The organism is Kitasatospora sp. NPDC088160 (genome assembly GCF_044741445.1).
Lineage (GTDB): Bacteria > Actinomycetota > Actinomycetes > Streptomycetales > Streptomycetaceae > Kitasatospora.
The window spans coordinates 188,875-243,298 of the sequence record NZ_JBIUSS010000013.1; the positions used below are offsets into that span (position 1 = coordinate 188,875).

The 54,424-nt window shown below is 74.1% G+C and carries 55 protein-coding genes and 4 pseudogenes (2 of these 59 running past the window's edge); 20 read left to right on the forward strand and 39 right to left on the reverse strand.

The genetic code is table 11. The features are described 5' to 3' along the window. Positions 1-94, forward strand: partial view of a DUF4253 domain-containing protein gene (locus ACIOGZ_RS22020; protein ID WP_400986848.1) — the end only. The gene continues 731 nt to the left of window position 1, outside the view; 94 of the gene's 825 nt are visible here — the last part of the coding sequence; its start codon lies beyond the left edge, outside the window; its stop codon occupies positions 92-94. 63 nt (positions 95-157) lie between these two features. On the opposite strand, the gene ACIOGZ_RS22025 is transcribed toward ACIOGZ_RS22020, so the two are convergent. The 6 genes and pseudogenes from ACIOGZ_RS22025 to ACIOGZ_RS22050 form a co-directional block, all read right to left on the reverse strand. Beyond that, the gene (locus ACIOGZ_RS22025; protein ID WP_400810355.1) at positions 158-1,051 is read right to left on the reverse strand and encodes a helix-turn-helix transcriptional regulator; all 894 of its coding nucleotides are present in this window, start codon (positions 1,049-1,051) and stop codon (positions 158-160) included. Positions 1,052-1,078: 27 nt separating this feature from the next. Continuing rightward, positions 1,079-1,885 (reverse strand): SDR family oxidoreductase, encoded by an 807-nt coding sequence (locus tag ACIOGZ_RS22030; protein WP_363586804.1) that lies wholly within the window; start codon positions 1,883-1,885, stop codon positions 1,079-1,081. Positions 1,886-2,244: 359 nt separating this feature from the next. After that, positions 2,245-2,457: a DUF397 domain-containing protein gene (locus ACIOGZ_RS22035; RefSeq protein WP_363586805.1), complete on the reverse strand. Its 213-nt coding sequence runs from the start codon at positions 2,455-2,457 to the stop codon at positions 2,245-2,247. A gap of 79 nt (positions 2,458-2,536) precedes the next feature. After that, complete coding sequence (locus ACIOGZ_RS22040) at positions 2,537-2,956, reverse strand: DUF397 domain-containing protein (protein ID WP_400986849.1); 420 nt, start codon at positions 2,954-2,956, stop codon at positions 2,537-2,539. A gap of 9 nt (positions 2,957-2,965) precedes the next feature. Then, on the reverse strand, positions 2,966-3,178 hold the full coding sequence (locus ACIOGZ_RS22045) for a DUF397 domain-containing protein (RefSeq protein ID WP_400986851.1): 213 nt from the start codon (positions 3,176-3,178) through the stop codon (positions 2,966-2,968). Between the two features lie 82 nt (positions 3,179-3,260). After that, positions 3,261-3,572 (reverse strand): annotated as a pseudogene (locus ACIOGZ_RS22050) (Scr1 family TA system antitoxin-like transcriptional regulator); the annotation flags it as partial. Here ACIOGZ_RS22050 and ACIOGZ_RS22055 point away from each other — a divergent pair. After that, positions 3,561-3,755: a DUF4253 domain-containing protein gene (locus ACIOGZ_RS22055; protein WP_363631020.1), complete on the forward strand. Its 195-nt coding sequence runs from the start codon at positions 3,561-3,563 to the stop codon at positions 3,753-3,755. The pseudogene ACIOGZ_RS22050 and the gene ACIOGZ_RS22055 sit on opposite strands and share 12 nt — an antisense overlap. Before the next feature lie 69 nt (positions 3,756-3,824). Here ACIOGZ_RS22055 and ACIOGZ_RS22060 read toward each other — a convergent pair whose 3' ends face one another. Continuing rightward, complete coding sequence (locus ACIOGZ_RS22060; RefSeq protein ID WP_363586806.1) at positions 3,825-4,031, reverse strand: DUF397 domain-containing protein; 207 nt, start codon at positions 4,029-4,031, stop codon at positions 3,825-3,827. Beyond that, the gene (locus ACIOGZ_RS22065) at positions 4,016-4,858 is read right to left on the reverse strand and encodes a helix-turn-helix transcriptional regulator (RefSeq protein WP_400986853.1); all 843 of its coding nucleotides are present in this window, start codon (positions 4,856-4,858) and stop codon (positions 4,016-4,018) included. Before ACIOGZ_RS22065 ends, ACIOGZ_RS22060 begins: the two co-directional genes overlap by 16 nt. A gap of 116 nt (positions 4,859-4,974) precedes the next feature. Between ACIOGZ_RS22065 and ACIOGZ_RS22070 the strand changes: the two genes are divergently transcribed. From ACIOGZ_RS22070 to ACIOGZ_RS22080, 3 genes and pseudogenes are all read left to right on the forward strand, one after another. Further along, positions 4,975-5,172, forward strand: a complete 198-nt coding sequence (locus tag ACIOGZ_RS22070; RefSeq protein ID WP_400986854.1) for a hypothetical protein — start codon at positions 4,975-4,977, stop codon at positions 5,170-5,172. 2 nt (positions 5,173-5,174) lie between these two features. Then, on the forward strand, positions 5,175-5,423 hold the full coding sequence (locus ACIOGZ_RS22075) for a hypothetical protein (RefSeq protein ID WP_400812061.1): 249 nt from the start codon (positions 5,175-5,177) through the stop codon (positions 5,421-5,423). A 75-nt stretch (positions 5,424-5,498) separates the two neighbouring features. Then, a pseudogene (locus ACIOGZ_RS22080) lies at positions 5,499-5,717 on the forward strand (NUDIX domain-containing protein); the annotation flags it as partial. Between the two features lie 357 nt (positions 5,718-6,074). Here the strand turns inward: ACIOGZ_RS22080 and ACIOGZ_RS22085 are convergent. Both ACIOGZ_RS22085 and ACIOGZ_RS22090 read right to left on the reverse strand, forming a co-directional pair. Beyond that, on the reverse strand, positions 6,075-7,028 hold the full coding sequence (locus ACIOGZ_RS22085; RefSeq protein WP_400986856.1) for a hypothetical protein: 954 nt from the start codon (positions 7,026-7,028) through the stop codon (positions 6,075-6,077). Positions 7,029-7,177: 149 nt separating this feature from the next. Then, positions 7,178-7,633 carry a MarR family transcriptional regulator gene (locus ACIOGZ_RS22090; protein ID WP_363586814.1) on the reverse strand — a complete coding sequence of 152 codons (456 nt, stop codon included), beginning with the start codon at positions 7,631-7,633 and terminating at the stop codon, positions 7,178-7,180. A gap of 163 nt (positions 7,634-7,796) precedes the next feature. On the opposite strand from ACIOGZ_RS22090, the gene ACIOGZ_RS22095 reads away from it, so the two are divergent. Further along, a complete protein-coding gene (locus ACIOGZ_RS22095; RefSeq protein WP_400986858.1) occupies positions 7,797-9,293 on the forward strand; it encodes an MFS transporter in 1,497 nt (498 codons plus the stop codon). A 68-nt stretch (positions 9,294-9,361) separates the two neighbouring features. On the opposite strand, the pseudogene ACIOGZ_RS22100 reads toward ACIOGZ_RS22095, so the two are convergent. Then, a pseudogene (locus ACIOGZ_RS22100) lies at positions 9,362-9,544 on the reverse strand (hypothetical protein); the annotation flags it as partial. Positions 9,545-9,631: 87 nt separating this feature from the next. On the opposite strand from ACIOGZ_RS22100, the gene ACIOGZ_RS22105 reads away from it, so the two are divergent. Continuing rightward, a complete protein-coding gene (locus ACIOGZ_RS22105) occupies positions 9,632-11,251 on the forward strand; it encodes an ALF repeat-containing protein (protein ID WP_400986859.1) in 1,620 nt (539 codons plus the stop codon). Positions 11,252-11,296: 45 nt separating this feature from the next. Here the strand turns inward: ACIOGZ_RS22105 and ACIOGZ_RS22110 are convergent, their stop codons facing one another. Both ACIOGZ_RS22110 and ACIOGZ_RS22115 read right to left on the reverse strand, forming a co-directional pair. Then, the gene (locus ACIOGZ_RS22110) at positions 11,297-11,644 is read right to left on the reverse strand and encodes a hypothetical protein (protein WP_400986861.1); all 348 of its coding nucleotides are present in this window, start codon (positions 11,642-11,644) and stop codon (positions 11,297-11,299) included. Then, the gene (locus ACIOGZ_RS22115; protein ID WP_400986863.1) at positions 11,577-11,825 is read right to left on the reverse strand and encodes a hypothetical protein; all 249 of its coding nucleotides are present in this window, start codon (positions 11,823-11,825) and stop codon (positions 11,577-11,579) included. The genes ACIOGZ_RS22110 and ACIOGZ_RS22115 overlap by 68 nt, the downstream gene beginning before the upstream one ends. 255 nt (positions 11,826-12,080) lie before the next feature. On the opposite strand from ACIOGZ_RS22115, the gene ACIOGZ_RS22120 reads away from it, so the two are divergent. After that, the gene (locus ACIOGZ_RS22120) at positions 12,081-12,602 is read left to right on the forward strand and encodes a peptidylprolyl isomerase (protein WP_363630969.1); all 522 of its coding nucleotides are present in this window, start codon (positions 12,081-12,083) and stop codon (positions 12,600-12,602) included. Positions 12,603-12,665: 63 nt separating this feature from the next. On the opposite strand, the gene ACIOGZ_RS22125 is transcribed toward ACIOGZ_RS22120, so the two are convergent. From ACIOGZ_RS22125 to ACIOGZ_RS22145, 5 genes are all read right to left on the reverse strand, one after another. Then, a complete protein-coding gene (locus tag ACIOGZ_RS22125; RefSeq protein ID WP_363586822.1) occupies positions 12,666-13,274 on the reverse strand; it encodes a response regulator transcription factor in 609 nt (202 codons plus the stop codon). Then, on the reverse strand, positions 13,271-14,521 hold the full coding sequence (locus ACIOGZ_RS22130; RefSeq protein ID WP_400986865.1) for a sensor histidine kinase: 1,251 nt from the start codon (positions 14,519-14,521) through the stop codon (positions 13,271-13,273). Before ACIOGZ_RS22130 ends, ACIOGZ_RS22125 begins: the two co-directional genes overlap by 4 nt. 11 nt (positions 14,522-14,532) lie before the next feature. Then, entirely contained in the window at positions 14,533-14,955 is a 423-nt protein-coding gene (locus tag ACIOGZ_RS22135; RefSeq protein ID WP_363630971.1) for a hypothetical protein, read from the reverse strand. Between the two features lie 184 nt (positions 14,956-15,139). Next, a complete protein-coding gene (locus ACIOGZ_RS22140) occupies positions 15,140-16,243 on the reverse strand; it encodes an RICIN domain-containing protein (protein ID WP_363630973.1) in 1,104 nt (367 codons plus the stop codon). A gap of 91 nt (positions 16,244-16,334) precedes the next feature. Next, positions 16,335-17,459, reverse strand: coding sequence for an alpha/beta hydrolase-fold protein (locus tag ACIOGZ_RS22145; RefSeq protein WP_363586826.1), 1,125 nt, complete (start codon positions 17,457-17,459; stop codon positions 16,335-16,337). A 292-nt stretch (positions 17,460-17,751) separates the two neighbouring features. Here ACIOGZ_RS22145 and ACIOGZ_RS22150 point away from each other — a divergent pair, with 292 nt between their 5' ends. Continuing rightward, a complete protein-coding gene (locus tag ACIOGZ_RS22150; RefSeq protein ID WP_400986867.1) occupies positions 17,752-18,801 on the forward strand; it encodes a LuxR C-terminal-related transcriptional regulator in 1,050 nt (349 codons plus the stop codon). Positions 18,802-18,852: 51 nt separating this feature from the next. Here the strand turns inward: ACIOGZ_RS22150 and ACIOGZ_RS22155 are convergent, their stop codons facing one another. Next, positions 18,853-21,612, reverse strand: a complete 2,760-nt coding sequence (locus ACIOGZ_RS22155; RefSeq protein WP_400986869.1) for a M4 family metallopeptidase — start codon at positions 21,610-21,612, stop codon at positions 18,853-18,855. Positions 21,613-21,849: 237 nt separating this feature from the next. Here ACIOGZ_RS22155 and ACIOGZ_RS22160 point away from each other — a divergent pair, with 237 nt between their 5' ends. Beyond that, positions 21,850-22,503, forward strand: a complete 654-nt coding sequence (locus ACIOGZ_RS22160; protein ID WP_063352855.1) for a class I SAM-dependent methyltransferase — start codon at positions 21,850-21,852, stop codon at positions 22,501-22,503. Positions 22,504-22,568: 65 nt separating this feature from the next. On the opposite strand, the gene ACIOGZ_RS22165 is transcribed toward ACIOGZ_RS22160, so the two are convergent. Genes ACIOGZ_RS22165 through ACIOGZ_RS22175 form a run of 3 tightly spaced genes read right to left on the reverse strand, consistent with a single transcriptional unit; the run spans position 22,569 to position 24,410 of the window. Further along, complete coding sequence (locus ACIOGZ_RS22165; RefSeq protein WP_400812080.1) at positions 22,569-23,045, reverse strand: hypothetical protein; 477 nt, start codon at positions 23,043-23,045, stop codon at positions 22,569-22,571. A 10-nt stretch (positions 23,046-23,055) separates the two neighbouring features. Continuing rightward, entirely contained in the window at positions 23,056-23,769 is a 714-nt protein-coding gene (locus tag ACIOGZ_RS22170) for an AraC family transcriptional regulator (RefSeq protein ID WP_363586830.1), read from the reverse strand. 53 nt (positions 23,770-23,822) lie between these two features. Beyond that, complete coding sequence (locus ACIOGZ_RS22175; RefSeq protein ID WP_400986871.1) at positions 23,823-24,410, reverse strand: hypothetical protein; 588 nt, start codon at positions 24,408-24,410, stop codon at positions 23,823-23,825. Between the two features lie 219 nt (positions 24,411-24,629). On the opposite strand from ACIOGZ_RS22175, the gene ACIOGZ_RS22180 reads away from it, so the two are divergent. Beyond that, positions 24,630-25,091 carry an SRPBCC family protein gene (locus ACIOGZ_RS22180; protein ID WP_363586832.1) on the forward strand — a complete coding sequence of 154 codons (462 nt, stop codon included), beginning with the start codon at positions 24,630-24,632 and terminating at the stop codon, positions 25,089-25,091. A gap of 31 nt (positions 25,092-25,122) precedes the next feature. Here ACIOGZ_RS22180 and ACIOGZ_RS22185 read toward each other — a convergent pair whose 3' ends face one another. The 4 genes from ACIOGZ_RS22185 to ACIOGZ_RS22200 all read right to left on the reverse strand — a co-directional run bounded on the left by ACIOGZ_RS22185 (position 25,123) and on the right by ACIOGZ_RS22200 (position 29,150). Then, positions 25,123-25,800, reverse strand: coding sequence for a response regulator (locus ACIOGZ_RS22185; RefSeq protein ID WP_400986872.1), 678 nt, complete (start codon positions 25,798-25,800; stop codon positions 25,123-25,125). Next, on the reverse strand, positions 25,797-27,212 hold the full coding sequence (locus ACIOGZ_RS22190; protein ID WP_400986874.1) for a sensor histidine kinase: 1,416 nt from the start codon (positions 27,210-27,212) through the stop codon (positions 25,797-25,799). Before ACIOGZ_RS22190 ends, ACIOGZ_RS22185 begins: the two co-directional genes overlap by 4 nt. A gap of 121 nt (positions 27,213-27,333) precedes the next feature. Then, the gene (locus ACIOGZ_RS22195) at positions 27,334-28,185 is read right to left on the reverse strand and encodes an ABC transporter permease (protein WP_363630983.1); all 852 of its coding nucleotides are present in this window, start codon (positions 28,183-28,185) and stop codon (positions 27,334-27,336) included. Beyond that, positions 28,182-29,150, reverse strand: coding sequence for an ATP-binding cassette domain-containing protein (locus ACIOGZ_RS22200; RefSeq protein ID WP_363589069.1), 969 nt, complete (start codon positions 29,148-29,150; stop codon positions 28,182-28,184). Before ACIOGZ_RS22200 ends, ACIOGZ_RS22195 begins: the two co-directional genes overlap by 4 nt. Positions 29,151-29,485: 335 nt before the next feature. Here ACIOGZ_RS22200 and ACIOGZ_RS22205 point away from each other — a divergent pair, with 335 nt between their 5' ends. From ACIOGZ_RS22205 to ACIOGZ_RS22220, 4 genes are all read left to right on the forward strand, one after another. Continuing rightward, positions 29,486-30,394, forward strand: coding sequence for a hypothetical protein (locus tag ACIOGZ_RS22205; protein WP_400986876.1), 909 nt, complete (start codon positions 29,486-29,488; stop codon positions 30,392-30,394). Between the two features lie 87 nt (positions 30,395-30,481). Then, positions 30,482-31,393, forward strand: a complete 912-nt coding sequence (locus ACIOGZ_RS22210; RefSeq protein ID WP_400986878.1) for a hypothetical protein — start codon at positions 30,482-30,484, stop codon at positions 31,391-31,393. Next, positions 31,390-32,280: a hypothetical protein gene (locus ACIOGZ_RS22215; RefSeq protein ID WP_363589075.1), complete on the forward strand. Its 891-nt coding sequence runs from the start codon at positions 31,390-31,392 to the stop codon at positions 32,278-32,280. Before ACIOGZ_RS22210 ends, ACIOGZ_RS22215 begins: the two co-directional genes overlap by 4 nt. After that, positions 32,277-33,311 (forward strand): hypothetical protein, encoded by a 1,035-nt coding sequence (locus ACIOGZ_RS22220; RefSeq protein ID WP_363630989.1) that lies wholly within the window; start codon positions 32,277-32,279, stop codon positions 33,309-33,311. The genes ACIOGZ_RS22215 and ACIOGZ_RS22220 overlap by 4 nt, the downstream gene beginning before the upstream one ends. A gap of 48 nt (positions 33,312-33,359) precedes the next feature. On the opposite strand, the gene ACIOGZ_RS22225 is transcribed toward ACIOGZ_RS22220, so the two are convergent. Both ACIOGZ_RS22225 and ACIOGZ_RS22230 read right to left on the reverse strand, forming a co-directional pair. Then, positions 33,360-34,286, reverse strand: a complete 927-nt coding sequence (locus ACIOGZ_RS22225; RefSeq protein WP_363630990.1) for an endonuclease/exonuclease/phosphatase family protein — start codon at positions 34,284-34,286, stop codon at positions 33,360-33,362. 192 nt (positions 34,287-34,478) lie between these two features. Beyond that, positions 34,479-35,129 (reverse strand): M15 family metallopeptidase, encoded by a 651-nt coding sequence (locus ACIOGZ_RS22230; protein WP_363630991.1) that lies wholly within the window; start codon positions 35,127-35,129, stop codon positions 34,479-34,481. Positions 35,130-35,317: 188 nt separating this feature from the next. Between ACIOGZ_RS22230 and ACIOGZ_RS22235 the strand changes: the two genes are divergently transcribed. Beyond that, positions 35,318-35,989 (forward strand): response regulator transcription factor, encoded by a 672-nt coding sequence (locus ACIOGZ_RS22235; protein WP_063353004.1) that lies wholly within the window; start codon positions 35,318-35,320, stop codon positions 35,987-35,989. After that, positions 35,986-37,119, forward strand: coding sequence for a HAMP domain-containing sensor histidine kinase (locus ACIOGZ_RS22240; protein ID WP_363589083.1), 1,134 nt, complete (start codon positions 35,986-35,988; stop codon positions 37,117-37,119). The genes ACIOGZ_RS22235 and ACIOGZ_RS22240 overlap by 4 nt, the downstream gene beginning before the upstream one ends. 30 nt (positions 37,120-37,149) lie before the next feature. Here the strand turns inward: ACIOGZ_RS22240 and ACIOGZ_RS22245 are convergent, their stop codons facing one another. The 3 genes and pseudogenes from ACIOGZ_RS22245 to ACIOGZ_RS22255 all read right to left on the reverse strand — a co-directional run bounded on the left by ACIOGZ_RS22245 (position 37,150) and on the right by ACIOGZ_RS22255 (position 39,717). Continuing rightward, entirely contained in the window at positions 37,150-37,869 is a 720-nt protein-coding gene (locus ACIOGZ_RS22245) for a hypothetical protein (protein ID WP_400986881.1), read from the reverse strand. Between the two features lie 127 nt (positions 37,870-37,996). After that, a pseudogene (locus ACIOGZ_RS22250) lies at positions 37,997-38,314 on the reverse strand (maleylpyruvate isomerase); the annotation flags it as partial. A 299-nt stretch (positions 38,315-38,613) separates the two neighbouring features. Further along, entirely contained in the window at positions 38,614-39,717 is a 1,104-nt protein-coding gene (locus tag ACIOGZ_RS22255; protein WP_400986883.1) for an NADH:flavin oxidoreductase/NADH oxidase, read from the reverse strand. A gap of 246 nt (positions 39,718-39,963) precedes the next feature. Between ACIOGZ_RS22255 and ACIOGZ_RS22260 the strand changes: the two genes are divergently transcribed. Next, positions 39,964-41,289, forward strand: coding sequence for a cytochrome P450 (locus ACIOGZ_RS22260; protein ID WP_400986884.1), 1,326 nt, complete (start codon positions 39,964-39,966; stop codon positions 41,287-41,289). A gap of 103 nt (positions 41,290-41,392) precedes the next feature. Here ACIOGZ_RS22260 and ACIOGZ_RS22265 read toward each other — a convergent pair whose 3' ends face one another. After that, positions 41,393-41,668 carry a hypothetical protein gene (locus ACIOGZ_RS22265; protein ID WP_363589091.1) on the reverse strand — a complete coding sequence of 92 codons (276 nt, stop codon included), beginning with the start codon at positions 41,666-41,668 and terminating at the stop codon, positions 41,393-41,395. Positions 41,669-42,025: 357 nt separating this feature from the next. On the opposite strand from ACIOGZ_RS22265, the gene ACIOGZ_RS22270 reads away from it, so the two are divergent. After that, positions 42,026-45,541: an AfsR/SARP family transcriptional regulator gene (locus ACIOGZ_RS22270; protein WP_400986886.1), complete on the forward strand. Its 3,516-nt coding sequence runs from the start codon at positions 42,026-42,028 to the stop codon at positions 45,539-45,541. Here the strand turns inward: ACIOGZ_RS22270 and ACIOGZ_RS22275 are convergent. The 5 genes from ACIOGZ_RS22275 to ACIOGZ_RS22295 all read right to left on the reverse strand — a co-directional run bounded on the left by ACIOGZ_RS22275 (position 45,535) and on the right by ACIOGZ_RS22295 (position 51,927). Continuing rightward, the gene (locus tag ACIOGZ_RS22275; protein ID WP_400986887.1) at positions 45,535-46,860 is read right to left on the reverse strand and encodes a serine hydrolase domain-containing protein; all 1,326 of its coding nucleotides are present in this window, start codon (positions 46,858-46,860) and stop codon (positions 45,535-45,537) included. The two genes, ACIOGZ_RS22270 and ACIOGZ_RS22275, sit on opposite strands and share 7 nt — an antisense overlap. Positions 46,861-47,183: 323 nt before the next feature. Next, the gene (locus ACIOGZ_RS22280; protein WP_400986889.1) at positions 47,184-49,955 is read right to left on the reverse strand and encodes a M4 family metallopeptidase; all 2,772 of its coding nucleotides are present in this window, start codon (positions 49,953-49,955) and stop codon (positions 47,184-47,186) included. 575 nt (positions 49,956-50,530) lie between these two features. Continuing rightward, positions 50,531-50,731 carry a hypothetical protein gene (locus ACIOGZ_RS22285; protein ID WP_400986890.1) on the reverse strand — a complete coding sequence of 67 codons (201 nt, stop codon included), beginning with the start codon at positions 50,729-50,731 and terminating at the stop codon, positions 50,531-50,533. Positions 50,732-50,754: 23 nt separating this feature from the next. Then, positions 50,755-50,955, reverse strand: a complete 201-nt coding sequence (locus ACIOGZ_RS22290) for a hypothetical protein (RefSeq protein WP_400986892.1) — start codon at positions 50,953-50,955, stop codon at positions 50,755-50,757. A gap of 249 nt (positions 50,956-51,204) precedes the next feature. Beyond that, positions 51,205-51,927, reverse strand: coding sequence for a MarR family transcriptional regulator (locus ACIOGZ_RS22295; protein WP_400986893.1), 723 nt, complete (start codon positions 51,925-51,927; stop codon positions 51,205-51,207). Between the two features lie 225 nt (positions 51,928-52,152). Between ACIOGZ_RS22295 and ACIOGZ_RS22300 the strand changes: the two genes are divergently transcribed. After that, positions 52,153-53,355: a serine hydrolase domain-containing protein gene (locus ACIOGZ_RS22300; protein ID WP_400986895.1), complete on the forward strand. Its 1,203-nt coding sequence runs from the start codon at positions 52,153-52,155 to the stop codon at positions 53,353-53,355. Between the two features lie 50 nt (positions 53,356-53,405). Here ACIOGZ_RS22300 and ACIOGZ_RS22305 read toward each other — a convergent pair whose 3' ends face one another. Further along, entirely contained in the window at positions 53,406-53,594 is a 189-nt protein-coding gene (locus ACIOGZ_RS22305; protein ID WP_400812105.1) for a hypothetical protein, read from the reverse strand. 159 nt (positions 53,595-53,753) lie between these two features. Next, on the reverse strand, positions 53,754-54,424 hold the 3' portion of the coding sequence (locus tag ACIOGZ_RS22310) for a LysR family transcriptional regulator (protein ID WP_400986897.1). The gene runs 187 nt beyond the window's last position; 671 of the gene's 858 nt are visible here — the last part of the coding sequence; its start codon lies beyond the right edge, outside the window; the stop codon is at positions 53,754-53,756.

A 54,424-nucleotide genomic window follows, 5' to 3' on the forward strand; every position in this document is an offset into this window, starting at 1 on the left:
CTGCCCCGACCTCGTCTTCCAGGGCACCGGCACCCTGACCGCCTACGCCGAACGCCTCGTCGCCGCCCACCAGTGGTCGTTCTGGTGGGACTGACCCGGCACCCGTTCCCGCCACCGAGTCCGGATCCACCGGACCAGTACGGCTGAAGGGGCTGGACTATCCGTTGTGCGCTTCGAGCTCGGTCGCCGGCGCCCGTTGGGTGGCCGCCCACGACGCCAGGAGCGCCAGATTGTCAGCGGTCGGTGTGCCCGCGGGTGCGGTGTAGACGTTGAGGTGCAGGCCGGGTTCGGCGGGCAGTCCCAGGGACTCGACGTCCAAGTCGAGCCGGCCCACGATCGGATGGCGCACACGCTTGCGGCCGGACCGGTGCAGCCGCACGTCCTGAGATGCCCACCGCTGCCGGAACAGCTCACTGGACGTCGACAGTTCGCCGACCAGGGCGATCAGCTCCTCGTCGTGCGGATCGCGGCCGGCTTCCATGCGCAGCTTCGCGGCCACGCCACCGGCAATGTGGTCGTAGTCGACAAAGAAATCCCTGGCCGCCTCGGGGTTCAGATAGACGAACCGCGCGGTGTTCGCGGGCCGTCGCGCGTCGGCCAGCACCGGTGAATACAGCGCGCGAGCGAGTTGGTTCGTGGCGAGCACGTCGTAACGGCCGTTACCGATCCAGGCCGGCGCACCGGAGATCGCGTCGAGCACCTGCTGCAGCGTCGAGCGCACCGTCACGGCAGGCCTGCGCCGGCGTGGGCCGCTGGGCGCCGTGGACTGGCGCGCGAGGTGGAACAGGTGGTCGCGCTCGGCCTCGTCGAGTTGCAGGGCGGAGGCCAGCGCGCCGAGTACGCCATCGGAGGCACCGGCGAGCCTGCCGCGCTCCATGCGCACGTAGTAGTCGACCGATACCCCCGCCAGTAGCGCCACCTCCTCGCGGCGCAGACCCTTGACCCGACGGTTGCCGCCGTAAGCGGGCAGGCCCGCCTGCGCGGGTGCGATGCGGGCGCGACGCGAGCTGAGGAACTCCCGGATCTCGGTGCGCAGATCCATCGCGGCCATCCCCTCACCGTAAGCCGGTCCCGCAGTCTAAGGGGTGCCCGATGCGGTCGTCGCGATGCCGCCGTCCACCGGGATGACGGTGCCCGTGAGGTAGGACCCGGCCCGGCTGGCGAGAAACACGGCGACACCCGCCATGTCGTCGTCGCGGCCGATCCGGCGCAGAGGGGCCGCGGCCGCGATCGTGTCGCCGACGGCATCGAGCGTGGACGCCGTCATCCGCGACGGGAACACTCCCGGTGCCACCGCGTTCACCGTGACGTGCTGCGGGCCCAGCTCCCTGGCAAGCACCCTGGTGAGTTGATGGAGTGCCGCTTTGCTGCTGGCGTACGAGTAGTTGGGCGACTGGGCGACGTGGATGGCGGCGATACTGCCGATGTTGATGATCCGCGCGGGATCATCGGCGGTGCCCGCCCTGCGAAGTGCGGGGAGCAGCGCCTGCACCAGCCAGAACGGCGACTTGAGGTTGAGGTCGATCACCGCGTCCCAGGCCTCGTCCGGGAACGTCGCCAGCGGCTCGCGCCACATCGCTCCCGCGTTGTTGACAAGGATGTCCAGACGTTCCGAGCCGACCTGGACAAGATCGGCGAGGCGCTGACACTCGTCGTGCCTGGACAGGTCGGCGGGGATTGCTCGAACGTCGCCGAATTCGGACAGCAGATGCTGTGCCTCCGCGCACGCGTCTGCCTTGCGCGAGCTGATGACGACGCGGGCGCCCGCCTGGAGAAGGCCGCGCGCTATCATCAGCCCGATTCCCCTGGTGCCGCCGGTGACAAGGGCGTACTTCCCACTCAGATCGAAAAGTTCCGCGTGAGTGGTGAATTGGTTGTCCGCCATTGGTCTCCGTCTGTTCTGTCGTGGAAGAATTCGCCGACACGGTCGCGCATTCGGGGCAGCTGAATTGAACCGATGGGGTTGAAGCTGCGGTGTGTGTCCATGGTGACAGGCGTTTTGAACGTCTGGGAGACCCTGGTGATACAGGTACTGTGAGAGCCCCCCTCGCCTGATGCGCTGACCCCGGCACCCGCTCCCACCGCCGAGTTCGGGGCCGTCGGGGGCGTCGAGCCACCGCAGGCCGTGCCCCGCCAGGCTCGCCCACCGTCTGGGCAGATGTGGCTCAGCGACGGCTCGTCATCCAGAGCGACACCGTCAGGCGCCGCCGCCCCGGCCCGGGTCGGCGACGCCATCGAGGGACTTCAGCTGGCGCCGAATTCGCCGGTGCGGACGGCGGTGACGAAGGTCTGCCAGGCGGCGGAGGGGAAGAGGAGGGCCGGGCCGTGGGGGTCCTTGGAGTCACGGACGGGCATGACGCTCGGGAAGCCGGGCGCGACCTCGACGCACTGACCCCCGTCGGAGCTGTGGGAGGACTTGACCCAGTGGGCAGAGGACAGATCGGGGCGGAAGCTCATGGTGCCAGTTCCTTCCGGATGCTCGGGGTCCTGGGTTGCGCGGCGCAGCCATCGCGGATGGCTGCGCCGCGCAGGTGGATCAGTTGGTGCTGAACTCCCCGGCTCGGATGGCGGTGATGAATGCCTGCCAAGCGGCTGGTGGGAAGTTGAGGCGGGGGCCGTCGGGGTCCTTGCTGTCCCGAACCCGACCAGGGTGCGCGTCATCCACTTCGACGCAGGCGCCACCATCGTTATTGCTATGGCTGCTCTTTCGCCAGCTCTCGTGATGGTTCGCTCGCACGGCCGTACTCCTTTGAGATGCGCCTGATCGTCGCCCTGGGCCCCGGGGCGACAGGGCCATGGCCCTGAGGAGAGCACGATCTGCGGCAAGCGGCAACACCCTCTGCATCCTCGATGAGTTCACCGCTCCGTGCTCCTTCTTCCCATGCAAGCGAAGGGCTGCCGGATCCAGAGCGACACCGTCAGGCGCCGCCGCCCCGGCCCGGGTCGGCGGCGCCATCGAGCAGCATCAGCTGGTGCCGAATTCTCCCGTGCGGACGGCGGTGACGAAGGCCTGCCAGGCGGCGGAGGGGAAGACGAGGGCCGGGCCGTGGGGGTCCTTTGAGTCACGGACGGGCATGACGCTCGGGAAGCCGGGCGCGACCTCGACGCACTGACCCCCGTCGGAGCTGTGGGAGGACTTGACCCAGTGGGCAGAGGACAGATCGGGGCGGAAGCTCATGGTGCCAGTTCCTTCCGGATGCTCTGATCACGGCCAGGGACTCGGCCCTGGGCGGCGCGTCTACCTGAAGACGATCGTATCTCCTGCGCCACGTCACGACAGTGGCCCGATCGCGTTCGAGGAAACCCCGGTGCAGTGTCTCGGTGTACCCGAACTGGGCGTTGTCCCCGACGGTCAGCAGCGTGACGGCCGAGCGGAACGACCGGTGGACCCCCATGGTGAAGGGGACGACCTGCACCAGGACGTTCGGCAGCCCTTCTGCCAGGTCTTCGAGCCGCTGGAGCTGTTCCGCCATGACAACGGGGCCGCCGAGTCGCCATCGAAGAGCACTCTCGTCGAGGGCGACGAAGACCAGGGGCGAGGGTGTGCGTTCCAGGAACTTCTGCCGGGCCATGTCGGATTCGACACCCTGGAGTTGAGCGTCGCCGTCCCGCCCGTCACGCTTGCCGAGGCCCTTCCGCTGGCCGCCGAGCACACCGCCCTCTGCCCCGACCTCGTCTTCCAGGGCGCCGGCACTCTGGCCGCCTACGCCGAACGCCTCGTCGCCTCCCACCAGTGGTCGTTCTGGTGGGACTGACCCGGCACCCGTTCCCGCTGCCGAGTTCGGGGCCGACGAACCCCGTCGGCCTGCAAACGTCAGGCGACGTCAGCTGGTGCCGAATTCGCCGGTGCGGACGGCGGTGACGAACGCCTGCCAGGCGGCGGAGGGGAAGAGGAGGACCGGGCCGTCGGGGTCCTTGGAATCGCGGACGGGCTGCACATCGGTGAAGCCGTTGGCGACCTCCACGCACGTGCCGCCGCTACCGCTGTATGAGCTCTTCCTCCAGCCGGTGTCAGTCAGGTCGACATCCATTCAAAGTCCCTCCGTACCGCGCGGATCATGGCCACCGAGTCGGCCTGGCTCATGGCTTCGACTACGAGCCGATCGTAGTCGTCGGCCAGCGCAGCAATCGTCTCAGTATCTCGATCGATGTAGCCTCGCTGCTCGATCTCGCCGTAAGAGAGCATTTTGCGTCCTGGCATGGTAGGGAGGTGCACCAGGCGCGTGAACGGCCTGTCCTCGCCTAGCGAGTACGGGGCCACCTGGATGATGATGTTGGGCTGCTTGGCGAGATGTTCGAGGTGGAGCAGCTGCTCGATCATGGTGTCGCGGCCGCCAATGGGCCGCCTGAGGCAGCTCTCGTCCATCACCGCGTGCAGAAGTGGTGGCGAAGTGCGGGCGTGGATGTTTTGTCGGGCGAGCAGGAATTCGATTCGCTCCTGGGCCTGTTCTGGTGTGACGGTTCCTCGTCGGAGATTGCCCTGCTCCCAAGCGGTTGCGTATGCCCGGGTCTGTAGCAGTCCTGGAATCACGTTGATTTCGAAGAGCTTGATCTTCTCTGCGCGGGCCTCGTAGTTCGCGTACTCGGGGAAGCCCGGCACCAAAGCTGTGTGGCGGAGCTGCCAGTACATCAGCAGCAGGGTCCCGCCCGTCTGCAGGATCTCATCGGCCTTGGTAGCAAACTTCTCGCTCGGCGGGCGCTGCGCAAGTTCGACGAACGAGACGTAGGACGGGTGGACACCGATCCTGCGCGCGAGCTGTTCCTGCTTGAGGCCCATCGCCATGCGTGACCTGCGGAGTTGGATCCCGAAGGCGGCCCACGGGGATGACTTCGGGTCAATTTCCTTGATGTTCACCATGGCTGCTCCAACTCTCAGTGCTACCGAGGTCAAGTCGTCTACCGCTTCCGATGCTAGGTGATGTCGGGCCACCATGTGTACGGAACGTGAAACGCTGATTGCGGAAGGTTATTTCCATGGCCGATACCCAAGTTCCCCGCCTCCATGGCTACGGCGTGCGCTGGGACACCGGGGCCCGCCTCTACCGGGTCCGCAACGAGGTCACCCGGGAGTGGCTGCGTCAACCGGACGGTGAGCTCGGCGGGTTCGGCTTCTTCTCCGAGGCCTGGAGTGCCTGGCGCGTCTTCGAGGTCCACAAGCGGCCGGGGGAGTGAGCGTGTCCTCGATGCTCTCCCGCGCGACCGCCGACCAGCGGCGCCAGGCGGCCGACGTCCTCGACGACCTGACGACCGTCCTCGCCCTGAGTGGCGTCACGTTGCCGTCCATCGAGGTGGATTGGGAGCACGGCCGCAGGACCGGCTGCTACCTGATCAGCCTGGGCTGCGCCCGCCCGTTCGAACTCCTGCGGGTCGTGGACCTGTTGCGCAAGGGCCTGCGCTACGAGCGCCTGACGCGTGACGGCTGAACTCCTGGTCCGCCTGCTGTGGTGGGCGGGCTTCTCCCTCGTACTCCTCGCCGCCCTCAGGAAGTGAACCGCCCGATGCAAGACCCCCGCCTGCTCGCCAAGCCGCCCGTGTGCCGGCTCGGCTGCCTCGTCCTCGTGCGCAACCCGCGCGGCGACGTCCTGCTCGTCGACCCGGACTACATGGACGGCCTCCTCCTCCCCGGCGGCGCCGCCCAGCCCAACGAGCCCCCCAACCTCGCCGCCGCCCGCCACCTCCACGCCGAGACCGACCTCAACCTGCGCCTCGCCGACGTCCTGGCCGTCGACTTCACCCCGGCCGACCGCCACCTGGAGCGCCTCAACCTGGTCTTCGACGGCGGCACCGTGCGCGACGACGTCCGCCTGGCCGTCCCGCCGCAGCGGCCTGTTCGGCGCCCGCTTCGTCCCCGTCCGCCGGCTCCCCGACGTCATGGCGCCCTCCCAGGCCGCCCGCGTCAGCGAGGCGTTGGCGGGCCGCGCGCTGCCCGTCCTCCTCCACGGACAGCGCGCGACCTGATCGGCACCGCCGGGTTGGGGTCGGCGCCCACATCGGCCCAGTCGGTGACGCGTTGGGCGCTTCGGCAGCGAGAAGGGGCGGGCGCCAGGCGCCCGCCCCTTCTCGTTCAGCTGCGGTCAGCTCCAGGGGTTGGCCGGCTGGTCGGTGATGGCGGTCCAGAAGCGGGTGCCGGCGGGCAGGGTGCCGTTGGCCCACAGGCCCCAGCCGTTGGCGTCGTGGAACTCGGCCATCCGGAAGCCGGTGCCGAAGTAGCCGGCGCAGAGCTGGTCGGCGGCGGCCCGGCTGGTGAGCTGGCTGCCGGAGGTGGGGATGGTGGCCTTCACCTCGCCGCCGGCCCAGCTGTGGTAGCCGCTGGTGGGCACGCCGGCGGGGGCGGGGCGGCCGTCCTGCTTGAGGCACAGCACGGGCAGCTGCGCGGTGGCGGGGGTGTCGCCGCTGTACGCGTTGCTGCTGTTGTCGTTGCCGACGTGCACGACGTTGTCGGCGCGCTGCTCAAGGGCGGCCCAGGTCATGCCGTTGTGGGTGGCGACGCCGCCGAACAGGGCCTCGTAGGTGTTGCGGGCGATGTCCCACTCCTGGTACCCGCCGTAGTTGCAGTCGAACATGTAGAGCCGCCAGCCGCCGCCGATCCGGTGCTCGGTGTTGTCCAGGCACTGGGAGGTGGAGATGTTCTGCAGCCGTATCCCGAGCAGGCCGTAGCGCGGCGTGCTGTCGGCCGCGGTCCACGGCGTGACCCGCCACATCTGCGAGGTGTCGTTGGCGTAGCACTGGACGCCGGAGGGGGTGCTGTCGGCGGTCAGGCAGGAGCGCTGGTCGGCGGCGTTGTTGACGGTGTAGACGCTCGGCAGGCCCGGGACGGGCTTGAACACCCACTGGCCCGGGTTGTCGGACGGCGCGCAGGGGTGCAGACCCTGTCCGCCCCATATCGCGCCGTTGGGACAGCGCTCGGACTTCTGGTTGAACAGGACCGTCGAGGGGGTGTCGGCCGAGGCCGAGCCGCCCGGGACCAGCACCAGGCCGGTCAGGGCGAGCGCGATGCCGAGGACGATACGCCGGACTAGCGAACGCACAGTGCTCTCCAAGGAGGGGAGACGACGAGGGGCGGCGGCCGGTCCGGAGGGCCCCCGGGCCACCCGGTCCGTCCGCCGCGGTCAGCTTGTCAGCGCGCGATCAATCGCCGGTATCCCAGTTTCCTGGGGGTCGTTCGACACCCGACTGGTCAGGGGCGCGGCCAGGGGCGCCCGTCGAGGTGCTCGATGTCGGTGTTGAAGCGGCGCAGGTAGGCGGCGAAGGTGGTGACGTCCTGGGCGGACCAGCCGGCCATCACCCGGTCCAGGGCCTCCACGTGGGCCTCGCGCTCCTCGTCGAGGCGGCGGTCGCCCTCGTCGGTGAGGCGGAACTTGCGGGCCATCCCGCCGTCGGGGTCGGCGATCCGCTCGACCAGGCCGGCCCGGGTCATGGCGGCGGTCTGCCGGTTGAGGGTGGAGGCGTCGAGGTTGAAGGCCTCGCTCAGCTCGCCGATGGACATCGGGCCCTGGATGCGGATGCGGCTGAGCAGGATGTACGCGCTGCGCTCCAGGGTGCTGCCGCGCGGGCGGGCGGCGGACTGGCTCAGGTAGTGGTGGCGGCCGAGCACCATGTACTCGAACTCGACCAGGTCCGTACGTTCGCCCATGCCGTCGTCCTTCGCCCTTCACCCTCATCGCCGCACCGCTGACCTGCGGGTTTCGCGGGCCTTGTCCAGTATGGCAAAGGGGTGTGACGGCGGGACCCGGCCATGTAGTGTGCTCGATGCACATAATATGCACGATACACATTCCGTTTCCGAGGAGCCCGCCATGGACGGCCCCCAGCCCGGCGGCACGACCGCCCCCACCGCCGGCACCGCCCCGACCGCCGGCACCACCCCCACCACCGGCATCGTCGCCACCCTCGCCTTCACCGGCACCGTGGCCGCGATCATGCAGACCCTGGTCACCCCGCTGATCGGCGAACTGCCCCGACTGCTGCACACCGCGCCGTCCAACGCCTCCTGGGCGATCACCGCGACCCTGCTCGCCGGCGCCGTCTTCGTCCCGATCAGCGGACGCCTGGGCGACCTGCTGGGCAAACGCCGCATGCTCCTGGCCTGCTGCGTACCGCTGTTCATCGGATCGGTCCTGTGCGCCCTCGCCTCCGCGGCCGTACCGATGATCATCGGCCGCGGCCTCCAGGGCATGGGCATGGGCGTCGTCCCGCTCGGCATCAGCCTGCTGCGCGAAGTCCTGCCGCCCGAACGCCTCGGCTCCGCCATCGCCCTGGTCAGCGCCTCGATGGGGATCGGCGGCGGCCTCGGCCTGCCGATCGCCGCCGCCGTCGCCCAGTACGCCAGCTGGCGGGCCCTGTTCTGGGGCGCCGCCGCCCTCACCCTCGTCGTCGCCGCGATGATCCGCTTCCTCGTCCCCGCCCCCGCCCGGCGCCCCGCCGGCGGCCGCTTCGACCCCGTCGGCGCGGCCGGCCTGGGCGCCGGACTGGTCTGCCTCCTGCTGCCCGTCTCCAAGGGCGCCGACTGGGGCTGGACCGACCCCCTCACCCTCGGCCTGTTCGCCGCCGCCGCCGTCCTGCTCCTCGCCTGGGGCCGGTGGGAACTGCGCTGCCCCGAACCGCTGGTGGACCTGCGGGTCACGGCCCGCCCCCGGGTCCTGCTGACCAACGCCGCATCCGTCCTGGTCGGCTTCGGCATGTACGCGCAGGCGCTGATCATCCCCCAGCTGCTCCAACTCCCCGAGGCCACCGGCTACGGCCTGGGCCGGTCGATGCTGGCCATGGGCCTGTGGATGGCGCCCTCCGGCCTGATGATGATGGCCGTCTCACCACTGGGCGCACGCCTGTCGGCCGCGCGCGGCCCCAAGTTCACCCTGGTCGCCGGCTCCCTCGCGATCGCCGCCGGATACGGACTCTCGATGGTGCTCATCGGCTCCACCTGGGGCGTCCTGGTCGTGACACTGGTGTGCAACAGCGGCGTCGGCCTGGCCTACGGCGCGATGCCCGCACTGATCATGAGCGCCGTGCCGCTGTCCGAGACGGCGTCCGCGAACAGCTTCAACACCCTGATGCGCTCGCTCGGCACCTCCGTCTCCGCCGCCGTGGTCGGCGTGGTCCTCGCCCAGCTGACCACCACCCACGGCGGCCACACCCTGCCCTCGGAGAGCGGCTTCAGGGTCGGCCTGCTGATTGGCTGCGGCGTGGCCCTGGCCGCCGCCGCGGTCGCCGCCACCATCCCCGCCCCGCCCGCCGGGGCCGCACCCGCCACTACCCACCCGGCACCCGCCGCCAAGGACACCGCCACGACCTGACCACTCGACCCGGCATGACCTGACCACCCGCCAGACCCGCCCCCGGCAACCCGCCGGGGGCGGCCGCGCTACGTACCCCCTACCGATCCGCGACGGATACGCCCCCACCGCCACCACCGCACCGTCGCCTCCACCTGCTCCTCCAGCGCGGTCGCGCGCACCGCGAAAGCGGCCTCGTAGGCGGAGGCGTCCACCACGAACGGGCGGTCGAACTGCTGACGGACCTCCCGCAGTTCACGCAGCACCGGGGAGGGCGGCAAATACTTGGTATGGCAACCGTAAAAGACGATCTATGCTGGCGGGCGTTCACAATCTCTCCGCACAACGCAAGGTACTGAATGAAGCTGCCCCGGGTGTCCGCCGTCGTCGCGGCCGCCGTCCTGGCCCCCACCGTCCTCTTCCCGTCGATGGCCTCCGCCGCCGACAACCCCCAGCCGGCCGGTGTCTCCGGACCTGACACCGCGTCCAAGGGTGCCGAGGACCAGGGGACGGGCCAGGAGGAGCACGACCGCGCCGAGGTGCGGCGCATCCTCGCCGACAAGGAGAGCGGCCCGGGCGTGCGCGAGGCGGCCCAGAAGGCGCTGAACGGCACCGCCGCCGACCTGCGGCACTTCCTGGACGTCGAGCTCCACGACCAGCGCGTGATCGACAACCGGGTGAGGGCCTACCAGGTCCTCGCCGTCGGCGGGCCGGCCGTCAAGAAGGCCGCCACGGCCGCCCTGCGGGGCGGCACCGCCGAGGACGTCGCGAAGTTCCTCAAGGAGGGCCAGTTCATCGCCCGCGCCGAGGACGAGGACCGCGCCAAGGTCCAGAGCATCCTCGACGACAAGGAGACCGGCCCGGCTGTGCACGCGGCGGGGGAGAAGGCCCTCGCGGGCACCGCCGCCGACGTGCGGCACTTCCTGGACGTCGAGCTCGGCGAGCGGCGTCAGACCGACAACCGGCTGAAGGTCGCCCGGATCTTCGACGGCGCCGGGCCGGCACTGAAGAAGGCCGCCGGGAAGGCGATATCCGGCAGCAACGAGGAAATCCTGGCCTTCCTCAAGGAGGGCCAGTTCATCGCCCGCGCCGAGGACGAGGACCGCGCCAAGGTGCAGGGCATCCTCGACGACAAGGAGACCGGCCCGGGCGTGCGCGAGGCGGGGGAGAAGGCCCTCGCGGGTACCGCCGCCGACGTGCGGCACTTCCTGGAGGTCGAGCTCCGCAAGCAGCGGGCCGACGACAACCGGGTGAAGCTCGCCCAGATCATGGCGGCCGGTGGGCGGGCCGTGCGCGAGGCCGCCAGCCGGGCGCTGGACGGCGGTACCGACGAGGACGTCGTGAAGTTCTTGAAGGAAGGCCAGTTCACGGCCCGTGCCGAGGACGAGGCCCGTGCGAAGGTGCAGGGCATCCTGGACGACAAGGAGACCGGCCCGGGCGTGCGCGAGGCGGGGGAGAAGGCCCTCGCGGGCACCGTCGCCGACGTGCGGCACTTCCTGGAGGTCGAGCTTCCCAAGCAGCGGGCCGACGACAACCGGGTGAAGCTCGCCCAGATCATGGCGGCCGGTGGGCGGGCCGTGTGCGAGGCCGCCAGCCGGGCGCTGGACGGCGGTACCGACGAGGACGTCGTGAAGTTCCTGAAGGAGGGCCAGTTCACGGCCCGTGCCGAGGACGAGGCCGCCGCGAACAAGCCGGCCCCGCAGCCGGCCCGGCCCGCCGAGCAGCCGCAGACCGCCACCGGCGCCCAGTTGGCCGTCCAGCCCGCCGCCCTGACCACCACGACGGGCACGACCGCGGGCGCGATCGCGGCGGGCACCACCGCCGGGACGGCCACGGCCACCACGGGCACCACCCGCCCCGGCCAGCTCGCCGCCACCGGCACCGAGGGCCTCGGCTGGGAGGCCGGCGGCGCCGCCGCGGCCCTGGCCGCGGGTGCTGCGCTCGTCGTCGCCTCCCGCCGCCGCTCCACCGAGAGCTGACGCCCCCGAGCGTCCCCGGCCGCCCACGCGTCCGGGGACGCACGTTCAGCCGCGGGGGCGGCGCTCGGCGACCGCCCGGGCGAGGTCCGCGTGCCAGCGGGCCGCGTTGCTGCCGTCCAGCTGGCCCGCGAAGGCGCGCCGCGCGGCCTGCACCAGCTCGGCCGAAGCGTGCGGGTACGCCTCCCAGACCGCCCAGAGCGCGTTCTCGGTGTCCTCGTCCAGGCCCGTGCAGGTGAGCGGTCCGGTCCCGGACAGGGTCTGGGCCAGCACCGCCTCGAAGACCCGCCGCAGCCGCTCGTCGTCGTCGCGCCCGCGGGCGGGGCGCTCAGCCACCATCGCCGCCGTCACCGCCGCCGCCACCGCCGCCGCCATCGCCATCGTCGCCGCTGTCACCGCCGCTCAGGCTTCGGTTCCGGCGCCGGCTGCGCGAGGAGCGGCGCAGCAGGGACCCCGAGGCGAGCGTCACGGACGCCACGGCGCGCACCCAGCGGGGGCCGCCGCGTTCGGCCCACACCACGCACACGCACCCGCCGACCGCGATCACCAGGACACCGACCAGCACGGTACCGACCACGTCTCACCCCTCTCCCGTCCATCCCGTTTCCGGGCCGATCCTCTCAACCCGCAGCCCCGGCTCGCACCCCCGACCCCGCCCGAAACCGGGCCGATCCGGCGTTCAAGCAGACAACCCGCTTGCCATGCAGATGAGTTGGCGCCACGAGGCATTTGCCGGTGTCGAGGCCCCGCGCCGGGTGCGATCACGAACCCGCCGTGTGCCAGGATGCCGACGCTGATCCCCTCTCCGACCATCCGAGCAAAGGAGTCCGCCATGGCCAAGGGCCTGTTCGCGACCCTGCACACCACCCTGGGCCCGATCCGGCTGGAGCTGTTCCAGTTCCACGCGCCGAAGACGGTCCGCAACTTCGTCGAACTCGCCGAGGGCGCCCGGGAGTACACCGACCCGCGCACCGGCGGGCCCGGCAGCGGCCCGTACTACGACGGCACGCTCTTCCACCGCGTGGTGGCCGGCTTCATGGTCCAGGGCGGCGACCCCACCGGCAGCGGCACCGGCGGCCCGGGCTACGCCTTCGCCGACGAGTTCCACCCCGAACTGCACTTCACCAGGCCCTACCTGCTCGCCATGGCCAATTCCGGCCCGGGCACCAACGGCTCGCAGTTCTTCATCACCGTCGGCACGCCCGCCCACCTGAACCGTCGGCACACCATCTTCGGCCAGGTCGCCGACGCCGACTCCCGGGCCGTCGTCGACGCCCTCGCGGCCGTCCCCACGGACGGCGAGCGCCCCGTGGAGGACGTCGTGATCACCGAGGTCACCGTCGAGCGGCTCTGACGCCTGCCCCGGCAGTCCGGCAGTCCGGTAGTCCGGCAGCCCTGCGCCCGTCGTCCGGCGGTGTCACAGCCAGCCGCGGTCGTCGGCGGTGCGCAGGGCCTCGGTGCGGTTGCGGCTGGCGGTCTTGGCGATGGCGGAGGAGAAGTAGTTGCGCACCGTGCCCTCCGAGAGGTAGAGCTTGCCGGCGATCTCGGCGACGCCGGCCCCGGAGCGGGAGGCGTTCAGCACGTCGCGTTCCCGGGCGGTGAGCGGGGAGGCGCCGGCCGCCAGGGTGGCCGCGGCCAGTTCCGGGTCCACCACGCGTTCGCCCGCCGCGACCCGGCGGATGGCGTCGGCGAGCACTTCGGCCGGCGCGTCCTTGACGACGAAGCCGACCGCGCCCGCTTCCATCGCCCGGCGCAGGTAGCCGGCGCGTCCGAAGGTGGTGAGGATGACGACCCGGCAGTCGGGCACCTGCTGGGCCAGGACGGCGGCGGCGGCCAGGCCGTCGAGGCCGGGCATCTCGATGTCCAGGAGGGCCACGTGGGGCCGGTGTTCGCGGGCCGCGTCGACGACCTGGTCGCCGCGCCCGACGGCGGCGACCACCTCGAAGTCGTCCTCCAGGTCGAGCAGGGCGCACAGCGCGGTGCGGACCAGTTCCTGGTCCTCGGCGAGCAGCAGGCGGATCGTCATGTCGTCCCTTTCCGGGCGGGGGCGCGCCCGTGGCGGGCGCTCGGCGGGACGGTGACCAGCAGCCGCCACCCGCGCGGGCTCAGCGGGCCGGCTTCGACGGTACCGCCGGCCGCCGCGACCCGTTCCCGCAGCCCCCTCAGGCCCTTCCCGACCCCGCTGCCCTCGCCGACCCCGCTGCCCTCGCCGACCCCGCTGCCCTCGCCGGTCCCGCCGGTCCCGCCGGTTCTGCCGTCCGCGCCCGTCCCGTCGTCGCGGATCTCCACGGAGGAGCCGGTGACGGTGACGGTGCAGCGGTCGGCCCGGGCGTGCCGGACCACGTTGGTCAGGCCCTCGCGCACCACCCAGCCGAACAGTTCCCCGTCCCGCGTGGCGACGGGGTCGGTGGACGTCGGCAGGTCGGCGACCACCCCGGCGGCGCGCAGCAGTTCGCGTCCGCGCGCGAGTTCGCCGGCCAGCGTGACGTCGCGGTAGCCGGTGACCGCGGCCCGGACGTCGGCCAGCGCCTGCCGGGACAGCGACTCCACCGCGGCCATCTCCGCCAGCGACTGGTCGGGGTCCTTGGCGGCGAGGCGCTGGGCCAGGCGGGACTTGACGGTGATCGCGGTGAGCGAGTGCCCGAGCAGGTCGTGCAGGTCGCGCGCGATCCGGTTGCGTTCGGCCTCCGAGGCCAGCCGCGCCACCTCGGCCCGGGCGGCCACCAGGGCCTGGTTGGTGGTGGCGATCTCCGCGAACGCCCCCGTGGTGAGCACGGTGAACAGCAGGGCCAGCGCCTGGAAGGTGCCGGGCCCGGCGTGCCAGGCGGGCACCGCCCACGGCACCAGCAGGGCGGCCAGGGTGGCGGTGACGGTCACCAGGGTGGCGTGGCGGCGCCGCAGCACGGCGACGAAGGAGACGACGACGATGGCGAGGTAGAACGCGTTCTCGTGGGCGAACGGCAGCGCGGCCAGGAACAGCGCGCTCATCACCGCCAGCAGCAGGAACACCTGTCGCCGCCGGCGGTGGATCATCGCGGTGGCGGTGAGGACGAAGCAGAGGCAGAACGCGCCGACGACCGCGTACCCGGCGACCAGGGCCGCCCCGGACACGTTGCCGCTCACGGCGACGGCGGTCAGGCACGGGTAGACCAGCATCCCGGCGCTCAGCATGATCCGCCGCCAGCCCTGCACCCACCGTTGCGGGGCGCGCTCCCCTGTGGCGCGCTCCGCGGCGGCGTGCCCGGGGAGGGTCGCCTGCGTGTCCTCGTCCACCCTCGCCCGCCTCACGTCGCATCGGATCGCGCGAACAGGGTACGCAGGTGGCGTCCGTTGATCACGGCGGCCACCCCCGCCAGCACCAGCCCGCACAGGGCCTGCTCGGCCTTCATCCAGAACGGGAAGGTCCCCGGCACGCAGATGATCACGACGATCGCGGCGATCATGACGGCCGAGATGATCCGCAGCCGCCGGTACGCCGCGTGCGATCCGCGGGCGGCCCGGGTGGTGAACAGGTACGTGACCACGGCGCTGGCCACGACGAGGGTGCCGCGGATCCACACGGCCGGGTTCACTAGGTCGGGGTGGTTGCGCAGGACGTAGGCGGCCGCCAGGGTGACGACGCTCAGGCCCAGGTAGGCGAACACCAGTCGCCTGACGGTGCGGAAGGCCCGAACGGTGTCGGGGTGGTTCACGTCGGTGGAGGTCATGCCCCCATGCTGTCCGCGCCGCGCCCCCGCCCGGCAGTGTGCTGCCGCACCGGCCGACCGTGACAATTGTCAGCAGGTCAGGGCAGGTCAGGGTTGGGGGGAGGGCCGGGGAAGGGCCGGGGGAAAACGGGGCCGCCGCCCGGCGGGGCCGGGCGGCGGCTGGCTGTCGGTCGTGCGGTGGGGCTCAGGTGCAGCTGGTGAAGGTGGGGCTGGTGTTGGCGATGTAGAGGGTGGCGCCGCCGCTGGGGTCGGAGGTGAGCGGGACGGTGACGGTGTCCTCGGCGGTCCACGGGAAGCCGCGGGCGTCGAACGTCCAGTTGCCGGTGACCTTGCGGGCGAGTTCGGCCAGCGTCACCCAGCCGTACTGCTGGGGCGGGACGTTGACGGTGACGGCGTTGTTGACGGTGGTCGAGCCCTGCCAGACGTTGCTGTAGTTGACGGCGGTCTTGACCGCGGTGGTGAAGACGCCGCCGGGCGCGCCGCCGGAGATCTCCGCCCCGATCTCCCCGCCGAGGGTGCTGGACCAGCCGGTCATGTTGGTGACCGCGAAGTTCTGCTGGGCGGCGCTGCTGGTGTTGTTGAACCAGATTGAGGAGACGCAGATCTTGGGCAGCGGCGCCGCGGGGGCCTCGCTCTTGACGGCCCAGGAGCAGGAGGAGACGTCCTTCTGGCACTGCTTGGCGGCGTGGTCGACGGCGAGGCTGCGGGCGGCCTGCGGGAAGCCGGTGGACCACTGCTGGTTGGCGGTGCCGTTGCAGGTGTACTGGTCGGTCCAGGCGTCGTCGTACTGGGCGCCGAGCAGCAGGTCCAGGCAGGTGTTGTCGCCCAGGTGGCGGATCATGAACGCGTCGGCGGCCCCGGCGACCGGCTGCAGGAACCACCGCTGGCTGGCCTGCCCGGCGCAGGTCTGCTGGCGCAGGGCCGGGGTGAAGAAGGCCAGGTCGATGCACTTGCCGGTGTCGTTGTTGACGATGGTGAAGGAGAAGTCGGAGGGGTCGACGCTCAGCCGCCAGGACTGGTGGTAGCCGGGCGCCGAGTTGGTGACGATGTAGGCGCCGTCGCCCATGGTGCCGTTCTGGACGTCGAGTTGGCGCCCGTTGCTGAGGGACTTGATGGTCAGACACTGCTGCGGGGAGGCGCAGGCGGCGGCCGGCGCCGTGGCGGCGTGGGCCCGCGCGGTCGCGAACGGGGAGGCGGTGAAGCCCAGGGCGGCGCAACAGGCCACCAGGACGGCCGCGATCAGGCGCAGCCAGGGAGCCGTTCGGCTCGGGGTCGTGGCGGAAAGCACGGGGGTCGGGTCCTTTCGTCGGGAACGGGGAGAGGGAGAGGGGAGAGAGGGGAGAGGAGGCGGAAGGAAGGAAGGAAGGAGGGCGGGCCGGTCAGGCGGCGGCGAAGGCCGCTTCCAGGCGCGGGACGTAGTCCACGAGGTCCTGCGCCCAGCAGCCCGCGCTGTGGCCGCCGTTGCAGGCGGTGCCCCAGCCGGCGCCGTTGCCGTAGTCGACGTAGTGGTAGCGGTAACCGAGGGCGTCCAGGCGGTCCTTGAGGCGCTTGGCGGTGCCCTCGGCCCAGAACTCCATGTCGGAGGCGCTGCCGTTGCCGTTGCCGGTGTAGACCGCGATGCCGGTGTCGGCGAGCGCGCCCACGCGGGAGACCGGGTCCGCGGCGTTCCAGCGCCAGTCGGCGTTGAACACCGGGTACGGCGAGCCGAAGATCGCGTCGCTGGAGACCGTGGGGCCGAAGTCGAGGCCGCAGGGCTTGCCGTCGCTGGGCCCGCACAGCACGGTGCCGGCGTTGGTCAGGGTGGCGACCACGGCCCCGCGGATGATCATCTCGTTCACGGAGAGGTCGTTCGCGCCGGACATGGTGAGGACCTGGCCGAACAGCTGGGGCCGGTCCTGCGCGTAGTGCAGCGCGCCGAAGCCGCCCATCGACAGGCCGCCGACGGCCCGGCTCCTGCGGCCCGTCAGGGTGCGCAGGTTGGCGTCGATGAACGGGACGACCTGGTCGAGGTGGAAGGTCTCCCAGTTCTGCGCCCCGGCGGCGGTGTTCTGGTCGAGCCAGTCGGTGTACCAGCCGCGCAGGCCGCCGTCCGGGATGACGGTGATCATCGACTGCGCGGCGGTGAGGGCGGGGTAGGCCAGGGCCGGGTCGCTCGGGTTGTCCGAGGCGCCGTGCAGGAAGTACAGGACCGGGTAGCGCTTGGCCGGGCTGGCCGCGTAGTCGGCGGGCAGCAGGATCCGGATGGTGTGCTCCCCGGCGACCTGGGGTGTGGTGACGGTGAGCACGAAGTTGGTGGCGCTGCCGGTGGGGGCGCCGACCTGGGTGAGCCCGAAGCCGTCCTTCATCGGCGGCGGGGCGGGGGCCTCGGCGGGCGCGGCGGGCGCGGCGGGCACGCCCAGCAGCAGGAGGCAGGCGGCCAGGGCGGCGACGGCCGTCCTGGCGTGCCGGAGCCGGGCGCGCGGGGGCCGTACGGGCGGGCGCCGGGCGGGCTGGGCTGGTGTCATGGGTCGTCCTTGGCCGTGAGGGTGCCGCTGTTCCCGGGGGGAACCGCTGGAACTGTCTGAGCACCGACAACTCTTGCGAGATCACCTCGCGGTCCGCCAGAGCGCCCTGCGGCGCACCTGGGCCACTGGCGCATGTGCGCCACCGGCGTGGGTAGCCTCCGACGGCCCGTCCGGGCGACACCGGCACAACGACAAGCCGACAAACCGACGAGCGGACGGGCCGACACAACGGCACAGCGCCGAGCCGACACACCGACACACCGACACACCGATACACCGATACACCGACACGATGACGGGGGACGTCGTGCACGACGTGCTGGATCCAGACTCCGAACGCGGCCGGATCTACCGCTGCCTGGTCGGCCGTCCGCAGGCGCGGGCGGCGGAGCTGGCGGCCGGGGTCGGCCTCGGCGAGGGCGTCGTCCTGGCCGTGCTCAGGGAACTCGCCGACGAGGGAGTCGTCGTGGCCTGCAACGGTGAGGGCCCGCGCGGCGACGGCCCGCGCGACGACGGTCACCGCGACGACGGTCACCGCGACGACGGTCACCGCGACCGCGCCTGGGAGGCGCTGCCGCCCGGCCGGGTGGTCGAGGCGGTGCTGCAGAGCGACGCCGTCCGGCAGGCCGCGGCGCGCCGGGCCGGGGCGGAACTGGAACGCCTCTACCGCTTCGCCCGGCGCGACGCCGGCACCTACGGCGCCCTGGAGGTGGTCGAGGACGCCGCCCAGGTACTGGCGGCCAGCCGGCGACTCCAGCTGGCCGCCCGCCACCAGGTGCGGGTCATCGACGTGCCGCCCTACTCCGGCAGTTCGGCCTACTACCTCGACCAGGAGGTGCTGCAACGCCAGCGGATGGCCGCCGGGGTCGTCTACCGCTCGATCTACCACGGCTGCGCCTTCGACGACCCGGTCGCGGGCCCCAACATGGCGCGCATGATGGAGGCGGGGGAGCAGGCCCGCACGCTGGACGATCCGCCGCTCAAGCTGGCCCTGGGCGACGACGACCTGGCGATCGTCACGCTGGCGGCCGACGGGCGCCCGGGCGTCGTCTCGCTGCTGATCCGGCCCTCGGGCCTGCTGCGGGCGCTGGCCGCGGTGTTCGAGACGCTCTGGCGGCTGGCCGTCCCGGCGTCGGTGTCCGCCGCCGACCTGCAGATCGGCGAGCGGGACCGCCGCATCCTGACCCTGATGGCCAGCGGTGCCACGGACGACGCCATCGCCCGGCGGCTGGGGCTGGGGCGGCGCACGGTGGTGCGCCGGGTCTCGGCGCTGCTGGCCCAGCTGGGGGCCACCACGCGTTTCCAGGCGGGCGTGCAGGCGGCCCGGCGCGGTTGGCTGTGAGCCGTCCGTGCCGGGCCGGACCCCTGGGGGGTGGGGGTCAGGGAAAGGCGGTCAGCAGGTGCCCGCCGCGCGGTCGCGCACGACCAGGTCGGTGCGGCCGGGGGTGGAGTCCAGCCAGACCACCCGGGTGCCCTGGTCGGCGGCGGGCTGGTCCTGGCCGCCCCGGTCGCAGGAGAGGCGCTGCGGGGTGCCGCCGCCGGTCGGCAGCTGCCAGAGCTTGGGCAGTGCGGCGTTGGTCCAGCCGCCGGCGGGCTTGGTGCCCTCGACCTTGTAGGTGACGGCCTGGTCGGAGGCGGTGAGGCTGCCGCCGCGCGTCGGGGCGTTCGGCGAGTCGGCGGCCAGCACCTCGGTCACGCCGGAGCCGTCCAGGGCGCCGGAGCGGATGGAGGCGCGGGCGGTCGCGCCGTCGGGGGTGTCCAGCCACAGCAGCCGTCCGCCGGCGAGCCGGGCGGAGGAGGCGGTGCTCGCGGCGGCGCCGGGAGCGGCGTGCGCGGTGTACTGCGCGGTGACCTTGCCGGCGGCGATCGAGTAGACGGTCGGCGCGGTGACGTACTGCTGTCCGTCCTGCCAGGACTCGGTCCAGGCGAGGTAGCCGTCCTTGAGGGTGAGGTCGTCCGGGTGGTGCCCGTCGGCCAGCGGCAGTTCGACCGCGGGGGCCCCGTCGTGGGACAGCCGGATGCTGGTGCGGTGGGTGGTGAAGTCGTTCACGGTGAAGGCGATGTCGCCGCCGGAGACCTGGGGGCTGCCGGGCTCCGTCCCGTCGGCGAGGAACAGGCTGCGGACCGGGCCGGCGCCGGACAGCGGTGCGGCCAGCAGTTCGCGGCTGTGGTTCTGGGCGGTGGTGCCGATGGCCTTCCACACGGCGGTGGTGCCGTCGGTGGCGGGCCAGCTGTGGTAGCGGCCGTCGTCGGGGCTGAGCCGGACGGGGGCGCCGCGCCCGGTGGTGGAGCCGGCGTACAGCGCGGTGGTGTCGGGGCGGGTGCCGCCCGTGCCCTTGACCGGGTCGGGGGCGGGGGCCATCGCCACCCAGTGCCCGCCGCCGGCGGCCGGGGGCGCCATCGAGTAGGAGAGGTTGCGCGCCAGCGTGCGGCTGTCCATGCCGATCCGGCTCTCCCAGCCGGCCTTGATCCCGTGCGCGTCGAACGCGGCTGCCACGGTGCGCAGTTGGGCGGGGCTGAGGCCGAGGTCGCGGCCGGCCGCCAGGGCCGCGTTGCGCCCGGCCACGAAGTCGTCGAGCGGGGTGAGGTAGGCGGTGAGCGCCCGGTAGACCACCCGGTCGGCGGTGAGCGGGTCGAGGGTGCGCCGGACGTCCCACAGGGCGCCGCTGAAGATGGTGGCGTTGAGGTGCTGTCCGCCGTTGTCGACCGTGCCGCCGAGGTAGTCGTCCACGGTGGTGCGGTGGTCGTCCATCCGGCGGTCCGCGCAGGCCTGCGGGGTGCCGGTGCGGCACTTGCTCTCGCCGAGCAGCGCGGCCGCCGGGTCGTTCATGGACATGCCGCGGGCGGTGACCTCGATGGCGTTGCCGAAGTAGTCGGCGATGCCCTCGTTCATCGCGCCGGCCTGGCCCATGCCGGCCAGGTCGGCGGTGTTCGATATGACGCCGTGGGTCATCTCGTGCCCGGCGATGTCGAGGGCGGCGGAGAACGGGTAGTAGTTGGGGCCCCCGCTGCCGTAGACCATCTTCTTCCCGTCCCAGTACGCGTTGGCGTAGGGGGCGCCGTCCTGGGTCACGTTGACGACGGAGGTGATCGCGCCGCCCTTGCCGTCCAGGCCGTTGCGGCCGAACCGGTCGTGGTAGAAGTCGTACACGATACCGGCGTTGACGCTGGCGTCGGTGGCGCCGCTGGTGCCGGCGGAGGCCGGGAAGTCCGGGCCGGGGGAGTGGGCCGGGGGGAGGTCGGCGGGGATGCCGCCGCCGAAGTCCATCTCGTCCCGGCCGCCCGCGTCGTAGGTGGTGATGGTGGCGGGCCGGGTGAGGTCGGTGAGCTGGTAACTGCCGTCCGGCAGGCGGGCGATGTTCACCTTGGCGGAGTTGCCGTGGGCGTCCGGCGCGGTCCCGGTGGCGGGTTCGAGGCCGGCCGCGGTGCTTCCGGCGGCGGTGCTCCCGGCATTGCCGCCCGTCGGGAGCGGGGCGCGGGTGTCGTAGGCGAGGGCGACCACGCCGACGGTGGCGTCCACGAAGACCTCGCGGGCCGCCGGCGCCCCGGTCGCCGGGTCGGCGGCGTGCACGGTGAAGCGCTGGGCGAGCCGGCCGGCGCCGTCCGGCAGGACGACCAGGCCGTGGTCCTCGGCGGTGGCCGCGGCCCGGGCCTTCGGGTCCTGGACGGAGCCGAGCGCCAGGTCCCGCAGGGCGGCGGCCGGGACGGTGGCGGTGGTCGGCACGGTCAGGCCGGTGAAGTACTTGCCGCCGACCGACTCGACGCGCTGCCCGGCGCCCTCGCCCGTCAGGTGCACCAGGTACTGCGCGCCGAACACGGGCACGCCGTCGTGGCGCTGCTCGAACCTGACGGTGCGCCGGCCGTCGGCGGTGCTCTCGGATCCGACCTCGGCCAGCTCGCCGGGGTCGACGTGGTAGCGGTCGGCGTGGGCCGCGAGGTGGGCGCGGGCGGCGTCGGCGGGGCTGCCGACGGCCGGCTCGGCCAGGCCGGTGACCAGCTGTGGGGCGGCGGTGTCCTGACCGGCCACCAGGGAGGGCACCGGGTCGGGGGTGGCCGCGGGCCCGGCCAGGGCGGGCGGCGTGGCCAGGGCCAGCGCCACCACGGCGGTGGCGCCGATGCCGAGTGCTGTGGACGTGCGGGAACGACGGGGCACGGAGGTCCTCTCGCAGGGCCGAACGGTGGTCGCGGCGGGCCGGCCGCGCCGGACCACCGCGACGATCACGATAAGTCATCCAACGTCATATGTCGATAGACTTTCTATGTGCCCTCGGAGGGCCGGAACCCGACTCCCGCAACCGGCCCCGCAACCGGCCCGGAAACCCCAACCCGCCCCGCCCGGCGAGCGATTCGTTCAAGACGCCACCACACCCCCCGGCCGACACTGACCCGCATGACCGATCGCGCCTTCACCCCCGCCGCCGGCCGCCTCGGCCCCGTACGCCTCTACGACCCCATCGTCTCCCTCACCCGCGAACGCCTGTGGCGCAGCCTGCTCGCCATGCACGTGGCCCCCCGCCCCGACGACGTGATCCTCGACGTCGGCTGCGGCACCGGCTCACTGGCCGTCCTCCTCGGCCGCGTCGAACCCCGCGCCCGCGTCATCGGCGTCGACCCCGACCCCACCACCCTCGAAGTGGCCCGCCGCAAGGCCGCCGCCGCCGGAGTGACCCCCGAATGGCACATCGGCATGGGCGACGCCGTCGCCGACCTCGTGGGCGCCGAAACGGCCGACACCGTCGTCTCCAGCCTCGTCCTCCACCAGTGCCCCATCCCCATGAAACAGGCCGTCCTCGCCTCCATGCACACGGCGCTGCGCCCCGGCGGCAAGCTCGTCATCGCCGACTTCGGACGCCAGCGCACGGCCGCCATGCGCCTGGCGTTCCGCATCGTGCAACTGGCGGACGGCAAGGAGGACACCCAGCCCAACGCCGACGGCATCCTGCCCCGGCTGATCACCGAGGCCGGCTTCCACGGCGTGCGCGAGACCGAGACCGTCTCCACGCTCACCGGCTCGCTGTCGTTCTACGTCGCCCGCCGCGCGTAGGTCGCCCGTCGGGTTCCCCGTGCGACCGGTGACCACGGGTACGCCGGCGGGCCCGCGCCTCCTGCTCAGCCGGGCGTCGTGTACTTCACCCGCTCCTGGAGCGGGGTCAAACGCTCCGTCAGCCGGCGTGTCTCGATGCTCTCCACGCGGTCGGGCGGTTCGTCCTCGTCCCCGGCCCAGCACATGTAGATGTCGACCGTCCCGTGCGGGAGGGCCGCGGACACCAGCGCCGCCAGGAACTCCCGGGAGTGCTTCTGAGCGAGGAACTCCTCGCGCTCCTCGTCCCGCATCGCGTCGACGAGCGCCATCGCGTCGGCCGTGTCGGTGAACCCCTCCCACTCGAACCGGGAGCTGTTGAATCCGCAGCCGCAGCCCTCGTGCGAGCCGACGTAGGTCACGTGCGGTGAAGTGAAGCGGGCTCGAACGGGCGCGTCGGCGGCGATCTCGCGAACCCCGCAGTAGCAGGTCCCGAGCCGGGGACCGGCGGTGCAGGGGATTGGCAGCACGGGCTGTTCGGTTCCGATCCACACCATCAGACACATGCGGACGAGGCTACGCCGGGCCCGAGGCACCCGCCCGGCCCGAGGCGCGCAGCACCGGGAGCACCGCGGACGGCGTCAGCCCCGTCATCTCCCGCATCTGCCGGCTGAAGTGCGCCTGGTCCGCGAAGCCGCCCGCCAGCGCCGCCTCGGCGAGCGTGCGCCCCTCGCCCAGCGCGTCGGCGGCGCGGGCCAGCCGCCGCCAGATCCGCCAGCGCGCCAGCGGCACCCCCAACTGCCGCCGCGCCAGCGCCCGCAGGCGCTGCGGCGACAGCCCCACCCGCGCCGCCAGCCCCGGCAGCGCGACCCGGTGGTCCGTCAGCGCCTCCATCGCCGCCCACAGCCGCACGTCCACCTCGGCCGACGGCAGCACCCCGGACGGACACAGGTCCTCCTCCACCAGGTCCCGCCACTGGGGTGCCACGGTGACACCGTCACCGCACCCCGCCCGCAGCCGGTCCGCGAACGCGCAGTGCGGATCGACGAAGAACGCCGACACCTCCCGGACCGGCGCCATCCGGTGCCACACCATCGGCGCCACCACCACCGCCGCACCCCGGTGGCGGACCCCGGCCCCGTCCACGATCGTCACCTCGCCGCCCGCCGCCGCGACGGCAACCTGGAACGCGGCGTGCCGATGTGACGTACTGTCCGCCAACGGCCCCCGGTACAGCGCGTACCCCGCGCCCACCACGAAGCGCCGCCCGATCCCCTCCCGCTGCCCCATCCGCCCGATGCTGCCAGAGCGCCGCACCCGCCACCCCGGATTCCGGCCACCCCCTAGCGCCGCAGGCCCACCTCGCGGGCCTTCCAGGCCAGGGCCATCGCGAACCGGACCGTGCCCACCAGCCCGGCCAGGGCGAGCGCGATCCACAGCGGGATCCCGAGCAGGCTCGGCCGGCCCGTGATCATCCGCTCGCCGGCGAGCCACACCCTGGTCTCGTGGCCGTCCGGATACAGCTTCCCGGTGGGCCGCTCCTCGCTGAACTCCCGGCCGCCGGCACTCCAGTGGTACGTGCAGCCGTAGATGTCGCGGCCCTGGTTCTGGTCGTCCAGCTCCCGGCCCGTCGTCCGGCAGCCCGTCACGGTGGCCGTGACGCCGGGCGGTTCGTGCAGCCTGGTCCGGACGGCGTAGGCGGCCTGCGCCGCCGCGAACACCGCGCCCAGGGCGAGCACCAGCAGCAGCACCAGCGCCACACAGGAGACGACGTAGTCGGTGGTGGAGACCCGACGCAGCAGCGGCAGCGAGGCACCGACGGCCGCCACCAGCGCGACCCCGCACACCACCAGCCACCACCGCCGATCGCCCGGCAGATCCTGCGACCCCGCCCACACCACCGGCCCGGCCGCGCCCCCCAGCACCGCCACCCCCGCCACCACACCCACCGCACACCGCCGGTGCAGCGCCCCCCACTCCACGGAAGCCTCGCGCCCCACCCCGCCCCCTCCCCGCCGCCCACCCGCCCGACACCGCCACCCCCGAGGACGCCCCCGCCCGATGTCACGGTTTCGGCCCGCGCCCGGTCTTCATCGGTGAACAGGGCGCGGCAGACACCCGCGCCCCCCGCTGCAGGAGAGGGACGAGCCATGGAAACCGTGACCGTGCGACGGGTCATCGCGGCGCCGATCGCCGAGGTGTTCGACTGGTGCGCCACGAGCACCAACTACACCCGCTCCCCGTTCGTGCTCAGGGCGCGCCTGGCCCGGCCCGGCGAGGGCGCGCCCTACGGGGTGGGCGCCGTGCGGCTGCACACCTGGCTGATCGGCTGGTTCAACGAGCGGATCACCGCCTACAACGCCCCGCACGGCTTCGACTACACCGTCGACCGCAGCTTCCCGCCGGCCCGGCACGAGTTCGGCCGGATGACCTTCGAGGAGGTCCCCGAGGGCACCCTGGTCGTCTGGACGACCGGCTTCGCGCTCCCCATCCCCCTCGTCGGCGCGGCCTTCGCCCGCCGGGTCGGCAAGCCCGTCATCGCCCACGTCTTCGGCGCCATCCTGGCCGCCGCCGCCACCGACCTCGAAGCCGCCCCGAAGAAGCGCCCCTGACGCCGCGCCCCCACGGCAGGAGCGGGACGGCTCAGGCCGGCGGGTTCGGCCGGTTCAGGCCGCGGTCGTAGGCGAAGATCACGGCCTGCACCCGGTCCCGGGCGCCGATCTTCGACAGCACCCGGCTGACGTGCGTCTTGACGGTCGACTCCGCGAGCACCAGGCGCTGCGCGATCTCGCCGTTGGTCCAGCCCCGGCCGACCGCGACCAGGATCTCGCGCTCGCGCTCGGTCAGGGCGTTCAGCCGCGGATCGTCCTCGGCGGCCGTGCCGGGCGGGCGCACGGGCAGGTGGTGGGCGTAGGCGTCCAGGAGGCGCCGGGTGATGGCGGGGGCGACGACGGCGTCGCCCTCGGAGACGGCGCGGATCCCGGCCAGGAGGTCCTCCGGGCGGGCGTCCTTGAGGAGGAAGCCGCTGGCGCCGGCGCGCAGCGCGGCGTGGGCGTACTCGTCGAGGTCGAAGGTGGTCAGGACGAGGATGCGCGAGCGCCCGCCGGTGGCGACGATGCGCCGGGTGGCCTCGATGCCGTCCATGCCGGGCATCCGGATGTCCATCAGGACGACGTCGGGCCGCAGGTCGGCCGCCAGGCGCACGGCCTCGGCGCCGTGCGCGGCCTCGCCGACGACCTCCGTGCCGGGCTGGCTCTCCAGCAGCATCCGGAAGCCGTACCGCTGGAGCGGCTGGTCGTCGACGATGAGGACCGTGGTCACGTCAGGCCGCCTGTCGGGTCGGGGTCGGGGTCGGGGGTGAAGGCGCCGGGGCCGCCGGGTCCGTCGGGTCCGTCGGGGGTGAGGTCGAGGACGGCCTCCACGGTCCATCCTGCCCCGGGCCCGGGCCCGGCGGTGACGGTGCCCCCGTACAGGGCCGCGCGTTCGCGCATGCCCGTGAGCCCGTGCCCCTCCTCGCCCGCCGCACCGCCGCGCACCGCCCCGCCGGGCGGACCGCCGTCCCGCACCCGCACCCGCAGGCGGCCGCCCTCGGCGGCCAGCGTCACGTGCGCCCGGGTGTCGGGCCCGGCGTGCTTGAGGGTGTTGGTGAGCGCCTCCTGGACGATCCGGTACGCCATCAGCTGCACCCCGCGGTCCAGCCGCTCCACCTCGCCGCGCGCGGTGTACACGACCTGCGGCCCGGCGGCCCGGATGCGCGCGCACAGCCCGTCGAGGTCGGCGATGCCCGGCTGCGGCGTGAACTCGGGGCCCTGCTCGCCCTGGTCGCGCAGGACACCGAGCATGCGCCGCAGCTCGCCCAGCGCCTGGCGGCTGGTCTCCCCGATCAGCAGCAGCGCCTCCCGGCCCCGCTCGGGGGAGGCCTCGGTCGCGTACGCGCCGCCGTCCGCCAGGGTGATGATCACGGACAGGTTGTGGCCGATGATGTCGTGCATCTCCCGGGCCACCCGGGTGCGCTCGGTGGCGGTGGCCAGCCGGCTGCGCTGGTCGCGCTCGACCTCCAGCCGCGCCGCCCGCTCGCGCAGCCCGGCGAGCTGGGCCCGGCGGATGCGCACCGCGATGCCGACGGCCACCGCCGCCGTCGCCGCGCTGAACAGGAAGAACAGCGCGTCCCCGACCGGCAGCCCGCCGGACAGCTCCACCGCGACCAGGGCCGACGCGCCGGTCATCGCCGCGCACGCCCACGCCAGGTGCCGCAGGCTCCCGTGCAGGGCCAGGCTGTAGAGGGCGACGAGCAGCGCGACGTCCGCGCGTAGCGCCACCCCCAGCGACCACTGCAGGACGAACACGGCCGCGACCGCCGCGAACGCCGCCGCCGGTCGCCGCCGGCGCCACAGCAGCGGTAGCAGCAGCCCCGCCTGCAAGGCCAGCAGCGCCGCCAGCGGCGGGCGGGCGAAGACGATCCGGTGCTCGCGCGCCCGCTCCCCGCCGTCGTGGAAGGGCAGCAGGTCCGGCAGGCAGAACAGCAGGAAGACCGCGGCCACCACCGCGGTGTCCAGCACCCACGGGTGGTCGCGGTCCGCCTGCCGCGCCCGCTGCCCCAGCCGGGCCAGGCGCGCGAACACCGGGTACCCCGACAGCGGGTCGCCCCCCGCCCCCACGGCGGTGTCGTGCTCGCTCACGGTGTCACCTTCGTCCAGCTCGTCCGGAACGGTCGTCACCTTCGTCCAGCCCATCCGCAACGGACGTCACCTTCGTCCAGCTCACCCCGGAACGGATACGGATACGAAACGGGCCCGGTGCGGCACCCGACTCGAACGGGCACCGCACCGGGACGTCCACGCAGTCTCCCAGCCCTCAGGCGTCGCTGCGCATCAGCCGCACGGCCGCGCCCGCCAGGGCGAGCACCGTCCACAGCAGGAAGACCGCCAGCCCCGCGGCGGGCGACAGCGTGGTCGCGTCGTGGTGCAGGGCGAACATCGCCTGGCCCGCGTTGCTGGGCAGGTACGGGCTGATGTGGTCCTGCCAGGACGAGGGCAGCAGCGAGATCAGGCCGGGGACCAGCATCAGCGAGGCCACCAGCACCGAGATGCCGCCCGCCACCGACCGCAGCAGCGCGCCCAGCGCGACACCGATCACGCCCACCAGGGCGAGGTAGAGCCCGGCCCCCAGCAGGCCGCGCAGGACGCCGGCGTCGGAGAACGTCATCGCCGCGCGGGTACCGGAGAGGATGCCGCTGTCGGCCGCGAAGGCGACGAACACCCCGACGGTGCCCAGCAGCAGCACCACCACCCCGTACACCGCCGCCTTGGACCACAGCACCGGCAGCCGGCGCGGCACCGCGGCCAGGGTGGAGCGGATCATGCCGGTGGAGTACTCGCCCGCGGCGACCAGCACGCCCAGGACGCCGAACGCCAGCTGCGCGAAGTTGGTGCCGAACAGCGACAGGCTCAGGGCACTGGCGTCGGCGAAGTCCCCCCGATCCATCGGGCGCCCCGAGGTGATCCTCGACTTGAACTGGAATGCGGCGATCAACCCGAACGCGACCAGGAACAGCAGGCCCAGGCCCAGCGTGATCCAGGTCGAGCGCAGCGACCACAGCTTGGCCCACTCCGAGCGCAGCACGCGCACGGGCGTCACCCGGTAGGCGGGGCGCGCGGGCCGCCGGTCGGCGGCCGCGGACGTCTGGCTCGGTGCGATGGTGCTCATGCCGCGCTCCTCGGGGACTCGGCGCCGGCACCCGCACTGGCGGCGGGCCCGGTCGCGGTGGTGGTGCCGTGGTACTCCACGGCGTCCCTGGTCAGCTCCATGAACGCCTCCTCCAGGGAGACCGTGCGGGTGGTGAGCTCGAACAGCGCGATGCCCTGCTCGGCGGCCCGCAGGCCGATCTCCCGCGCGGCCAGGCCGGTGACGAGGAGCTCCTCCGAACCGGAACGGCCGGTGACCTCCACCCCGGGCCCGGCCAGCGCCGTGCGCAGCCGGGCCGGATCGGCGCTGGCCACCTTCACCACGTCGCCGCCGGCCTGGCGGACCAGGTCCTGCACGGTGGTGTCGGCCAGCAGCCGGCCCCGCCCGACGATGATCAGGTGGTCGGCGACCAGCGCGACCTCACTCATCAGGTGCGAGGACACGAAGACGGTGCGGCCCTCGGCGGCCAGCGAGGTGAGGAGGTTGCGGATCCACAGCACGCCCTCCGGGTCGAGACCGTTGACCGGCTCGTCCAGCATCACCGTCGCCGGGTCGCCCAGCAGCGCCGCCGCGATCCCCAGCCGCTGGCCCATGCCCAGCGAGAACGCCCCGGCACGCTTCCTCGCCACCGACTGCAGCCCCGTCAGCTCGACGACCTCCTCCACCCGCGAGCGCGGGATGCCGTGGGTGTGCGCCTGGGCCATGAGGTGGTTGAACGCGGAGCGCCCCGGGTGGATCGACTTGGCCTCCAGCAGCGCCCCGACCTCCTGCAACGGCGCCGCGTGCGCGGCGTAACGGCGCCCGTTGACGCGCACCGAGCCGCTGGTGGGCGCGTCCAGCCCGACGATCATCCGCATGGTGGTGGACTTCCCGGCACCGTTGGGCCCGAGGAAGCCGGTGACCGTGCCGGGCTTGACCATGAAGTCGAGCCGGTCGACGGCGGTCTTCTCCCCGTACCGCTTCGTCAGCTGGTGCGCCTCGATCATCGCTCACCCCTACGCTCCGGGGCCGGACCGTCCCGGCCTCCCTCACACTCCACGCTAGGCGCGGCGCCGGCGCGATCCGTGGTACCCCGGACCGATCATCGGAGGGGGCACGGTACCCCGGTACCACGTCAGGACCGCCTGTTGCGGTTACATCACGACGTGTCCGATTCATCGAGTATTGGACCGGAGTGCGGCGATTAACTTTGTTGGCAGTGATGCGAACGGTCTCTCATAATGCCTGCTGAGACGCGTGATGGACGGTCCGGAGAACCGCCGGGGGAGCGGTTTGCGAGGAAGTCCGTGCGCGAGATCCCACATTTTCCCGGGGGAGTTCCTTGTCCGCGCCCGAAAACGAAACAGCCGCCGTTCCGGAGCAGCCCGACGCCGCGCCGGAACCGGCCGCCGTACCGCAGCACCCCGTCGTACCGCAGCACCCCGTCGTACCGCAGCCCGACGCTGCGCCGCAGCACGCCGTCGCACCCGAACCGGCCGCGCGCCGGCTGCCGCGCGCCGTCGGCGTCGCGCTGGCCACCGCCGGCCTGCTCGCCGTCACGGCGACCAGCGCCGCGGTGACCGTCGCCGTCGGCAGGCCGGACACCCGCCCGGCCGCCGCCGCCGCACCCGCGCCGGCCACCACCACCGCCTCCAGTCCGAGCCCGACGGCCTCCGCCACCCCGCTACCGGTGCCGACGCCCACCGCCGCCCCGACCACCCCCAAGCCGGCCAGCACCGTCAAGGGGACCGTCAACGGCGGCAAGCACGAGGGCGACCTGCGCTACTTCCTGCTCCCGATCCCGGACGGAGGCGAGTCGTACGGGCCCGCGGACGGGATGACCATGACCAACGACGACGTCGCCGACCTGTTCGGCAAGCAGGACGGCATCATGGACATCCTCGGCTCGTACGGCTACCAGTCGGGCGCCACCCGGATGTACCGGACGGCCGACGGCAAGGCCGAGGTCACCGTCACCCTGCTGCGCTTCGGCTCCACCTCGATGGCGCGCGAGTTCGTCCAGGGATACACCCTCAAGTCGCAGGACCCGATCGACATCGACGGCGACCCGAACGCCCACGGCTACCTGCACAAGCCCAAGCAGCAGGCGTACACCGGCTCGATGACCGGCATCTCCAGCCAGGGCGACGTCCAGTACACGATCGACGTCGAGGTGAAGGGGACACCGGACAAGGCGCTGCTGAGCGGGCTGATGAAGCGCCAGCGCGAGTGGCTCGCCTCCGGCGGCTGAACGCAGCTGAACGCGGTTGAACGCGGTTGAACCCGCGCCGCCGCCCGTCCCGACGCCGTCCTTCCCACCCTCCTCTGGAGCCACCCCGTGACCACCGAACCCGCGCTGCCCCCGCCCGGCACCGCGCCGGCGCCCGCCTCCCCGCCGCAGCCCCACACCGCGCCCACCGAATCGCCCGCCACCGAATCGCCTGCCGCCGAACCGCCTGTCGCTGAACTGCCTTTCTCCGCACCGCAGTTCACCACTGAAATGCCGTCCGGCGCGCCGGCTCCCGAGCTCCTGCCGCCCGCCCCCGAGCGGGCGCCCCGCGCCCCGCGCCGCCCGCGCCCGGTGCTGCTGGCGGTGTCCGGCCTGGTGCTGGGCACCCTGGCCGGCGGCGGCGTCGGCTACGCCGTCCAGGCCCAGCGCCCGCCGACGCCGCTGCCGCCGATCCAGGTCGCGCGCCCGTCCTACCCGGCCGCGGTGGTCGACCCGACCGCCTTCGCCGCCCAGCAGCCCAAACCGCTGGCCATCGACGGCGACCTGCTCAAACTGCTGATCGGTGCCCCGGACGGCAGCGCCGCCTGGGGAGAATTCCCGGACAAGCCGAGCTGGGTGTCGGTCGGCGAGTTCGCCGAGCACAGCGACAGCGCGGTCCGCGACTTCAAGGACCTGAACTCCCGGGGCTTCCGGCGCGCGGCCGAGGTGGACTGGAAGAAGGGCGACACCAGGTACCGCGTGTCGCTGGTCCAGTACGCGCCGGACCGCGCCAACGAAGCCGCCACGCACGCCGTCGGCACCACCCGCAACCTGAAGCCGTTCGCCGACGGCGCCAACGGCGGCTACCGGGTGGACGAGGCACCCAGGTACTGGGCCGACAGCGCCGATCGGTACTACTACGGCCAGGCCGTAGCCCAGCGCGGCACGGTGGCGATGGTGGTGGAGGTCTTCGACCCCAAGCCGGTGAACCCCGATGTCGTGAAGGACCTCGCCAAGCAGCAATGGGAGCGGCTGGTATGACCGACAACAGCATGACCGGGACCCCGGCCGCCACGCCGGCGCCGACCGCCCCCGAGGCGGCCCCGGCCGCCGTCGAACAGTCCGCCGCCGAGCAGCAGTTCGCCGCCGATCCCGCCGCGCCGACCGCCGCCGATCCCGCCGCCCCGCGCCCCGCCTCCCGCCGCCTGCTGCGCGCGGGCGCCGCGACGGCAGCGGCGGCGCTGGCCGGGGTGGCCATCGGCGTCGGCATCATCAAGACCCAGTACGACGACCCCGCCCCGGCCGTCGCCGCCGGGCCGTCCGCCGCGCCCGTCCCGACCGCGACCGCCACGCCGTTCGGCGCCAAGTCCAACGGCAACCACTTCGGTTCGCTGCGCGACCTGCTGCTGCCCGTCCCGGCCGGCTACGAACCCGGCCCGGACGAGGGCGGCTACGGCAACGACACCGAACTCGGCGCCGAGTTCCTGTCCGCCGAACTGGACGACGAACTCCAGCAGATCCCCAAGGACAAGCGCGACAAGCTCCGCTCCTACTGGGAGGGCCTGCACGTCAAGGCCACCGGCGTGCGGACGTACCGGACCAGCGAGGACGACCTGGTGGTCGGCCTGAAGCTGCGCCAGTTCAACCAGCAGGAAGTGCAGAAGCTCAACGAGTACACCGCGGTCTTCACCGGCGACACCGGCCTGTTCCGGATCGGCCCGGAGATCCCGGGCCACCCCGAGGCGCACTGCTACCTGATGCCGGCGCCGCCGTCCGCGCCGATCGACTACCTGGAGTGCTCGGCCGCCGAGGGCGACCTCCTGGTGGTCATGAACGTCGAGGGCGTGGCACCGCTGCCCAAGGACCGGATCGTCGCCCTCTTCACCCTGCAGCTCGACCGCCTCGCCCGCCCGGGAGCGTCCGCATGACCGACCACGCAACCCCGCACGAACCCGCCGCCCCCGCCGAGACCCCCGCTGAGGCCGCCGTCGAGACCCCCGCGGGCACCTTCGCCGAGTTCCCCGCCGCTCCCGCCGCGGAGACCCCCGAGGAGCACGAGGCCCGCCTTGCCCGGCGCAGCGCCCGCCGCAGGGCGGCCGCGCGCTGGGCCACCGCCACCCTGGTGTTCGCCCTCGCGGGCACCGGTGCCGCGCTGGCCGTCACCGCCCCCGAGCGCACCGACCTGCCCGGCCTGGCCACCCCGGGCGACGGCCGCTACACCTTCCCGCCGCTGACGCTGCCGCCGCTGCCCTCCGGCAGCAGCACGCCGGACCGTACGGGCGGCAAGAACGCCCTGCACGCCGCGGACCTGCGCTACCTGCTGCTGCCCGCCCCCAAGGAGGCCGGCGGCAGCCTCACCCCGGCGCTCTACCCGGTTCCCACCGCCTCGGCCACCGGCACCCCGTCGGCGAGCGCGACCCCGAGCCCGACCGCCTCCGCCTCCGCCTCCGCCTCGGCGTCGGCGTCGGCGTCGGCGGGCGCGAGCCCGTCCACGGCCCCCGCCGGCCAGGCTCCGGCCGACTGGGTCACCTGCGACGCGATCCTCGCCGAGCAGCGCGACCCGGCCGAGCTCCGCGCGCTGCTCCTGCAGGACGCCTGCCGGGCGGCCACCGTCCGGGAGTGGACGGCCTCCGACGGCACCCGCACCCAGATCCGGCTGCTGCGCTTCGGCGCCTCCTTCGAGTCCTGGAACGTCTTCTCCTCCCTGCGCTCCGACGCCAAGCCCAATGCCCTGCCCGGCGCGAAGAGCACCTCCCACAGCGCCTGGGACACCGTCGAGGGCGTCCACCTGGACGCCCAGGAGAGCTCGGCGAAGGGCGCCAAGGGCACCCCGAACGCCCGCATCGCCTACCTCTGCGCCTCCGACCTCGTCGCCGTCGTCACCATGACCAACCCCGACGGCGTCCCGGACGCGGCCTTCCGCCAGGTGGTCACCCTCCAGTCCGACCTCCTCGCCTGACACCGGCCCCCGGGCCCGCCGCCCCCGGGCCCGCCGCCCGCACGCCCCTCACACCGTCAGCCGGGCGGCGGCGGGCAGGTGGTCGCTGGAGGTGGCGGGCAGGGTCCAGGCGGCGGTGGCGGGCAGGCCCCGGGTCATGACGTGATCGATCCGGGCCAGCGGGAAGACCGCCGGCCAGGTGAACCCGAAGCCGCCGCCCGCGCTGTCCTGCGCGGAGCTCAGCCGGCTGGTGACCGGGGTGAGCGCGTGGTCCCCGGCGGCGGTGTTGAGGTCGCCCAGCAGCAGCACCCGGTGCAGGGGCTCCTCGTCCAGCGCGGCGCCGAGCGCGGCGAGGTTGCGGTCGCGGTGAGCGGTGGCGAAGCCGGTGACGTTGAGCCGGACGGAGGCGAGATGGACCACGTACACGGCCAACGGCCCACCAGGGGCCTGGACTTCGGCCCGCAGTGAGCGGCTCCAGCCCGGGTCGATGGTCAGCCGCCGTGCGTCGGTCACCGGGTAGCGGCTCCACAGCGCGACGGTGCCGATCCGCGTGCGGTGCGGCAGTTCGGCGTCCAGCACGTGCTGGTAGACGGGCAGCGCGGCGTCGGTGACCTCCTCCAGGGCGACCAGGTCGGGGCGGGCGGCGAGCAGCGCCCGGGCCGTGCCGGCGGGGTCCGGGTTCTGCGCGCTCACGTTGTGGGTGACCACGGTCAGGCCCGCACCGCCGGCCGGGCCCGCACCGCCCCCCGGCGGCGGCGGGCCGCCGCCGGCGAGCACCGGCCCGAGCACGACGGCCCACACCGCGGCCAGCACCACCGCGGCGCACGCCGGCACCGGCGCTCGCCGCAGCGCGGCGGCGAGCAGGACGGCGGGCACCACGACACCGGCCCAGGGCAGGGCGCTCTCCCACAGGCTCCCCAGCTGGACGCCCAGGCTCGGCACCCGCCGGTGACCGGCCAGGGCGAGAGCGGTCAGCAGGGCCACGGCGGCGGCCACACGGCCGCGCCGCCAGCGCCCGACCGGCTCGCGCCGCTGCCGCCGCCGACGGCATCGACGGCCGCCCGGGCGGGAGACACCCGTCGAGGCGCCCCCCACCGTCCCCTGTCCCGCCCCCGCCACCGCTCCCGGCCTTGAGACCGCCCCCGCCCCCGGCGCGAGCCCCTCCTGCGATCGGATCATGAACGCCCCCTACCCGGCCGCGTCGGGCAACTGGGCCGGACAGGTCCCGCCAGGGCTGGTCAGCAGCTCGAAGTGCCAGATCTCGTTGGCGTACACCTGGCAGAGCCCGTACCGCGCGCCGTGCTGGATCAGCCAGTAGTCGGCATTGGTCGGACCGATGTCGATCGCCTTGCCCGAGACGTGCGCCGACTTCTCCGGCGTGTTCACGAACTGCCTGGCCCGCTCCAGACTCCCGTACCTGGCCACCCCCTTGTCGAGCAGCCGCTGCTGGTACTCCTTGCTGCGCCAGCCCGAGGTGACGGTCATCTCGATGCCCTGGGCGCGCGCGTCCCCGGCGGCCTGCTGGACGGCTGCCAGCAGCGGTCCGTCCAGGTTGCCCACCGCCGGCGCCCCGGTGTCGAACGGGGTCAGCGTCGTGCCGTCGGGAATGTCGCCGTCCGCCCCCGCCGAGGAACCGGACCCCGGAGCGAGGGAGGAGGAGAACGGCGCGACGGTGGCCGCCAGGGTCCGCAGCGCCGCCTCGGTCGCCGGCGGATCGGCGGCCGCGCAGGCGCCGGCCAGCGCCAGCACCACCACCGCCCCGGTGCCCACGGCCACCGCCCGCCGGCCGCCCCCCACCGGCCGCCACCGCGTCGCCTCCTGGCGCGTCGTCCCGTCCATCCCTGCCTCCCGGCGCTCGTCACTTCGCCGCGACGGGGAAACCCGGCGGCCACACCATGGGAGGAAAAGCGGTGTTACCAGGACGTCTGCACTAGCCGATACGTTTTCGATAGGCCCGTTCGTGTCCAATGGACGGCAACGGCAACGGCAACGGCAACGACAGCAAGAGCGGGACGGGAGAACAGCGCGTGCGGGTCCTGGTGGTGGAGGACGAGATCTACCTCGCCGAGGCGGTCCAGGCGGGCCTGCGCCTGGAGGCGATCGCCTGCGACATCGTCACGGACGGCGACGCCGCCCTCGAACGCCTCGCCGTCCACACCTACGACGTCGTCGTCCTGGACCGCGACATCCCCGGCACCCACGGCGACGACGTCTGCCGCACCATCGTCGAGCACCGCCTGGGCTGCCGCGTCCTCATGCTCACCGCCGCCGCCCGCCTCAACGAGAAGGTCGCCGGCTTCGAACTCGGCGCCGACGACTACCTGACCAAACCCTTCGACCTCGCCGAACTCGTCGTCCGGCTGCGCTCCCTGGCCCGCCGCCCCGCCCAGGCCGCGCCCCCCGTCCTCGAATACGCCGGACTGCGCCTGGACCCCTTCCGCCGCGAGGTCTACCGCGACGGCCGCTACGTCGCCCTCTCCCGTAAGCAGTTCGCCGTCCTGGAGGTCCTGATGACCGCACGCGGCGGCGTCATCAGCGCAGAGAACCTCCTCGAACGCGCCTGGGACGAGAACGCCGACCCGTTCACCAACGCCGTCCGCATCACCATCTCCGGCCTGCGCAAACGACTCGGTGAACCCTGGGTGATCCAGACCGTGCCCGGCGTCGGCTACCGCCTCACCGACGGCACCCCCACGTGAGCGCCCCGCCCCGCACCCGCCCCGCGCCGCGACCGCGCCGCCTGACCGCCCGCCTGCGACTCACCCTCAGCTACACCCTCTTCGCCGTCATCACCGGCACCCTCTGCCTGGCCGTCGTCTACGTCGGCATGCGCTACATCCCCAACTACCCGCTCACCTCCTCCAACCCCCGCGACCGCCTCTCCGCCCCCTCCCGCCAGGAGATCCTCCGCTCCCTGCTCACCATCTCCGGCTACGCCCTGGCCCTGCTCACCGCCGTCGGCACGATCGGCGGCTGGTTCATCGCCGGCCGCGTCCTGCGGCCCCTCCAGGACATCACCAGGGCCGCCCACCGCGCCGCGAGCGGAGCACTCGAACACCGCATCGCCCTCGCCGGCCCCCGCGACGAGTTCACCGACCTCTCCGACGCCTTCGACGAGATGCTCGAACGCCTCCAGCGTTCCTTCGACGCCCAGCAGCGCTTCGCCGCCAACGCCTCCCACGAACTGCGCACCCCCCTGGCCATCACCCGCACCATGCTCCAGGTCGCCGCCGCCGACCCGGCCCGCCAGGACTGGACCACCCTCGTCGCCCGGCTCCAGGACACCAACCAGCGCGGCATCGAGATCAGCGAAGCCCTCCTCCAACTCGCCGACCTCGGCCACACCGCCCCCGAACTCGAACCCCTCGACCTGGCCCGCACCACCCGCGACGCCCTCGCCGCCGTCCAGGAGGAGGCCGCCGCCCTGGGCGTCACCGTCACCACCGACTGCCGGCCCGCCCCCGCCACCGGCAACCCGGTCCTGCTGCGCCAGGCCGCCGTCAACCTGCTGCAGAACGCGCTGCGCCACAACCTGCCGACCGGGGGATCCGTCACCGTCACCACCGGGGCCGATCCGGACCGCCCCGGCCGGGTCCGGCTCGCCGTCACCAACACCGGCCCCCGCCTGGCCCCCGAGACCGTCCCCACCCTCACCGAGCCCTTCCTGCGGGGTCGCGGCCGCACCGCCCAGTCCGACCCCGCCCGCCGCGGTCACGGCCTCGGCCTGGCCATCGTCGTGGCCGTCACCGACGCCCACCACGGCGACCTCGGCCTCGCCCCCGCCCCCGGCGGCGGCCTGCACGCCACCCTCAGCCTCCCCGCCCGCTGAGCCCGGCCGCCGTCCCGCCGAGCCCCGGCCTCACCCCGTCGGCTGCCCGGGCCGGCCCGGCACCCACAGCGGCGCCGGGCCGCCGAGCGCCATGTACCGGGCCGCGTCCTCCTCCAGCCACCCGTCCACCCGGCCCGGATCGCCGCCGCACGACTCCACCAGCGCGGCGGCCGCGATCCGGGCACAGGCCAGCATCAGCGCCAGGGTGTCCCGGCGGCGGTGCCGCTCCCGGACGTACGCCTCGCCCCGCTCGTCGATACGCCGGCCGTGCGCCTCCCGGCCCTCAGCCTCCCGGCCGTGCGCCTCCCGGCCGGCCGCCGAAGCGCCCCCGCCCCCGTCCCCCTCGCCGGCGGTGACCGCCTGGACGCCGTGCCACACCAGGGCGAGCGCGGCCGGTTCGGCCGGGTGCGTCACCTCCGCCCGGCCCGCCTGCTCACGGGCCTCCGCCGACCGCCGGCCCAGCCACTCCAGCACCGCCGGCACATCCCCCTCGCGGGCCTGGAGCACCAGCTCCGCCGCCCGGTACGCGAGCGCCCGCAGGACCTCCCCGGCCGGCACCCGCAGCCCCGGCACCGGCGGCTCGCCGAACGCCAGCCAGGCGTCCGCGAACGACGCCGCCCGCATCCGCCCCAGCCACGCCGGAGCCCCGGCCGCGTCGCCCACCCACTCCTGCGCACCCAGCCGGACCAGGCCCGCCGCGGCAAGCCGCGCCGCGTCCCCGTCCAGCCCGCACAGCCGTCCACCCCTCACCGCGCACCCCCGTCAGCGCCCTCAATCCCGTGACGGGCACATCCCACCACACCAGGACGCAAGCGAACTAGACAGGGACCCGACAAAAATTTCCGACGCCGCCCAGCCGCCGCCCAGCCGCCGCCCAGCCCAGGACCAGCGGCAACCGCCCCGCCAGAGCGCCCAGCGCGGCCCGCTGCGCACCGGTGGAGGCGCGCCGTCCCGTCCCGACCAGCAGTGCGTCCCGGTCGGAGAACGACGCGGGGAACGCGGCCCCGGCGATCCCCTCCAGCAGCGCGCGCGAGCGCCGCAGCCCCTGCGCCGGCGGCCCCGGCACCCCGGGCAGGAACGCGGCCAGGCCGAGATGGTGCAGCGTCCACTCCAGGACGTACGCGTCGAGGTGGTCGCCCGCCGTGAGCACCTGTCCGCGCGTACCGACCCGCGGCGCCGGACCGGCGAGCCCGGCGACCGCCGCCCGCAACGCCGTCCGACACCGCGCGAAGTCCTCCGTCCCCGCGAACTGCCCGCCCGCACCCCCGGGCCCGGCGGACCGGGGGTGTGATGCTGTCCCCGGCCGCCACCCAGGTCGTCGCACCGTTCGACAGTTCGGCCATGTGGCCGCCCCCCGCTGACGGTTCGCCCTGTGCCGCGGTCCCCGCCGCGGTGCCCGAAGAGCTGGTCACGGGTGTGCGGGGCCGGCGGGCCTCCGCGGCGAACCGGGCCGCCGGAACCGCGGGGCCCCCGGCCGCCCGTACCGGGGCGCCGCTACGCGAGGTGGTACTGCGCGGGGGTGGAGACCCGGGCGCCGAGTTCGGCGGCGGCGCGGCGCGCCCAGTACGGGTCGCGCAGCAGTTCGCGGCCGAGCAGGACGGCGTCGGCCCTGCCGGCGGCGAGGATGTCCTGGGCCTGGACGGGGTCGGTGATCAGGCCCACGGCCGCCACGGGCATGCCGGCCCCGCTGCGCACGGCCTCGGCGAAGGGCACCTGGTAGCCGGGTCCGGCGTGGATCGTGGCGTCGGGGACGAGGCCTCCGGTGGAGACGTCCATCAGGTCCACGCCGTGGGCCAGGAGTTCCTCGGCGAGGCGGACGGTGTCCTGCGAGGTCCACCCGGTGCGGCCGTCCTGCGGGTTCTCGGTGAGCCAGTCGGTCGCGGAGACGCGGAAGAGGACGGGCAGGTCCTCGGGCCACGCCGAGCGGACGGCGTCGACGACCTCCAGGGCGAAGCGGATGCGGCCCTCGAAGGAGCCGCCGTAGGCGTCGGTGCGGTGGTTGCTGTGGGGGGAGAGGAACTGGTGGATCAGGTAGCCGTGGGCGCCGTGGATCTCGACGGCCCGGAAGCCGGCGTCGAGCGCGCGCCGGGCGGCGTCGGCGAACTGCCGGACGATCCCGCGGATCTGCTCCTCGGTGAGTTCGTCGGGCCTGGTCCGGGTGGGGGCGAAGGGGAGGGCGCTGGGGGCGAGCGGCGTCCATCCGTGGGCTTCGTCCGGGGCGAGGGCGCGGCCGCGGTCGATCCAGGTGCGCTCGGTGGACGCCTTGCGGCCGGCGTGGGCGAGCTGGAGGGCCGGCGCGGTGCCCTGTGCCGTCAGGAAGGAGGTGATCCGCCGGAAGGCCGCGACCTGGGTGTCGTTCCAGATCCCGAGGTCGTAGGGGGTGATGCGGCCTTCGGGGCTGACGGCGGTGGCCTCCATGATGATCATCCCCGTGCCGCCGGTGGCGCGTGCCGCGACGTGGGCGAAGTGCCAGTCCGTCGGGGCTCCGGCCGCGTCGCCGTCCGGAGCGGCGCTGTACTGGCACATCGCCGCCATCCAGACGCGGTTGGGGACGGTCAGGGTCCTCAGGGTGTAGGGGGTGAAGAGGGTGGTGCTCATGGGCGGACTCCTGTCGGCGGAGGCGGGGCCGGGGGAAACCTTCTCGAATGATTGCAAGTGCAATTTGTGTGACACCACAATAGTTGTGCACGCTGATTGCTTGCAAGCGCTGGCCATTTCATCCGGTGTCGCCACCTGCCGGCGGACCCGCTCCCGCGCGATCCTGGTCCCCACGGCCGTCGGCGCTGCGCCGCCCGTGTCCACCGTCCGGGCGGCGGATCCGACCATGCGTCACCAGGAGGTCCGATGAAGATCCCCGGTCCCGACCCCCGGCCGGACGGCGGGGTCGGCGCCATCGCGCAGGCCGGCGGGCTGCACGCCTACCAGCTGTGGCTGCACGCCGAGTACGGCCCCGTGGCGCGGTTCCAGCTGCCCGGCGCCGAGACGGCCGTGTCGGTCGCCGACCCGGTGCTGCTGGAGGCCACCGCACACCTGGACCGTCGCCCCGAGCGCCTGTTCTCCTTCCTGGACCCGCTGTTCGAGGCCGGCAACCTGCAAGTGCTCCCGGCGGACGAACACGCCCCGTGGCGCCGCACCCTGCTCTCGGTCCTGGCCGGCCGCCCCTCGCACGAGCAGGCCTTCGACCGCCTCACCGCGCTCGCCACCGGCCTCGCGGACCGCTGGGCCGCGCGGGGCGCGCGGGGCGAGGCCGTCGCGCTGCAGCAGGACCTGGCCGCCCTGTCCCTGCGGATGATCTGCGCGTACGCCCTGGGCGGCGAGGTGGAGGGCCCGGACGTCGTCGCCGCCGCCTTCGAGGAGGTGCTCGCCGACTACCTGGAACGGCTCTACCAGGTGCCCCCCGCCGTCGACCCGCAGGAGCGCGCCGAGCGGACCGCGCGGGCGCTCGCCCTCCTGCGCGCGACGGTCGACCGGGTGATCGCGGCCCACCGCGACGGAGCCCGCGCCGACCGCAGCGACCTGGTCGGCGCACTGGTCGAGGCCGGCGAGCGCCCCGCCCGGATCCGCGACACCGTCCTCGCGGCGATGCTCGCCGCCCACCACACCACCGGTGTGGCCGTCTCCTGGACCCTGCACCTGCTGGGCCGCCACCCGGGGGCGGCCGAACGCGTCACCGGGGAACTGGACCGCGTGCTCGGCGACCGCGCGGCCCCCGGGTACGCCGACCTGCGGCGCCTGCCGTACCTGCGGACGGTCCTCCAGGAGTCGATGCGCCTCTACCCGCCCGGCCCGTACGGCGCGCGCCAGACCACCCAGGCGCTCACCCTCGGCGCGTACGAGGTCCCGGCCGGGGCGGTGGTCTTCTACCCGTTCTGGGCCGTCCACCTGAACCCCGACCACTGGCCCGAGCCCGAACGGTTCCGCCCCGAGCGCTTCACCCCGGAGCAGGCGGCCGGACGCGCGCGGCTGGCCTGGGTCCCCTTCGGGTTCGGCCCGCGCAGCTGCGAGGGCGCCGCCCTGGCCATGGTCGAGTGCGAACTGCTGCTGGCCGTCCTCCTCAAGCGCCTGCGCTTTCGGCCCGTGCCGGGCCACCGGGTGGTCCCGGCCGAACGGTTCGTCCTCTGGGCGGCCGACGACATCCGCATGCTCGTCAGCCCGCGCCGGGCCGGGTGAGCGCCGCGGGCCCGCCGGCGCGCCCCGCGCGGCCCGGCCCCGGGCGTGCGGGTGCCCCGGGACGAACCGCCCCGGGGCACCCGGCATGGGGGAGCGGCGGGGATCAGCCCCCGATGCCGATACCGGTCTCGGTGGCGTAGCCGGCGACGCCGTTGGGGCCCACCGCGACGGCGGCGTCGAGGAACGAGGCGCCGTCAGGACCGAACTGGACGTCGGTGATGTGCAGGGCACTGCCGTTCGGGCCGACGGAGAACGCCCCGTGGTCGTAGTTCAGGGAGGGGATGTTGTCGGGGGTGGCGGCGGAGGCGATGGTCGCCCCGCCGAGCACGAGCGGGAGGCAGAGGGCGGAGACGGTCAGGACACGGCGCGCAGTACGCATGGGGGAAGAGCCCTTCCAGATAAGGGTGGTGATGGTCGATCGGACCGCCACGAAATGGCGGCCTGTCACCATCCACACACATTCGTATGCGGAGCGCGACCGGGGATGGCTGTCCGGGGCTACCGGTTCACCCGGGCCCCCCATCGCCGCCCCGAGGACGTGACGGGCGGCCCGCCGGAGCCCGGGGAGCGCCCCGCCCGCGCGGCGCCGCAGCCCCGGTGACGGGCCGCCCGGCGACCGGCGAGGCCGCCGGCCCCGCCGGGACACCGCCCCGGACACCGCTCACGGCCGGGGCGGGCGCGCGGGCGCCGGCCGGCGACTTGACGATCAAACCGGTGGTGCTGCGATAGTGACCCGGTGCGCGTCGGCCTGCTCGGACCCCTGGTACTGGACGCCGGAGCGGGCCCGCTGCCGATCGGCGGCGCGCGGCTGCGGGCGCTGCTGGCCTACCTCGCGCTGGACGCCGGCCGCGCCGTCCGGCCGCAGGCCCTGGCGGACGCGCTGTGGGCCGAGGCACCACCGGCCGACCAGACGAACGCCCTGCAGTCACTGGTGTCCCGCCTGCGGGGCGTCCTGGGCGACCCCGCGCTGCTCACCTTCGGACCGGCCGGGTACCGGCTGGCCGTCGAGGCCGGCGCGGTGGACACCGACCGGTTCGAGCAACTGGCCCGCTCCGGAAGGCACTTGCACGCGCAGGGCCGGCCGGCCGAGGCCGCCGCCGCGCTGCGGGAGGCCCTGGCCCTGTGGCGCGGCCCCGCGCTGGCGGACGTGCGCGAGGCGCCGTTCGCCGACGCCGAGGCCCGGCGGCTGGAGCGGGCGCGGCTGGTCGCCCTGGAGGACCGGATCGAGGCCGACCTCGCGCTGGGCGCCGGACCGGAGCTGATCGCCGAACTCGAATCGCTGACCGCGCGGCACCCGCTGCACGAACGGCTGCACGCCCAGCTGATCCGGGCACTGGCCGCCGGCGGCCGGGGCGCCGAGGCACTGGCCGCTTACCAGCGGCTGCGCGCCCGGCTGGCCGACACCTTCGGCAGCGACCCCGGACCGCAGCTGCGGGCGGCCCATCTCGCGGTCCTGCGCGGCGAGCTCCCGGCACCCCCCGGCCACCGCACGCCCGCTGACCGCCAGCAGTTCCCCGGCCACCGCACGCCCGCTGACCGCCAGCAGTTCCCCGGCCACCGCACGCCCGCCGACCAGCCGCCACCCCAACAGCCGCCACCCCAACGGCCGGAACCCCAACGGCCGGAACCCCAACGGCCGGAACCCCGCCGAGCACGGCCGCCCGGCAACCTGGACGCGCCGCTGACCAGCTTCGTGGGCCGCGAGGACGACATCCGCCGGGTGGCCGAGCTGCTCGGCCGGGCCCGCCTGGTCACCCTGGTCGGACCCGGGGGGTCCGGCAAGACCCGGCTGGCCACCACCGCCGGCCGCCGGCTCACACCGTCCGGCGGGGTGTGGTTCGCCGCCCTGGCCCCGGCCGGCCCGGCGGACGTGCCCCGCGCGGTGCTCGACGCCCTGCGGACGCGCGAGGCCGACCTGCCCAAGAGCGCCGCGGCCCCGGCCCGCCGCCCCGGCACCCCCGGTACCACCGAGGAGATCCTGGACCGCCTGACCGAGGTGCTCACGCGCGACGACCCGGTCCTGGTGCTGGACAACTGCGAACACGTGATCGAGGCGGCGGCCGCGCTGGCCGAGACCCTGCTCGGCCGGTGCCCCGGGCTGCGGGTACTGGCCACCAGCCGGGAGCCGCTGCGCATCGACGGCGAGAACCTGCACCCGGTGCTCCCCCTGGAACTGCCCGAACCCGGCTCGACACCCGAACAGGCCCGCGCCTGCGCGGCGGTCCGGCTGTTCCACGACCGGGCCGCCGCCGTGTGCCCCGGCTTCGCCGAGGAGGACGGCTCGCCGGCGGCGGCGGTCGAGATCTGCCGCCGCCTGGACGGCCTGCCACTGGCGATCGAACTGGCCGCCGCCCAGCTGCGCACCCTGCCGGCCGAGGTGGTCGCCGCCCGGCTGGACGACCGGTTCCGGCTGCTCACCCGGGGCAGCCGCACCGCCCTGCCCCGCCACCAGACGCTGCGCGCCGTGGTGGCCTGGAGCTGGAAGCTGCTGGCCGCCGACGAGCGGGCGCTGCTGGAACGGCTGTCGGTGGCGCCCGGCAGCTTCACCGAGGACGCGGCGCAGGCGGTCGGCGGGCTCGGCGCCCCGCACGCCGACCACCACCCCGGCGACCACGACGCCCCCACCCGCGATGTCCGGGAGCTGCTGGCGGCGCTGGTCGACAAGTCGCTGCTGCACCCGCTCGGAGCCGCCGCCACGGGAGAGCCGCGCTACCGGATGCTGGAGACCATCCGGGAGTACGGCCTGGAGCAGCTCACCCGCCGCGGGCAGGACGGTGCCGCCCGCGAACGCCACTGCGGGTTCTTCCTCGCCCTGGCCGAGACGGCGGAGCCGCGGCTGCGCACCCGCGACCAGCTGCGCTGGCTGGCCCGGCTGTCGGCCGAGTGGGACGACCTGCTGGCCGCGGTCCGCTGGGCGGTGGAGTCCGGGGACGCCGCGACGGCGGTCCGGTTCGGCGCCGCGCTGTGCTGGTTCTGGTCCATGCGGGGCTATCCGCCGGAGTCGCTGGACCTGCTCGAACGGGTGCTGGAGGTCCCCGGGCCGGCCGATCCGGGGGCCCGCGCGCTGGTGGTCGCGACGTACGAGGTCGGCACCGAGTCCATCGGCCGGCCGGAGGACAGGGCGGCCGCCTTCGGCCGGATCGAGGCGGCGATGGCGGGTGTCGACCCCGGTGTCCACCCCCTGCTGGAGCTGGCCCGGCTGGCCGCGGCCATCGCCGGCCCGCAGCCGCCGCCGCGCCCGCCCGACTTCCCGCGCACGCCCGACCTCCCAGCCCCCTCGGGTTCCCCGGGCTCCCCGGACTTCCCGGACGGCGAGCGCAAGGACCCCTCCAGCGGCCCGTTCACCCTGCTCGTGCGGGGCCTGCTGACCCTGCACACCGGGGACGTCACCGAGGCGACGGGCTTCCTCGCCCACGCGCTGGCCGGTTTCGAGGCGCTCGGCGAGCGGTGGGGCATGGCGACCGCGCTGAGCACCCTCGGTTCGCTGCGGCGGCGCTCCGGCGACCTGGCCGACGCGCTGGCGATGAACGAGCGGGCCACCCGGTACTTCCAGGAACTCGGGATGCAGGAGGACACGGTCGACAGCGATGTCCAGGCCGCCCTGATGCGCGCCCAGGCCGGGGACGCGGACGGCGCGCGGCGGCAGCTGGCGGGCCTGCTCGAGGAGGTGGCGCAGGCCGGATGGGCCGAGCCCCGGGCCGTGGTGTGCCTGGGCCTGGCCCAGCTGGAATGGCGGGCCGGGCGACGGGAGCCGGCCCGCGCGCACGCCCTGGCCGCCCTGGACCAGGCCCCCGGCGGCCAGCCGGCGCCCTCGCACCTCACCGCCCTGCTGCTGGGCGTGCTCGCGCAGCTGGACGCGGCGGACGGCCTGCCCGGCGCGGCGGTGCGCCGGCTCGACCACCCGGCGGTGCACCTGGTGCTGACCTGGAACTCGGCGGTCGCGGCCCGGATCGCGGTGACGGCCGCCGACATCGAGCTGTGCCGCGGCCGGCCGGGGGAGGCGGCGCTCCTGCTCGGCGCCGCCGACCTGCTGCGGGGCTCGGACGACCTCGGTGACACCGACGTGCGCAGGATCGCCGGGCGGGCCACGGCGGACCTGGGAGCCGCCGGGTTCGCGTCCGCGCACGCCGCGGGTGCGGCGATGGCGCGGACCGAGGCCAGGGACCTGCTGTCCGCGATCATCACCTCACCCTCACCCTCACCCGAACCCTCACCCGTACCCTCACCCGCGGCCGGGCCGCCCGGTCAGTGAGCCGGAGCCGGAGCCGGAGCCGGAGCCGGAGCCGGAGCCGGAGCCGGAGCCGGAGCTGAAGCTGAAGCCGGAGCCGGAGCCGGAGCCGGAGCAGGGGCCGGCTTGCCGAACATGGCGCAGGTCACCGCACTCTGCAGGGCCTGGCCGGCCGCGGTGAGCTCCGCGTCGGCCCCGAACTCGAACAGGAACTCGGTCGAGATCAGGACGGTGGCGGTACGGCTGCCCGTGCCGTCGGTGAGGTTGGTGCTGGAGTAGCCGGTGATCCCCCCGTCGTGGGCCCAGACGGTGCCGCAGGGGGTGCGGACCGTCCCGATGCCCAGGCCGGAGCCGGGCCCGTCCACCGGGTTCTGCGGGTCCATCGGCACGGTGGCGCGCAGCTGCGCCAGCTGGGCCGCGGGCAGCAGCCTGCCGGACATCAGCGCGTTGTAGAAGCGGGACCAGTCCTGCGCGGTGGACACCACGGCCCCGGCCGCCCCGCCCCAGCCCGGGTCGTTGCCGGAGACGTCCACCCGGCCGTCGCGGTGCACCCCGGCCACGTCCCGGAACGCCGCGGGCACCCCCGCCGGCATGTGGGCGGAGTCCGGCTCGTAGCCGCGGACGTAGCGGCCGTGCCAGTTGCCGTCCGTGGCGAGGTAGGTGTGTTTCAGGTCCAGGGGACGGGCGATCCGGTCCTGGATCAGGTCGGCGAGGCTCGCTCCGGTGATCCGTTCCAGGACGGCGCCGACCGCCGCGTAGTCGGTGTTGCTGTAGGACCACCGGGTGCCCGGCGGGAACAGCGCCGGGCGCTTGACGCCCACGGCGAGCAGTTCGGCGGAGGTCCACCGGTGCGGGTCCTTGCCGAGGATCGACGGCAGGACGGCGGGGTCCTCGGTGTAGTCGGGCAGGCCGCTGGTGTGGTTCAGCAGCATCCGCAGCGTGATCGCCCGGCCGTCGGGCACCTGGCCCGGCAGCCACGCCTCCACCGGGTCGGTCAGCGCGAGGCGCCCCTCGGCGGCCAGTTGCAGGGCGATCACGGCCATCATGGTCTTGGTGTTGGAGCCCATCCGGAACTCGTCCCCCGCCGCGAGCCGCTGGTCCGCCGCGGCCCAGGGGGCCTGCTCGGCGATCTCGACGGGCCGGCCCCGGCCGTCGTCCACCCGCACCACCACGCCCGGTGCCCCGGCGGCCACCAACTGCCGCGCCAGCTTCTCCAGTTGGACCCGCTGCGCCTCGGCCCCGCCCCGGGTCGCGGAGGGCGCGGACCCTGCGGCGGCGGGGAGGGGGGCCGGGAGCGCCGGTCCGGCGGCCAGCCCCACGGTGAGGGCCGACGCCGTCAGCACGAGCGGCGCCAGCCGCAGGCGGCGCGACCACCCCGGGCGGGAGGGCGAAGGGGCCGCCGAAGAAGGAGTGGAAGAAGGAGAAGTAGCTGACGGCATGGATGCGGTTCCCTCTGCTTGCCGGGTGATCTGGACGGGCCCAGCCTGTGGCCCGCCGCTGGCAGACCGCGCACAGCGCGCTGTCAGGCGCCCGCTGTCCGCCCCGGATCGGGTGCCCGCCTCGCTGTTCGCCCCGGTGCCCGCTGTCCGCCCCGGATCGGGTGCCCGCCTCGCTGTCCGCCCCGGTGTCCGCCGGCACCGGGGCGGACGACGCTGCCGTGCTCGGATCAGCAGGACCCGGCCGGGCGGTCGCGGACCACGAGGTCGTTGCGTCCGGCGGTGGCGTCCAGCCAGACCACCCGGGTGCCCTGGTCGGCGGCGGCGTGGAACTGGCTGCCCCGGTTGCAGGAGACCCGCACGGGGGTGCCGCCGCTGACCGGCAGCTGGTACAGCTTGGGCAGAGCGGCGTTCGACCAGCCGCTGCTCGGCTGGGCGCTGCGGTGCGTGAAGGTGACGGCCTGGTCGGTGGCGGTGAGCTCCATGTCCGCCGGGGTGTACGGCGAGTCGGTGGAGAGCAGGTCGCGCACGCCGGAGCCGTCCAGGGCGCCGGAGCGCAGGGCGGCCGGGCGGGTGCGGTCGGCCGGGGCGGCCAGCCAGAGCAGCCGGTCGCCCGCGAGCAGCGGGGAGGCGAGGTACGGCGGGTCGGTGCCGTTCGGGGTGCTCACCGGGTACTGGGCGGTGACCTTGCCGGTGGCGGTCGAGAAGGCCGTCGGCGCCTGGACGGTGGCCCCGTCGGCCGTCCAGGACTCGATCCAGCCGAGCAGGCCGTCCTTGAACGCGAGGGACGTGAGGTTGTGGCCCTCGGGCAGCGGGAGTTCCACGGGCGGGGCGCCGTCGTGGGAGAGGCGGACCCGGGTGCGGCCGGTGTCGTTGTCGGTCACCGTGAAGGCGATGTCCCCGCCGGATACCTGGACGCTGCCGGGCGACTGGTCGGAGGAGTGGAACACGCTGCGCACCGGGCCGCCGGACAGTGGACGGGTCAGCACCTCCGTCCCCCACGTGCCGGTGGCGTCGGGACCGATCGCCAGCCAGACGGCGGACTTGCCGTCGGTGGCGGCCCAGCCGTGGATCCGCCCGTCGTCCGGGCTGAGCCGGGTCGGGGTGTCGGCGGTGGTGGTGGAGCCGGTGTACAGGGCGGTCGTGCCCTTGCCGTTCGGGTCGGTGTTGCCCATCACCCAGTGGCCTGCGCCCGCGGCCGGTCCGACCGGGGCGGAGGTGCCGGGCAGCAGCGGGCGGGTGTCCGTCCCGAGTCGGCTCTGCCAGCCGGCCTTGATCCCGTGTGCGTCGAACGCGGCCGCCACCTTGCGCAGTTGGGCTCCGCTGAGCTTGAGGGCCCGGCCGGCGGCGAGTACCGCGTTGCGTCCGTCGACGAAGTCGTCCAGCGGGGTGAGGTATTCGGCCATCGCCCGGTAGACGAGGCGGTCGGCGGTGAGCGGGTCGAGGGTGTGCCGGATGTCCCACAGGGCGCCGCTGAAGATGGTGGAGTTGAGGTGCGCGCCGCCGTTGTCCAGGTCGAGCCCGGCGCCGAGGTAGTCGTCCACGGTGGTGCGGTGGTCGTCCAGGCGGCGGTTCGCGCAGTCCTGCGGGGTGCCGGTGCGGCACAGGTTCTCGCCCATCAGCGGGGCCGCCGGGTCGTCCATGGATATGCCGCGGGCGGTGACCTCGATGGCGTTGCCGAAGTAGTCGGCGATGCCCTCGTTCATCGCGCCGGACTGGCCGTCGCCGACCAGGTTGGCGGTGTGCTGGATGACGCCGTGGGTCATCTCGTGCCCGGCCACGTCGAGGGCGGCGGAGAAGGGCAGGAACCTGGCGTTGCCGTTGCCGTAGAGCATTTTCTGCCCGTCCCAGGCGGCGTTGGGGAAGGGCTTGCCGCGGTTGCTCACGTTCACCACGGAGGTGATCGCGCCGCCCTTGCCGTCCAGGCCGTCGCGGCCGAGCCGGTCGTGGTAGAAGCCGTACACGGCGGCGGCGTTGAGGTGGGCGTCGGTGGCGCCGCTGGTGCCGGTGGAGGCGGGGAAGGCCGGGTCCGGGGAGCCGACGGGCAGGCTGCCGTCGGGCAGTCGGCCGCTGAACTCGTTGTAGTCCCGTCCGGTCGCGTCGTAGGTGGTGATGGTGACGGGCCGGGTGAGGTCGACGAGTTGGTAACTTCCGTCCGGCTGGCGGGAGATGTTCACCGGCACGGTACGGCCCAGGAGGTCGGGGGCGGTCCCGGTGGCGGGCTGGGCGGCGGCCGCGCCACGGGCGGCGCCGGCCCCTGTGTCGCCGGCCCCGGTGTCGTCGGCGCCGCTGACCTGGTACGGGGCCGAGGAGTCGTGGGCGAGGGCGACCACGCCGAGCGTGGCGTCCGCGTAGACCTCGCGGACCAGTGGCTCGCCGTTCCCCGGGTCGGCGGTGTGCACGGTGAAGTGCCGGGTGAGCCGGCCGGTGCCGCCCGGCAGGACGACCAGGCCGCGGTCCTCGGCGGTGGCCGCGGCCCGGGCGCGCGGGTCCTGGAGCGAGCCGAGCGCCAGCGTGCGCAGCACCGCGTCCGGCACGGTGGGGGCGGTCGGTGCGGTCAGCCCGGTGAAGTACTTGCCGCCGACCGACTCCACCCGCTGGTCGGCCCCCTCGCCGGTGAGGCGGACCAGGTACTGCCCGCCGAGCACCGGTATGCCGCCGTGGTACTGCTGGAACCTGACGGTGCGCCGGTCGGCGGCCGTGCGCTCGACCGCGAGTTCGGCCAGCTGCCCCGGATCGACCCGGTACCGGTCCAGGTGGGCGGCGAGATGGGCCCGGGCCGCCTCGGCCGGAGCGCCGGGCGCCGCCTCGGACAGTCCGGTCACCAGCTGCGGGGCGGCGGTGCCCTCGCCGGCCACCAGGCCGGGGACGGGATCGGACTCGGCGGTGGGGCCCGGTGGCGCGGCCAGGGCGGGGGAGGCGGTCACGGTGAGCGCCAGCGCCAGACTCAAGGCGGCGCCCGAGCCGAGCACCCTGGCCACTGAACGGGAACGGTGGTGCACTGCGGTCCTCCACGGAAATCGGCAGTGACGGCAGCACGACAGAGCTGCCTTTCACGGAGGAACGGGGCACCGGACAGGCCCGGTTCAGCCGTTTGCCGCCCTCCGGCCGCCCCCGCGGTGCGCGGCTCTATTGTGGAGATTGTGGATGGGCAGGTGTCGGGTGTGGTCGTGGGGTGGTTCGGGGTCGTCGGTGTTCCGTGTTACCTCGCTGGGGGCTGCCCGGAGCGGGACGGCCCGGGCCGTCTGATCGTCACCCGTGCCATCTGATCGTCGCTCGGGCCGGTATCGCTCTGCCTTTCGCTCTGTCCGTGGCCGCCCCCGGGCGTCGGTGCGATGTCCTCCAGGGTGTGTTCTCCTGGGTCGCGGTGGGTCTCGGTGAGTCGGGTGTGTGTACGGGCCGGGTCTGGTTCGGCCTGTGTGTCGACCTGGGGTGGGCGGAGACGCGACTCCGTGCCCGGCTCTGCCCCGTCGGTCGGTCCCGGGCTTCCGGCCCTGTGGTCTGAACCAGCTCCTGCCGGGCCGCCGGACGTGCCGGGGGTCCCTGTGTCGTTCGGCCGGGTCCGGGGGGTGTGCACTCACATGCGGACCACGACCATGCCCCGCTGGTTGTTCATCAGCATCGACAGCAGCGCGACTCCGAGGCCGGCCGCCGCCGGTCCCCCCACCGTGAGCGGCATCGTGTTCTCCCGGCGGCGGCGTTCCTCTTCCAGTTCGGTGGCGGTGTGGTCCTCGGCGGTGGCCTCCTGCGCCGTCGTCATCTGAACCTGGGTGCTCATCGATCGGTCCTTCCTCGGTCCGTTCAGTGGTACGCGGAGGGGTTGCCGTGCTGCTGGGCCTGGGCGGGCCGGTTGGGGGCCTGGCCGCCGGCCGGACCGGTGGACTGGTCGGGGTTGTACGGCGGCGGCACGTACGGGCCGGTGATCGTGCTCCGCCGTCCCTCCGGCGCCTGGAAGATCGACACCGCGGCCATCACCAGCGAGGTCGCGGTCGAGATCGTCATCAGCTGACGGGTGCTGAGCCTCGGCAGCGGGAAGTCCTCCGGTCGTTTGCGCGTGCCCGCCATCGCCGTCCGTCGCGTCCCCGGCGGCCCCGGCCGTCGGCACGCCCCGGGGCCGAGTGCCGGCCCACCGCGACCACTTTGTCGAAGACCCGCCGCGGATCCGCGGATACGGCACCCGATCGGGTGCGGAGCCCACCCGCCTGGACCATCGCGCATCTCACCCGACCGCCCCGCAGGGGGTGCCCGGGATCAGCCGGTCCGCGATCCGGGCCGGCTCTCCTCCCGCCACTGCCGTACGGAGCGCACGATGTCCTGGCCGATCCGGTCCAGGAGGGCCGCGGCGTCGTCCATCCGGGCGCCGGCCGGTGTGCCGGGGCCGAGGGTTTCGGCGCCCTGGCGGGCGACGCCGGCGAGCGTCGTGTTCCGCTCGGCGCTGGCCAGCAGCGCCCGGTACCAGACGTCGTCGTCGATGACGTACCGCTCCCGGCGCTGCTGTTCGCCGCGTTCGCGGCGGATCAGCGCCTGGCCCTCCAGGTAGCCGACGGCCTTGGAGACGGCGGCCGGGCTGACCTGCAGCCGTTGCACCAGTTCGCCCGCGGTGAGGCTGCCGTCGTCGGTGACGTACAGGCACGCGAGGACCCGGGCGGCCATTCTGGGCAGGCCGCTGTGCACCAGCAGCTCGGCCAGTTCGTCGGCGAACTCGCGTACCGCCTGCGGGTCGCGGCCCTGGGCCGGCGGCGTGGCGGCGGCGGCCCGTCGGGCGGTCGTGCCGCTGCGGCGGGAGCGCTGCGCGGTGGCGCGTTGGGCGTGTTCGGCCCGGTAGTCGCAGGGCCCGCCGTTGCGGGCGATCTCGCGGGTGACGGTCGAGGTCGGCCGTTCGATCTGCCGGGCGATCTCGCCGTAGCCCAGCCCTTCGGCCAGTCCGGCGGCGATCCGGTGGCGGTCCTGCGGGGTCAGCCTGGCTCCGGGCATCCGTCCTCGTCTCCTTCCGTCGCGTGAACAGTATCCGTCCGGCTCACCCACTGTTGCAATGGGACTGCGACATTCTGTTGCATTCACCGGGAGGATCATTGCAAGAATATTGCGGCATCTACCTGCGTATACATCCACCATTGGCGGGTTTCGTATTGACCATTATGTGAATTTGCTCGTAGCTTCCTTCCCGAACCGCGACACCACATCGAGGGGGAACACGCCATGGGAACCACCACGCGCGCTGCCGTCGCCACCCTGCTCGCCGGGGCCGTGCTCGCCGGGGCCGTGCTGGCCGGCGCCGCCACCGCACCGGCGTTCGCCGCGCCCGCGCCGGACGGCGGGGGCGGGCACCCGGGGGTCCAGCGGGTGCTGGACCGGGCGGTGGCCACGGGCGGTCTGCCCGGCGCCGTCGCCGAGGTCCGGGACGGCCACCGCCGGTGGTTCGGCAGCGCGGGCGTCGCCGACCTCGCCACCGGGCGGGCCCGTCTCGCGCAGGACCGGTTCCGCATCGGCAGCACCACCAAGACCTTCGTCGCCACCGTCGTCCTCCAGCTCGCCGCCGAGGGGCGGCTGAGCCTCGACGACAGCGTGGAGCGCTGGCTGCCCGGCCTCCTGGGCGCCCCCGGCTACGACGGCGACCGGACCACCGTGCGCCAACTCCTCAACCACACCAGCGGCATCTACAACTACGCGATGGACGAGAAGGTCCGCCAGGAGGCGAGCGGCCTGCCCTTCCTCCGGCACCGCTTCGACGGCTACACCCCCGAACAGCTCGTCCGGATCGCGGTCGCCCACCGGCCCGACTTCGCGCCCGGCGCCGGCTGGACCTACTCCGACACCAACTACGTCCTCGCCGGCCTGATCGTCGAACGGGCCTCCGGCGCCACCCTGGCCGCGCAGATCAGGCAGCGGATCACCGCCCCGCTGGGCCTCACCGGCACCTACGAGCCCTCCTCCGGCGACACCGCCGTCCACGGGCCGCACGGGCGCGAGTACTCGCGTCTGGGGCTCACCGGGGCGAACGCCACCGCCTACGACGTGACGGAGCTGAGCCCGTCCTGGGGCTGGGCCGCCGGCGACATGATCTCCGACGTTCGCGACCTGAACACCTTCTTCGCCGCCCTGCTGGGCGGGCGGCTCCTGCCGCCCGTCCAGCAGCGGGAGATGTTCACGATGGTCCCGACCGGGCACCAGTGGATCGACCAGGCGGACTACGGTCTGGGCGTCGCCGGCATCAGGCTCGACTGCGGCCCCACCGTCTGGGGCATGGGCGGCGCCGTCAACGGCTCGTGGTCCTACGCGTTCGGCACCCGCGACGGCCGGCACCTGCTCGCCACCAACGTCAACGGCGACTGGGTCGAGGGGAGTTGGCCGATCGCGGTGTTCACCTCCGAGCTGGAGTCGGAGTTCTGCCCCCGCTCGTGACGGCCCGGCTCGTGACGGCCCGGCTCGTGACGGCCGTCCGGCCGGGGGCGTCAGGGCAACGCGGCCGCCGTGCGCAGCGGCACCGAGCGTTCGCGGGTGTTGCGGCCCGGCCGGGCGGCGAGTTCCGGCTCGGCCCGGGCCTCGGTGGTGCGGCCGAGCCAGGTCAGCAGTTCGCCGTGTACGCCCGGGAGCAGGTGCGACCCCGAGAGCCGGCCGGAGGCGGCCAGTTCGTCGACCATGTGCAGCGTCGAACGGCGTGGTCGCGGATCGACACGGCGGGCGGACCGGGACCACTTTTTCGACGGACGCCGCCCTCCCGCGGGGCGCCGTCCCCTCCCGTCTGGCGGTGCTCAGGCCTGGCGGTGCTCCCGTCTGGCGGTGTTCAGGCTTGGCGGTGCTCACGTCTGGCGGTACGCGGCCGTCGCGATCTCGGCGAACGAGCGGACCAGCGGGTTGGTGTCGCCGTCGTTCCACACCGCGACCACCGGGCTGGGTGCCATGTCGGCCAGCGGGACCGTGGTGAGGTTCTCGGGCAGGTCGTGTCCGAGCAGCGGGGCCAGGCCGACGGTGCTGTTCCAGAGCACGGCCTGGAGGCATTCTTGGACGCCGCGTACCACGGGGCCCTCGCGTGGGGTGCCGCCGTTCCAGTACGACTGCCACCGGGGATCGGTTCCCGGGGGGAACTGGAACCAGCGGCGGTCGGCCAGGTCGGCCAGTTCCAGGCGGCCGCGCCGGGCCAGTGGGTCGTCGGCGCGCAGGACCGCGCCGACCGGGTCGGTGCGCAGGACGCGCACCGCCAGGGCGGTGTCGTCGAACGGCGCGCGGGTCAGGGCGACGTCGACCAGTGCGGCGCGCAGTCCGCAGGTCGGGTCGGTCAGGTCGGTGCCGCGTACGCGGATCTCGACGCCGGGGTGGCCGCGGCGGAAGGCTGCCGCCAGCCTGGTGATGCCGGGGTCGGTGCCGTCGCCCAGGATGCCGACGGTCAGGGTCGCGGCGCCGGCCGCCGCGGCCACGCGCGCGCGCAGGCGCTCGGCCCGGTCGAGCAGGTCCCGCGCCTCGTCGAGCAGCA

Bases quoted from the DNA above. Each gene is read 5' to 3' on its own strand.
- ACIOGZ_RS22135 (WP_363630971.1), bottom strand. From the start codon at position 14,955: ATGACCTCCACCGACGTGAACCACCCCGACACCGTTCGGGCCTTCCGC.
- ACIOGZ_RS22125 (WP_363586822.1), bottom strand. From the start codon at position 13,274: ATGACGATCCGCCTGCTGCTCGCCGAGGACCAGGAACTGGTCCGCACC.
- ACIOGZ_RS22215 (WP_363589075.1), top strand. From the start codon at position 31,390: ATGACCGACAACAGCATGACCGGGACCCCGGCCGCCACGCCGGCGCCG.
- ACIOGZ_RS22160 (WP_063352855.1), top strand. From the start codon at position 21,850: ATGACCGATCGCGCCTTCACCCCCGCCGCCGGCCGCCTCGGCCCCGTA.
- ACIOGZ_RS22190 (WP_400986874.1), bottom strand. From the start codon at position 27,212: ATGGGCTGGACGAAGGTGACGACCGTTCCGGACGAGCTGGACGAAGGT.
- ACIOGZ_RS22180 (WP_363586832.1), top strand. From the start codon at position 24,630: ATGGAAACCGTGACCGTGCGACGGGTCATCGCGGCGCCGATCGCCGAG.
- ACIOGZ_RS22265 (WP_363589091.1), bottom strand. From the start codon at position 41,668: ATGCGTACTGCGCGCCGTGTCCTGACCGTCTCCGCCCTCTGCCTCCCG.
- ACIOGZ_RS22095 (WP_400986858.1), top strand. From the start codon at position 7,797: ATGGACGGCCCCCAGCCCGGCGGCACGACCGCCCCCACCGCCGGCACC.
- ACIOGZ_RS22145 (WP_363586826.1), bottom strand. From the start codon at position 17,459: ATGACACCAGCCCAGCCCGCCCGGCGCCCGCCCGTACGGCCCCCGCGC.
- ACIOGZ_RS22305 (WP_400812105.1), bottom strand. From the start codon at position 53,594: ATGGTCGACGAACTGGCCGCCTCCGGCCGGCTCTCGGGGTCGCACCTG.
- ACIOGZ_RS22290 (WP_400986892.1), bottom strand. From the start codon at position 50,955: ATGACGATCTCGACCGCGACCTCGCTGGTGATGGCCGCGGTGTCGATC.
- ACIOGZ_RS22230 (WP_363630991.1), bottom strand. From the start codon at position 35,129: ATGGACGGGACGACGCGCCAGGAGGCGACGCGGTGGCGGCCGGTGGGG.
- ACIOGZ_RS22090 (WP_363586814.1), bottom strand. From the start codon at position 7,633: ATGGGCGAACGTACGGACCTGGTCGAGTTCGAGTACATGGTGCTCGGC.
- ACIOGZ_RS22065 (WP_400986853.1), bottom strand. From the start codon at position 4,858: ATGGTGAACATCAAGGAAATTGACCCGAAGTCATCCCCGTGGGCCGCC.
- ACIOGZ_RS22170 (WP_363586830.1), bottom strand. From the start codon at position 23,769: ATGGGGCAGCGGGAGGGGATCGGGCGGCGCTTCGTGGTGGGCGCGGGG.
- ACIOGZ_RS22255 (WP_400986883.1), bottom strand. From the start codon at position 39,717: ATGAGCACCACCCTCTTCACCCCCTACACCCTGAGGACCCTGACCGTC.
- ACIOGZ_RS22105 (WP_400986859.1), top strand. From the start codon at position 9,632: ATGAAGCTGCCCCGGGTGTCCGCCGTCGTCGCGGCCGCCGTCCTGGCC.
- ACIOGZ_RS22035 (WP_363586805.1), bottom strand. From the start codon at position 2,457: ATGAGCTTCCGCCCCGATCTGTCCTCTGCCCACTGGGTCAAGTCCTCC.
- ACIOGZ_RS22030 (WP_363586804.1), bottom strand. From the start codon at position 1,885: ATGGCGGACAACCAATTCACCACTCACGCGGAACTTTTCGATCTGAGT.
- ACIOGZ_RS22120 (WP_363630969.1), top strand. From the start codon at position 12,081: ATGGCCAAGGGCCTGTTCGCGACCCTGCACACCACCCTGGGCCCGATC.
- ACIOGZ_RS22165 (WP_400812080.1), bottom strand. From the start codon at position 23,045: ATGTGTCTGATGGTGTGGATCGGAACCGAACAGCCCGTGCTGCCAATC.
- ACIOGZ_RS22150 (WP_400986867.1), top strand. From the start codon at position 17,752: ATGACGGGGGACGTCGTGCACGACGTGCTGGATCCAGACTCCGAACGC.
- ACIOGZ_RS22195 (WP_363630983.1), bottom strand. From the start codon at position 28,185: ATGAGCACCATCGCACCGAGCCAGACGTCCGCGGCCGCCGACCGGCGG.
- ACIOGZ_RS22200 (WP_363589069.1), bottom strand. From the start codon at position 29,150: ATGATCGAGGCGCACCAGCTGACGAAGCGGTACGGGGAGAAGACCGCC.
- ACIOGZ_RS22060 (WP_363586806.1), bottom strand. From the start codon at position 4,031: ATGGATGTCGACCTGACTGACACCGGCTGGAGGAAGAGCTCATACAGC.
- ACIOGZ_RS22300 (WP_400986895.1), top strand. From the start codon at position 52,153: ATGGGAACCACCACGCGCGCTGCCGTCGCCACCCTGCTCGCCGGGGCC.
- ACIOGZ_RS22220 (WP_363630989.1), top strand. From the start codon at position 32,277: ATGACCGACCACGCAACCCCGCACGAACCCGCCGCCCCCGCCGAGACC.
- ACIOGZ_RS22040 (WP_400986849.1), bottom strand. From the start codon at position 2,956: ATGGCGCCGCCGACCCGGGCCGGGGCGGCGGCGCCTGACGGTGTCGCT.
- ACIOGZ_RS22070 (WP_400986854.1), top strand. From the start codon at position 4,975: ATGGCCGATACCCAAGTTCCCCGCCTCCATGGCTACGGCGTGCGCTGG.
- ACIOGZ_RS22260 (WP_400986884.1), top strand. From the start codon at position 39,964: ATGAAGATCCCCGGTCCCGACCCCCGGCCGGACGGCGGGGTCGGCGCC.
- ACIOGZ_RS22045 (WP_400986851.1), bottom strand. From the start codon at position 3,178: ATGAGCTTCCGCCCCGATCTGTCCTCTGCCCACTGGGTCAAGTCCTCC.
- ACIOGZ_RS22285 (WP_400986890.1), bottom strand. From the start codon at position 50,731: ATGAGCACCCAGGTTCAGATGACGACGGCGCAGGAGGCCACCGCCGAG.
- ACIOGZ_RS22025 (WP_400810355.1), bottom strand. From the start codon at position 1,051: ATGGCCGCGATGGATCTGCGCACCGAGATCCGGGAGTTCCTCAGCTCG.
- ACIOGZ_RS22295 (WP_400986893.1), bottom strand. From the start codon at position 51,927: ATGCCCGGAGCCAGGCTGACCCCGCAGGACCGCCACCGGATCGCCGCC.